Origin of the sequence: Streptomyces thermoalcalitolerans, assembly GCF_039525155.1 — a bacterium.
GTDB classification, from domain to species: Bacteria; Actinomycetota; Actinomycetes; order Streptomycetales; family Streptomycetaceae; genus Streptomyces; species Streptomyces thermovulgaris.
The window spans coordinates 1-57,133 of record NZ_BAAAHG010000041.1; the positions used below are offsets into that span (position 1 = coordinate 1).

A 57,133-nucleotide genomic window follows, 5' to 3' on the forward strand; every position below is an offset into this window, starting at 1 on the left:
CCGCGCCTCGAGCAGCACCAGCCGGGCGTGCGCCTCCCACCAGGCGCGCTGCTGCCCGGCGAACAACCGTACGGCCGCCGCGGCGCGCGTGATCGCCGTGTGCGGGTCGCCCGCCAGCCGCGCGGCACGCGCCGCGGCCAGCAGCAGTTCCGCCTTGCGGGTCGGCTGGCCGCCGATGCCGTCCAGTTCGGCGAGCGCCGCGTCCGCCTCGGCCAGCGCCTCCGGGGCGAGCCCGGCCGCCATCAGGACCTCGCAGCGCCGGATGGTGAGCATGAAGGTGGGCGTGCCGAGCGCGGCGTACCGTTCGGCGGCCTCGTCGAGCAGCCGCAGGGCCGCCGGGATGTCGCCCTCCCGGAACGCGGCCAGGCCCCGGCTCTCCACGGCGTCGGCCTTGTCGTGCTCCTGGCCGGTGGTGTCCCACAGCGCCTGCGCCGCGGCGAAGTCGGCGTTCGCCCGCTCCACCGCGCCCAGCGCCAGATGCACGGTGGCCCGCAGCGTCAGCGCCCGTGCCGTCCAGATCACGTCGCCGGCCTGCCGCAGTACGGGAATCGCCCGCCGTACGTCCTCCAGCGCCTCGCGGTGCCGCCCCAGCACCCACCACACATATGCCCGCCGGTACAGCACCCGCGCCCGGGTGTGCCCCGTCCCGCGCGCGACCCCGCGCTCGAACGCCGCGAGCCCCTGCCGAGTGCGCCCCGCGTGCACCAACGCAACCCCGAGTGTGGCCAGGACATCGGCCTCCCGCTCGGCCGAGTCCGCCTGTGCCGCCAGATCCCGGGCGCGCCGCAGATGCCGCAGAGCCAGACGCAGGTCGCCGAAGTCCCGCTGCCAGATGCCGATCACCTGGTGGGCGACGGAGGCGTGCAGCGGCGGCGGATCGGTGCCGAGCAGCCGCCGGGCCCGCGCCAGGGCCTCGTTGGGAGCGGCGAACACCATGGGCAGCAGTTCGAGGACCGAGGCGCTTCCGGCTGTCACGCGTCGGATGGTAGTGGCCCGGTGGCGGCCCTGTAACCGCGCACAGTGGTCCTGACGCTGTATCAAAGGTGGCCTGTGCGGCTCTGACTGTCGAACCACCGCACCCTTGGGAGGACACGCCGTGGCGCCCCAGCGATTCCGTGAGCAGTTCGACCAGATCCAGCGCTCGATGCCGGACGTGCCGCTGGCGATGGGCCCGGACGACTCGGCCGAGTTCCTCTACGAGAAGGGCGTCGTCCTCGCCCGTGACGGCGAGGAGGCCCGCCTCGTCGAGGACACCGTCCGTGCGCACTTCACCGGGGTGGCCGGGCTGCTGGCCGACCGTGTGCGCCGGGCGAGCCCCGAGACCAACCGCACCGGTGTCACCCGTATCCGGGTCGGCGACCCGGGCGAGGGCGGCCGCGACGGCGACCGCGCCGTCACCCAGGCGCTGCGCGCCCTGCGCGCGTACGAGGACCGGGCCGGACGGAAGCTGGTCAGCCGCAACCACGTGGTGTCCATCGCGGTCAACGCCTGCCCCGGCGACGAGCCCGTGCCCGCCCCGCGCGCCGGGGGCACCAACCCGGCGCCCGCCGGCACCGCCTACGACGCGGACACCGCTGTCGGCGTTCTCGTCATCGACACCGGCCTCACGCACGACTACCGCTCGGTCCCGCTGCTGGCCCGCGTCCGGGGCGACGCCGAGGCGCGGGAGACCGACGACGCCGGAGTCCTGCGGCAGTACGCCGGCCACGGCACGTTCATCGCGGGGCTCGTCGCGGCCGTCGCCCCCAACACCGACATCACCGTGCGCGGCACCCTCAACAACGCCGGCGCCATCCTGGAGCACGAGTTCGGCACCAAGCTCTTCGAGGCCGTCGACGCCGACGGCTGGCCCGACATCATCAGCCTGTCCGCCGGCACCTCCAACGGCCGCACCGACGGCCTGCTCGGCGTCGACGCCTTCATGCGGGAACTGCGCGCCCGGGGCACCCTTCTGGTGGCGGCCGCCGGCAACAACGGCAGCGCCACGCCGTTCTGGCCCGCCGCCTACGCCGGCCTGCCCGAGTACGCCGACTCCGTCCTGTCCGTCGGCGCCTTGCGCGGCGACGGTGAATACGGCGCCTGCTTCAGCAACCACGGCGCCTGGGTGAAGGCGTACGCCCCCGGTGAGCGGCTGACCAGCACCCTCACCGGGTTCGAGACGCCCGTGCCGTACGTCTACCAGCACTCCACCTACGACGCCTGCCGGTACGGCTTCGGCTACGTCTGCACCTGTCAGTCCCCTCGCCACACCGGCGTGCTCAGCGAGGAACAGGAGGCCGCCTCCGCCAAGCCGGACCAGGTGATGTTCGACGGGTACGCGCAGTGGAGCGGGACCTCCTTCGCCACCCCCGTCGCCGCCGGCATGGTCGCCGCCCATATGACGGCGCACAAGGAGCGCGACCCGCGCGCGGCTCGCCGTCAACTGCTCGAGGCCACCACCGAATACGCCGAAGTGCGCGGGGCGCATGTGCCGGCACTGCGCCCGCCCACCTGGCGCCCGGTCCCCGTCACGCGTCCCGCTCCGGCGTCATGAGGGCCGGAACTCTCCCCCCCCCCCCGCGGCGTACCATGACATGCCGTATTCGAGGGGTGAGGTCGTGGACCGTGCAGATGTCGGCGCGCTTGTCCGATCCGCCGTCGACGGCGACGCGGCGGCCTGGAAGGCGCTGGTGGAGGGGCTCAGTCCGCTGGTGTGGTCCGTCGTACGCGCACACCGGCTCTCCGACGCCGACGGGCACGAGGTGTACCAGACCGTCTGGTTCCGCTTCGCGCAGCATCTCGGGCGGATCCGGGAGCCCGACAAGGTGGGTTCGTGGCTGGCGAGCACCGCGCGCAACGAGTGTCTGAAGACGCTGCGGAGCCTGAGCCGGCTGACGGTGACGGACGATCCGCAGCTGCTGGACCGGGTGAGCGAGGAGAGCACACCGGAGCAGTCGCTGCTCGACGCCGAGGAGGCCGCCGCACAGAGCGAGCGGATCCGCAGACTGTGGCAGGAGTTCGAGAAACTCGGCGACCGCTGCCGCCAGTTGCTGCGTGTGCTGATCTCCTCACCGCCGCCCAGCTACCAGGAGGTGTCCGCCGCACTGGGAATCGCCGTGGGCAGTATCGGACCTCTGCGCCAGCGCTGTCTGCGGCGTCTGCGCGCACGACTCGACGCACGGGGGACGACATGAACGACCGCGAGAACTGCCGGGAGAACCCCTGCACCGGCGAGCCGGACGGAGGGCCGTGGGACGAGGGCCTGCTGGAGCAGGAGCTGCGGCAGGCCGCGGCCGTCCTCGACCCCGTCCCGGACCATCTGCTCCAGATGGCCGTCGACGCCTACGCGTTGCACGACCTGGACGCCCGTATCGCCGAGCTGACCTTCGACTCGCTCGTCGACGCCCTGCCGGTCCGGGGCGCGACGGACACCCCGCGGATGCTGACCTTTCAGGCCGGCGAGCTGACCGTGGACGTCGAGGTCACCGGGGACGGCCTGATGGGACAGGTGCTGCCGCCCCAGCCGGCCCGCATCGAGGTGCTGGGCGGCCCGCAGCCGGGAACCTCGCTCACCGCCGACGACCTGGGCCGTTTCCTGACCGACGCACCGCCCGCCGGCCCGTTCGCGCTGCGGCTGCACACCGGCGGGGAGGTCGTGGTCACGGAGTGGCTGCGGGCCTGACCGCCGGCCCGGCCGGGGCAGCGCTCACCGGCCGGGAGCAGGGTCACCGGCCGGGTCAGCGGCCCAGACCGTCGACGAGGGCGGCCAGCGCCTCGCCGAGCCGGTCCAGCCCGGGGTTCGCGGGACCGCCCGGTTCGGTCATGTAGAGGTCCCGGCGCATCTCCACCATCAGGGCGTGCACACGGGCGTCGCTCTCGTGGAACCTCAGCGGGACGTACGTTCCGCTGAACGGGCTGTTCAGCCCCGTCTCCCCGCACGGCTCGAACGCCTTGCGGGCCAGCTCGGTCAGCTCCGGCGGCGTGTGGAAGGCATCGGTGCCCAGGCACACGGGCGGCCGGGGCCCCTCGCCGTGCAGCTCGTAGGGCAGCGCGGCGCTCGGGTAGGAGTGCACGTCGATGATCACGGCCCGTCCGGTCGCGGCCAGCCGGCCGGCCACCGCCTCCGTCATGGCCTCGGCGTACGGCCGGAAGTACCGCTCGAGCAGCGGTTCGGGATCGGTGTCCGCCGGCCGTAGCACCTCCTGGTGCGTGGTCCGCGTGTACACCGCGCCCATCCCGACGGCGAGCATCTCCTCCCGCTCGTCCGGGAACCGCTCCGGATCCACCACCAGCCGCGACAGCCGGTTCACGAACCGCCACGGTGCGACGGCCGCGAGGCCGGCCGCCACTTCGGCGATCCGTGCGGTGTGCGCGTCGGTGATGTGGTCCAGCTCCCGCTCCAGCGCCGCGTCGTCCAGCACGATCCCCGCGCGCACATCGGCCGGTATCTCCCGCGCCGAGTGCGGCACATGCAGGATCACGGGAGAGTCGTCGGCACCCGGCAGCAGGTCGAAGGACGGTGCGAGGGCGGGCATGGGGCTGCTCCTTGCTCTTTCTCCACGCGCTCTCCGCGGCCGGCACCGGCCGTTTTTCGGCCGGCGCCGCGTTCTCGTGACGCGTTCTCCTCGCGCCACCCCGTACCACCTCGTACCACCGCGGAGAGCGCGACGTCATGGCCCCTCGATCCTGCCGCATCCCACTGACAGGCAGGAGGAGCATCGACACGGCTCAGTCCGGCCCCAGCAGCTCCCGGACCAGCCGTCCCACCTGCTCCGTCTCCAGCAGGAAGCCGTCGTGGCCGTACGGCGACTCGATCACCCGCAGGCGGTCGGCGCCCGGGATGCCCGAGGCCAGCTCCTCCTGCTGGGAGAGCGGATAGAGACGGTCGGAGTCCACCCCGGCCACCAGCGTGGGAGCGGTCACCCGGCGCAGGGCGGCGCGCACCCCGCCCCGGTCACGCCCCACGTCATGGGCGTTCATCGCCTCGGTCAGCACGACATAGCTGGCCGCGTCGAACCGGCGGATCAGCTTCTCCGCGTGGTGGTCGAGATAGGACTCCACCTGGTAGCGGCCGCCGTACCACGGATGCTCCGTGCCCTGCGGGGCACGGCCGAAGCGAAGCCGGAGCTCGGCCTCGCTGCGGTAGGTGACATGGGCCAGACGGCGGGCCAGCCCCAGGCCGGCGTGCGGCCCGGAACCGGTGTCGTGGTAGTCGCCGCCGCGCCAGTGCGGATCACTGCGGATGGCGTGCAGCTGGACGCTCGCCCACGCGATCTGCTCCGCGCTCGCCGCCGCCGTCGTGGCGAGCAGCAGCAGGGCGCCCGTGCGCTCCGGATACGACACCGCCCACTCCAGGGCCCGCATCCCGCCCATCGAGCCGCCGATCACCAGGGCCCACGTCTCGATGCCCAGCGCGTCCGCCAGGTCCCGCTCGGCCGCCACCTGGTCCCGCTGGGTGACGAACGGGAAGGCCCCGCCCCAGCGTCTCGTCCCGTCGGGCCGCGGCGAGGCCGGTCCCGTACTGCCCTGGCAGCCGCCCAGCACATTCGGTGCGACGACGAACCACCGGTCGGTGTCCAGCGCCCGGCCCGGCCCGACCAGCCCGTCCCACCAGCCCGGCGTGGGATGGCCGGGCCCGGCCGGCCCGGCGACATGACTGTCGCCGGTGAGCGCGTGCAGCACCAGCACCGCGTTGGAGGCATCCGGGGCCGGCCGGCCCCATGTCTCGAACGCCAGCCGTACGCCCGGCAGTTCACCCCCCGCCTCCAGCGGCAGCGGCCGGCGCAGACGGTGCCACCGGCGGCGCCCCGGAGGATCCCCCTCCCGCCAGGCGCCGGAGGCCGGCAGGCGGGGGAGGGGATCCGCGGGGGCGGCGGTCACCGCGTTCAAGCCGCCGCCTTGGCCGCGCGGAAACCGGCCTCCAGATCCGCCTTGAGGTCGGCGAGGTTCTCGATGCCGACCGACAGCCGCACCAGGCCCGGCGCGGTCCCGGTCGCCGCCAGCTGCTCCTCGTCCAGCTGGCTGTGCGTGGTGGACGCCGGGTGGATGATCAGGCTGCGCACGTCGCCGATGTTGGCGAGATGGCTGAACAGCCGCACCCCGTCCACGAACCGCTTGCCCGCCTCGACCCCGTCGCGCAGCTCGAAGGAGACCACCGCGCCCGCACCGCGCGGCAGGTAGGTGCGCGCCGCCTCGTACCAGGGGCTGGAGGGAAGTCCCGCGTAGTGGACCGCCGAGACCTCGTCACGCTCCTCCAGCCACTCCGCGACGGCCTGCGCGTTGGCGGAGTGCCGCTCCATCCGCAGGCTCAGCGTCTCCACGCCCTGCAGCAGCAGGAACGCCGAGTGCGGGGACAGCGCCGGCCCCAGGTCGCGCAGCAACTGCACCCGCAGCTTGACGGCGAACGCGCCCGGCCCGAGCGCCGGCCAGTAGCGCAGGCCGTGGTAGCTGGGGTCGGGCTCGTTGAAGTCCGGGAAGCGGTCGGCGTGCGCGCCGAAGTCGAAGGTGCCGCCGTCCACCACGACACCCGCGATCGTGGTGCCGTGCCCGCCGAGGAACTTGGTCGCCGAGTGCACCACGACGTCCGCGCCGTGCTCGAGGGGACGCAGCAGATAGGGCGTCGGCACCGTGTTGTCCACGATCAGCGGCACCCCCGCGGCGTGCGCCACGTCGGCGACCGCGCGCACGTCCAGCACATTGCCGCGCGGGTTGCCCAGCGACTCCGCGAACAGCGCCTTGGTGTTCGGCCGGATCGCCGCCCGCCAGGCGTCCAGGTCGTCCGGGTCCTTGACGAACGACACCTCGATGCCGAACTTCGGCAGGGTGTGCCGGAACAGGTTGTACGTGCCGCCGTACAGCGACGCGCTGGACACGACGTGGTCACCGGCACCGGCGACGGTCAGCAGCGCGAGCGTCTCCGCGGCCTGCCCGGAGGACAGCGCCACCGCGGCGACCCCGCCCTCGAGCGCCGCGATCCGCTGCTCGAGGACGTCCTGGGTGGGGTTGTGGATACGGGTGTAGATGTTGCCGGGCTCGGCGAGCGAGAACAGGTCGGCGGCGTGCCGCGTGTCCCGGAAGGCGAACGACGTGGTCTGGTAGATCGGCGTCGCCCGTGCGCCGGTCACCGGGTCGGGTGCGGCCCCGGCGTGCACCTGCTTGGTCTCGAACGACCAGGCGGGGATGTCGGGCCCGGCGGACGCCTCGTCGGGCGTGTGGCCGGCGGTGACGGCGTCGACGGGCTGGGTGGGGTCGCTCATGGTGCTCCTCGTGCGAAGGTACGGCGGTGCCGGACGGCGGTGCGATGTGCGGAAGGCCGGACTGCCGGTGTGGCGTGCTGGTCGTGCTGGTCGTGTGTGTCGTGCTTGTCGTGTGTCGCGCGCCGCGTGCCGCGGGTACGCCCGGGGCGCGCGTGAGCGTGTGCGTGTCCGAAGGGACGGGATCCGGAACGAAAGGACGGGATCCGGAGGAAAAGCGGGAGAGAGGACCGCGTACCGGAACGGGGGAGGGCGGTCCGCGGGACGCCGGCCCGAAAGGGGACGTCAGCCCGAAAGGGGACGTCAGCCGGAAAGGCGACAACCCATGCTGGTGACACGTCCGTAGTCGACGTGGCGGCGGGTCACGAGCATGATCATGCGAGTCAGGGTAAGCACATGCGTCGCACGGCGCCAGAGCCGGGCGGGAAACGCCACACAGCTGTCACACAACAGGTCCGTACCAGCGGTACAGACGGGTCCGCCCCGGCCGGCGGGTGCCGGTCGGGGCGGAGGGGGGAACGGAGGACCGTCAGGCCCGGGGCGCCGGCCGGGTCAGCCCAGGGAGGCCAGGGCCTCGTTCCAGGTGGCCGACGGGCGCATGACCGCGGCGGCCTTGGCCGGGTCGGGCTGGTAGTAGCCGCCGAGGTCGGCCGGCTTGCCCTGGACGGCGATCAGCTCGTCGACGATCTTCTGCTCGTCGGCGGCGAGCTTCTCGGCGAGCGGCGCGAAGACCTTGGCCAGGTCGGCGTCGTCGGTCTGCCGGGCCAGCTCCTGCGCCCAGTACAGGGACAGGTAGAAGTGGCTGCCGCGGTTGTCGATGCCGCCGAGGCGACGGGTCGGGGACTTGTTCTCGTTCAGGAACGTCGCCGTGGCCCGGTCGAGGGTGTCGGCGAGGATCTGGGCGCGCGCGTTGCCGGTGGTCTTGGCGTACTGCTCGAAGGACGGCACCAGGGCGAAGAACTCACCCAGGGAGTCCCAGCGCAGGTAGTTCTCCTTGAGCAGCTGCTGCACGTGCTTGGGCGCGGAGCCGCCGGCGCCCGTCTCGAACAGGCCGCCGCCCGCCATCAGCGGGACCACCGACAGCATCTTGGCGCTGGTGCCCAGCTCCAGGATCGGGAACAGGTCGGTGAGGTAGTCGCGCAGCACGTTGCCGGTGACGGAGATGGTGTTCTCACCGCGGCGGATGCGCTCCACCGACAGCTTGGCCGCCTCGACGGGGGACAGGATGCGGATGTCCAGGCCCTCGGTGTCGTGCTCCGGCAGGTACTGCTTGACCTTGGCGATCAGGTTGGCGTCGTGGGCGCGGTTCTCGTCCAGCCAGAACACGGCCGGGTCGCCGGTGGTGCGGGCGCGGGTGACGGCCAGCTTGACCCAGTCCCTGATCGGGGCGTCCTTGGTCTGGCAGGCGCGGAAGATGTCGCCGGCCGAGACCTGCTGCTCGATCAGGACGTCGCCGTTCTGGTCGACGAGGCGGACGGTACCGGTGACCGGGATCTCGAAGGTCTTGTCGTGGCTGCCGTACTCCTCGGCCTTCTGCGCCATGAGGCCGACGTTCGGGACCGAGCCCATCGTCGACGGGTCGTAGGCGCCGTTGGCACGGCAGTCGTCGATGACGGCCTGGTAGACACCGGCGTAGGAGGAGTCCGGGATGACCGCGAGCGTGTCGCGCTCCTGGCCGTCCGGGCCCCACATGTGGCCGGAGTTGCGGATCATGGCCGGCATGGAGGCGTCGATGATGACGTCGGAGGGCACGTGCAGGTTGGTGATGCCCTTGTCGGAGTCGACCATCGCCAGGTCCGGGCCCTCGGCGAGCTCGGCCTCGAAGGAGGCCTTGATCTCGGCGCCCTCCGGCAGGGACTCCAGGCCCTTGAAGATGCCGCCCAGACCGTCGTTCGGGGTCAGACCGGCCTTGGCGAGCACCTCGCCGTACTTCGCGAACGTCTTCGGGAAGAAGGCGCGCACCACGTGACCGAAGATGATCGGGTCGGAGACCTTCATCATCGTGGCCTTCAGGTGCACGGAGAACAGCACGCCCTCCTGCTTGGCGCGGGCGACCTGCTGGGCCAGGAACTCGCGCAGCGCGGCGACCCGCATCACGGCGGCGTCGACGACCTCGCCCTTGAGGACGGGCACGGACTCGCGCAGCACGGTGGTGGAGCCGTCGTCGCCCTTCAGCTCGATGCGCAGGGCGCCGTCCTCGGCGATCACCACGGACTTCTCGGTGGAGCAGAAGTCGTCGACGCCCATGGTCGCCACATTGGTCTTGGACTCGGCGGTCCAGGGGCCCATGCGGTGCGGGTGGGTCTTGGCGTAGTTCTTCACCGAGGCGGGGGCGCGGCGGTCGGAGTTGCCCTCACGCAGCACCGGGTTCACCGCGGAGCCCTTGACCTTGTCGTAGCGGGCGCGGATCTCCCGCTCCTCGTCGGTCCTGGGGTCGTCCGGGTAGTCCGGCAGCGCGTAGCCCTTGCTCTGGAGCTCGGCGATCGCGGCCTTCAGCTGCGGGATCGACGCCGAGATGTTCGGCAGCTTGACGATGTTGGCCTCGGGCTTCTTGGCGAGCTCGCCCAGCTCGGCCAGCGCGTCGGGGATCCGCTGCTCCTCGGTGAGGTACTCCGGGAACACCGCGATGATGCGCCCGGCCAGCGAGATGTCGCGGGTCTCCACAGCGACACCCGCCTGAGCGGCGTAGGCCTTGACCACCGGCAGGAAGGAATACGTCGCCAGGGCCGGGGCCTCGTCGGTGTGGGTGTAGATGATGGTCGAGTCAGTCACCGGGTGCTCCGCTCCACGTCTGCAACATTACTCGACATCAAGATATCCCCTGAGTGCCCCTGACTCGACAGGGGTCCGCACAGGGGTCCGTACCGGGGTTCGCGGGCGAGGCCCGTTCCCGGCGGGGCGGTGACCGCGGAGGCGAAACCTTGACCTCACGTTTGGTCGAGGTTCTAGGTTCGGTTCATGAGCATGGAGACCACCGCCTGGACGCAACTGCACAGCGTTCTGTACGCCCGGCAGGAGCGCCGTCCGCTCGCCCGCGCGACACTGCGCCGCATCGGCGCGTTCGCCCGCCCCCACCGTCGCCGTATCGCGCTGTTCGTCGCTCTGGGGATGGTGACCGCCCTGCTCGCCGTGGCGACCCCGGTGCTCGCCGGACGGGTCGTCGACGCGATCGTGTCGGGAGGCGATCCGGGCACGGTCGTACGGCTGGCCCTGCTCATCGCACTGATCGCGGTGGCCGAGGCGGTGCTCGGCATCCTCGGCCGGCGGCTGTCGGCCATCCTCGGCGAGGGACTGATCCTCGATCTGCGGACGGCCGTGTTCGACCATGTGCAGCGGATGCCGGTCGCGTTCTTCACGCGCACGCGTACCGGAGCGCTCGTCTCCCGTCTCAACAACGACGTCATCGGCGCCCAGCGGGCCTTCAGCAACACCCTGTCCGGCGTGGTGAGCAATGTGGTCACCCTTCTGCTCACCCTCGCCGTCATGCTCACGCTCTCCTGGCAGATCACGCTGCTCGCGCTGGTGCTGCTGCCGGTGTTCGTGGTGCCGGCCCGCCGGATGGGCAGCCGCATGGCCCGGATGCAGCGGGAGGCGGCCACCCTCAACGCGGCGATGAGCACCCGCATGACCGAGCGCTTCTCCGCCCCCGGCGCCACCCTGGTCAAGCTCTTCGGCCGTCCCGAGCAGGAGTCGGAGGAGTTTGCGGCCCGCGCCCGCCGGGTGCGGGACATCGGCATCCGCACGGCGACCGCGCAGTCCGCGTTCATCACCGCGCTGACCCTGGTGTCCGCCCTGGCGCTGGCCCTGGTCTACGGCCTCGGCGGCTTCCTCGCCCTGCGCGGCGCCCTGGAACCGGGCTCGGTCGTCGCCCTGGCCCTGCTCCTGACCCGGCTGTACGCGCCGCTCACGGCGCTCGCCGGGGCGCGCGTGGAGGTGATGAGCGCCCTGGTCAGCTTCGAGCGCGTCTTCGAGGTGCTGGACCTCGAACCGCTGATCAAGGAGAAGCCGGACGCCCGCGAGGTGCCGGACGGCCCGGTCGCGGTCGAGTTCGACAACGTCCGCTTCGGCTACCCGTCCGCCGACAAGGTCTCCCTCGCCTCCCTGGAGGAGATCGCGAGCCCCGACGCCTCCCCGCGGGCTCCCGGCTCCGTCCGAGCAGAGGAGGCCTCCGGCGGCACCGAGGTCCTGCACGGCATCTCCTTCCGCGCCGAGCCCGGACAGACCGTGGCCCTCGTCGGTTCCTCCGGCGCCGGGAAGTCGACCATCGCCCAGCTGCTGCCCCGCCTGTACGACGTCGACGAGGGCGCCGTGCGCATCGGCGGCATCGACGTGCGCGACCTGACCTTCGCCTCCCTGCGGGCCACCCTCGGCATGGTCACCCAGGACGGCCACCTCTTCCACGACTCGGTCCGCGCCAACCTCCTCCTGGCCCGCCCCTCGGCGACCGACGAGGAACTGTGGGACGTCCTGCGCCGCGCCCGCCTCGACGACCTCGTCCGCTCCCTGCCCGACGGCCTGGACACGGTGGTCGGCGAGCGCGGCTACCGCCTCTCCGGCGGCGAACGCCAGCGCATGACCATCGCCCGGCTGCTGCTGGCCCGTCAGCGGGTCGTCATCCTCGACGAGGCGACCGCCCACCTCGACAACACCTCGGAGGCGGCCGTCCAGGAGGCCCTGGCCGAGGCCCTGGAGAACTGCACCGCGATCGTGATCGCCCACCGGCTGTCCACGGTGCGCGCCGCCGACCTCATCCTGGTCGTCGAGGACGGCCGGATCGTCGAACGCGGCACCCACGACGAGCTCCTCGCCGCGGACGGCCGGTACGCGGAGCTGTACCGCACACAGTTCGCCCAGCGACCCGACGACGGAGCGGACGGGGCGGACGGGACGCGAAGGACCGCCCTGGCCGGGAGGGCGGCGGCCTGAGACAGCGGCACGACCGGCCCGCCGGCGGCCCGCCGACGGCGCGGGCGGCGACACCGTGCGCCGCGCCCCGTACGGGGTCAAGCTGGAAGGAGAGCCGTGTGCGCCGGCACGGGCCGTACGGGGCGAGGGAGAGAAGCCATGCGGGTGGGAGTGCTGACCGGCGGTGGCGACTGCCCCGGTCTCAACGCGGTGATCCGCAGCGTCGTACGCAAAGGAGTGCAGGAGTACGCCTGGGAGTTCGTCGGCATCGCGGACGGGTGGTCCGGCGCGGTCAAGGACGTGACCGTGCCCCTGGACGTCCCGGCCGTCCGGGGCATCCTGCCGCTCGGCGGCACGATCCTCGGCTCCTCCCGCACCAACCCCCTCCGGCTCGAGAACGGCATCGACCGCATCAAGGACACCCTTGCCGCGCACAGGATCGAGGCCCTCGTCACCATCGGCGGCGAGGACACGCTCGGGGTCGCGACCGCGCTGTCCGAGGCCGGGGTGCGCCTGGTCGGCGTGCCCAAGACGATCGACAACGACGTGGGCGGCACGGACTACACCTTCGGCTTCGACACCGCCGTCGGCATCGCCACCGAGGCCATCGACCGTCTGCACACCACCGCGGAGTCGCACAAGCGCACGCTCGTCGTCGAGGTGATGGGACGTCACTCGGGGTGGATCGCCCTGCACGCGGGCGTCGCGGGAGGCGCGAACGCCATCCTCATCCCGGAGATCCCCTTCGACCTCGACCAGGTGGGCGCCTGGGTGGAGAAACGCTTCGAGAGCAACTACGCGCCGATCGTCGTCGTGGCGGAGGGCGCGGCACCCAAGGCCGGGCAGATGGTGGTCAAGGACGAGTCGAGCGACGAGTTCGGACATGTGCGCCTGTCCGGGATCGGCGACTGGCTGGCCCGGGAGCTGGAGAACCGCACCGGGAAGGAGTCGCGGACGACGGTCCTGGGCCATGTCCAGCGCGGGGGCACACCGTCCCCGTACGACCGCTGGCTCGCCACGCGCTTCGGACTGCACGCGGTGGACGTGCTCCGGGACGGCGACTTCGGCACGATGGTGGCTCTGCGCGGCACGGACATCGTCCGGGTCCCGCTCACGGACGCGACCAGGGGCGTGAAGAAGGTCCCGCCGGAGCTGTACGCGGAGTTCGACGTGTTCTTCGGGACCTGACTTCGGGGCTTGAGGTGTTCCCCGGGACCTGACGCCGGATCACGTCCGGGGCACCACGGCCACCGGACACCGGGCGTGATGCAGGACGGCATGGGCCACCGGACCCAGCCGGCGCTCGGCCGCCCGCGGGCCCGAAAACCGCCCCAGGACGAGCAGAGCGGCCTGCTGGGAGGCGTGCACCAGCGCCTGGGCCGGGTGCAGAAGCACCACGTCGTGCAGCACGGGAACTTCCGGATATCTGTCCGTGAAACCCCGCAGGGCATCGGACAGCCGCTGGACCTCCTGGTCCTCCCACGCCCCCCGGTCCTCCTCGGGCACCATCGGCGCCGCCGACAGCGGAACACCCGGAAGAGCCCATGCGTGCACCACGCGCAGCCGGACGCCACGGAGCCCGGCGGACTCGAACGCGAAGTCCAGAACCGACTCGTCCACGGGCCCGGAACCGACCCCCACGGCCACCTCCGCCTCCTGGCGCCCGGCGGACGGGCTCCCGGGCCCGGGCACGACCACGACGGGGCAGGAGGCGCCACGCGCCACCTCCAGCGCCGTCGAGCCCACCGCGAGGCCGTCGAACCCGCCGTCCCCTCGTGCTCCGACGACGAGGAGCCCGGCCGTCGCGGAAGCGGAGAGCAGGGCGGCCGCGGCGGAGTCGGTGACCCGCACACTGCTCGTCGTCACCCGGGGATGCCGCGCCGCGAGGTCGGCCTCGGCGTGCCGGAGCGCGTCCTCGCCCCTTTGCCGCCACAGGAAGGCGACCGGCAGATCGGCGGAGCCGGGGTCGGGAGCCTCGGCGGCGTGCACCAGACGCAGGGGGAGCCCTCGAAGCTCCGCCTCCTGGGCGGCCCACTCGCCCGCGACACGGCTTTCCGGGGATCCGTCGATTCCGGCCACGACAGGGTGGGACATCCGCGCTCCTTCCCGGCATCACGCTCACAGTACGGCCTTTCGGTCCGCGAGGCCGTGGCACGCGCGGCCCGCCGCCCCGGCCGGGCACAGCCCGGATGCGCTCGTACTCGCCCCGGGAAACCCGCCGCCGTGCCCGTGCTCGCCCGAGGGACCCACTGTCCCGTGGACCCGCCGCCGACGTGCCGCGCAGTCCGCACCCGCGCGTGCCACGATGCAGACATGCGGGTCGTCGTGGTGGGTGCGGGACAAGTCGGACACACCGTGGTCAAGTCGCTCGCCGAGACGCACGAGTGCACGGTGATCGACATCGACGAGAGGCGTCTGGAGGCCCTCTCGCACACCTACGACGTGCGGGTCGCCCACGGCAACGGCGCCCGGCGGGAGACGCTGCTCGAAGCCGGCACGGCGGACGCCGATCTCGTCCTGGCCTGCACCTCGCGGGACGAGGTCAACCTGGTGACCGCCATGCTCGCCCGCCGGCTGTCGTCGGCGCGGACGGCCGTGCGCGCCACCGGAATGGACTACCTGGCGGCCTGGCGTGCGGGTGATCTCGACGTGGACCTCCTCGTCTCGACGGCGTTCGAGACCGCGAGCGCCGTCGCGCGTGTCCTCCATGTGCCCGGCGCCCGGCACGTGGACTTCTTCGCCGGCGGCGAGGTGGTCGTCTTCGGCATCGACGTCCGTGAGACCCGGCCGCCGTGGCGCGCCGGCCGTCTCCCGCGCGATGCGCCGCTGTCCGAGGCGTCGCGGGTGGTCGCCCTCGTACGCGACGGACGCTGGATCAGGCCGGCCGCGCACGAGGAGGCGCGGCCCGGCGACGAGATGATCGTGGCGGCGTCGCTCCCGGCCGCACGCACCTGGGGCCGACTGGTCACCGGGGCCGAGCCCGTCGACGACGTCGTGATCTTCGGCGCCGGGCGCGTGGGGACGGCGATCGCCCGGGTGCTGCTCGACAAAGGAATCTCCGTACGGATGATCGAGCCGGACCGGGCACGGGCACGTGCGGCCGCCGACGCACTCGACCGGGCACGGGTCTTCCACGCCACCGGCCTCGACCCGGCGTTCCTGCACCGCGAGCGCATCGGCACGGCGGGAGCGGCGGTGCTCGCCGGCGGCGACGACTCGCGCAACCTGCACGCGGCGCTGCTCGCACGGCTCCACGGGATCGGACTCACGCTGACGGTCCTCAACGATCCCGCCGCCGCCGAGGTCTTCGCGGCAGCCGGTGTCGACGTGACGATCGACCCGGGGGACGAGACCGCCGAGAAGATGGCCCGCTTCACCTTCGGCGAGCACACCCACCAGGTGGCGATGCTGGAGGACGACCGTTTCGAGGTGCTCGACGTCACCGTCCGGCCCGGCAGCCGGTTCGCGCACCGCCCCATCGACGCGCTGCCCGGGATCGGCGTGGGCGCGATCATCCGTGACGGCACCGTGCTCTTCCCCGGTGGTGAGGAGGAACTGCGGCCCGGGGACCGCGCCGTCGTCCTCACCGAGCCCGAGCACGCCTCCACGATCGAGCGTGACCTGTGACGCCGTCGCGCCTGCCGCCGCGCCCGCGCCGCCGGAGCCCGTACGGACGGACCGGGTGGACCGGGCGGCTCGGACGCATCGGAAGGGCCGTGCGCATCGGTGTCGACGTACGGACCGCGCTGGGGGTCGTCGGCACTCTGCTCGCCTGGTTCGCCCTCGCGTTCGTCGCACCGGCAGCCGTCGCCCTCGCGGCCGGCGAGCCCCCATGGCCCTTCCTCGTCACCGGGCTCGCCGCGGCTGCGACGGGCCTGGCGCTCAAGCGTCTGACGGGCAGCCGGCCCCCGCTGGGTCTCAGGGAAGGGTTCCTCGTCGTCGTCGCCGTCTGGCTGCTCGTCCCCGCGTTCGGCGCGCTGCCGTTCGTGCTCGGCCGCGTCCCGCAGCTCGCTCACCCGGTCGACGCCTACTTCGAGGCGATGTCGGGGTTCACCGCCACCGGCGCCACCGTCCTGACCGATGTGAACGCGCTCGGACCCGACATGCTGTTCTGGCGCCAGTTCACCCACTGGCTGGGCGGCCTGGGAGTCATCGTGCTCGCGCTCGCGGTGCTGCCGCGACTGCGCATCGGAGGCCGCGAACTTCTGCGCTCCGAGCTGCCGGGACCGGTCGAGATGGAATCGCTCGGCGCGACCATCCGCGAGACCGCCCGACGGCTCTGGAAGGTCTACCTCGCGGTGACGGCGATCGGCGTGGTGACCCTGGCCGCCCTGGGGTGGAGCGGGCTGGACCGGCGGATGGACCTCTTCCAGGCGTTCTCCTACGCGACCTCCGCCGTGTCCCTCGGCGGGTTCACCCCGCAGAACGACTCGGCCCGGGGCCTCGCGCCGGTGACGCAGTGGGTGCTGTGCGGGCTGATGGCGGTGGCCGGGGTGAACCTGCTGCGGCTGTACCGTCTCGCCGTGCTGCGCCAGATCCGGGCCGTGGCCCGCGACGAGGAGCTGCGCCTGTATCTCGTCCTGCTCGCCGTGGGCGCCTCCGCGCTGGCGGCCGAGCTGTTCGCCGACGGCACGGTGGACGGGGCCGGCGGCATCCGGCACGCGGCCTTCCAGGCGGTCTCGGTGATGACCACCACCGGCTTCGCGACGCTCGACTGGTCGACCTGGGGCACACTCGCGGCACTCACCCTGCTGGCGCTGATGTTCGTCGGGGCCTCCGCCGAGTCGGCGAGCGGCTCGATCAAGGTCGTCCGCCATCTCACCCTCCTCCGCTTCGCCCGCCACGGGCTGGAACAGGCCGTTCACCCCGACGCCGTCGTCCCGGTGCGTGTGAGCGGCCGGGTGGTCGAAGGCCCGGCGCTCCGCTCGGTGCTCGTGTTCGTCCTCCTCTACCTGGTCGCGTTCGCGCTCGGGACGCTCGGTCTCGCCCTCGACGCCGGGGAGGGCGCGGCCGATGCCGGTGCGTTCACCGCGCTCGGCGCCGCCGCGTCCTGCCTCGGCAATGTCGGGCCGGCGTTCGGCGCGGTCGGCCCGTTCGGCTCCTACGCGTCGTTCGGGGAGCTGTCGAAGGCGATCCTCACCGCGCTCATGTTCCTCGGCCGTATCGAGATCGTTCCCCTGGCGGTGCTGCTCCGCCGCGGCTACTGGCGCCCGTAGGCGGCCGTGGGCAGCAGCGGGCCGCAGGGGGCAGGGGGTGACAAGGGTGGTCCGCACCGCCGTCGAGCTTGCTGCGTCCGCGCACCGTGTCCGGCAGCCGCGCAGCGGAACATCATCGTCCGAATGAGAACGATATGAGGCGGCATCAAAAACGCATAAAGATTGCTGGAACCGAGCAATGTATTGTCACCCGCTCGCATGGCACCATGCGGGCGTGGGGGAATCTCGAGCGAAACCCGAGTGAACCCAAGCGAACCAGAGTGAATCCGAGTGGCATACGCATGAGAGCGGGGGGCCGAATGAACTGGTTCCTGGGTCTCGGGATCGCCGGACTGGTTCTGCTGGTGCTCTCGCTGATCCTTGACGGCGTCCTGGAGGGCCTGTTCGACGGGGTGCTGGACGGGCTGTTCGACGGGCTGCTGTCCCTGCCGGTCATCGCCGGATTCGTGTCCATGCTCGGCTTCGGCGGGGCGATCGTGCTCGGCACCACGGGGCTGGGGACGACGGGGGCGACGGCGATCGGCGTGGTGGCGGGCGTTGCCGCGGGCTGGTTGACGTGGAAACTCAGCCGCGCCCTGATGCGGGATCAGGGTGACGCCGCTCCACGGGGCGGCGATCTCGTCGGCATCTCCGGTTCCGTGGTGACCGCCATTCCGGCCGAGGGATACGGCGAGGTGCTGGTGCATCTCGCCGGACAGCCGCTGAAGCTGGCCGCGAAGTGCTCGGTGCCCCTGGCGCGGGGTGCCGAGGTCTGGGTGGAGGCGACGCTGTCCGCGACCTCGGTCGTGGTCCGGCCGGTCGAGCGCTGACCCCCGGAGCGACGCACCGCACCACGACGCCGCACGGCCGCTGCTTCACCCTCCTCCCTCTGCCGCACCTTTCCCCGCGTCCGTTCCCCAGCCGCTCACGACCCGTTCCCGAACTGTTCCCGACCCGTTCCCGATCCGATCCGATTCGCCGTCCCCCGGGAGGGCTGAGGGGGTTTTACACATATGAGCCCTGTACTGATCGCCGTGATCGGAGTCGCCGTACTCCTGATCCTGCTGGCTCTCGTGGTCGTCAACCGCTACAAGGTCGCAGGCCCTCACGAGGCGTTCATCGTCACCGGACGGCGTGGCAAGAGATCCACCGACCCCAAGACCGGCCGGGTCTTCACCGACAACAGCGGCCAGAAGGTCGTGGTCGGCGGTGGTGTCTTCGTCGTGCCCTTCATCCAGCAGAAGTTCACCCTCGACCTGTCCAGCCGACAGATCCCGGTGGCCGTCCGGGGCGCGGTCACCCTGCGCGGAGTGAAGGCCAACCTGGAGGGCGTCGCCATCGTCAAGGTCGGTGGCACCGAGGACTCGATCCGCGCCGCCGCCCAGCGTTTCCTCCAGCAGCAGGAGGGCATCGTCGGGTTCACCCAGGAGGTGCTGTCCGGCGCGCTGCGTTCCATCGTCGGCCGGATGTCCGTCGAGGACATCATCCGGGACCGGGCCGCCTTCGCCGGACAGGTCGCGGAGGAGGCCGAGGCCAGCCTGTCCGGGCAGGGACTGGTGCTGGACGCCTTCCAGATCCAGGACATCACCACCGAGGGCTCCTATCTGGAGGACCTCGGCCGCCCCGAGGCGGCCCGCGCCCGGCAGGAGGCCGACATCGCCGAGGCGGTCGCCCGGCGCGCCGCCGAGCAGGCCCGCCTCAAGGCGGAGGAGGAGATAGCGATCGCCCAGCGCACCCTGGCGCTGAAGCAGGCCGAGATCAAGGCCGAGACGGATGAGGCCGCCGCCCGCGCCAACGCCGCCGGCCCGCTCGCCGAGGCCGCCCGGCAGCAGGAGGTCCTGCAGGAGCAGGAGAAGGTCGCCGTCCGGCGGGCCGCCCTGACCGACCGTGAACTGGACACCAAGGTCCGCAAGCCCGCCGACGCCGCCCGCTACCAGGCCGAGCAGGAGGCGGAGGCCCGCCGTATCGCCCTGGTCAAGGAGGCCGAGGCGGCGGCCGAGCGGGCACGGCTCATCGGTGAGGGCGAGAAGGCCCAGCGTGCGGCGCTCGCCGAGGCCGTTCGCATCGAGGGCGAGGCCGAGGCGGCCGCGATCGCCGCCAAGGGTGCGGCGGAGGCGGACGCCATGCACAAGAAGGCCGACGCCTTCGAGCGGTACGGCGATGCGGCGGTGCTCCAGATGCTGGTCGAGGTGCTGCCGCAGATCGTCGGCAAGGCGGCCGAGCCGCTGTCGGCGGTGGACAAGCTGACGGTCATTTCCACGGACGGCGCGGGCCGGCTTCCGCGCGCGGTCGCCGACAACGTCGCCCAGGGCCTGGAACTGCTCAGCTCCACCACCGGCGTCGACCTCGCCCGGCTCCTTCAGAGAATCGCCGAACGCGGCACGAACGGCACGGCCAAGGCTCCGGCAAGGCCCCCGGCGCAGGTCGAGCCGCCGACCTCGGCAGCATCCGAATCATCCGAAGCGTCCCGCCACAAGGCCGACAGCACTGAATAGAACCCCTGGAACAGGGTGCTCACGCTGAGCTGAGCATGGAGCCCGGACGCTTGACCGGCGTCCGGGCCCTGTCGCTCGGGGAGGGACCGGGCCGTGAGGCCGAAGCGTCGCGGCCTGGAGCGGGCTGGTCAGTTCCGGTGTCGCTTCAGGTTCGTGACGAACTCGGCCCACGCTGTCTGCTGGAATGCGAGCTGCGGGCCGCTGCGTTCCTTGGAGTCTCGTATGTGTATGGCGGTCGCGTCGACGGCGACCTCGACGCACTCGCCGCCTTCGTCACCGCTGTAGCTGCTCTTGAACCAGTTGAGCTGCGCGGACTGTTCGGTATTCATAGGTCTCCCAGCATCTTCTCGACCAGGCGCAAGGATTCGCGTGGGGTGAGCGCCTGTCCTCGGATGCTTCCATATTTCGCGGCCAGGACACGTACCTCTTCCGGGTCGGTGACGAGACGGCTGAAATGCTGGACCTCCAGATAGGCAACCTGCGGTTTGCCCTTGGGGATGAGCAGCGTGAACGGGCCGCCCATGCCTGCGTGATCCTCGCTCGCGGTCGGCATGACCTGGATCTCCACATGGCGCAACTGGCCCATCCGGAGGAGCTGTTCCAACTGCCCGCGCTGTACGTCCGGTCCGCCGAACGGCTGGCGCAGAATGTTTTCCTGGATGATGGCGCTTACGGTAGGCGGTGGCCACCGGGTCATCAGTTCCTGCCGGGCCATCCTCGCGGCAACGCGTTGCTCGATGGTCTCCTCGTCGAAGAACGGCTGTCGACTGGCGAACACGGCACGCGCGTACTCCTGGGTCTGGAACAGGCCCGGAACCGCCTGGTTGGCGAAGTAACACAGCTGAACCGCGTCCGCCTCCAGCCGCGCGTAATTCCGGAACCACTCCGGGTGCCGCACCCGTCGCCGTGCCTTCGCCCGCCTCACATCCTCCGCCGCGGCCTCCAGCAGGCCACCGCAGTTCAGCAACCGGTCGACTGCGATGAGGAGTTCGGGCTGCGGGGTGCGTCGAGCCCGTTCGACGGAGGAGATCGTCTCCTCGCCGTACCCGAGCTGGTCGCCCAGCTCTCTCTGGCTCAGTCCGGCTCGTTCCCGGGCGACCTTGATCTGTCGGCCGAGAGCGCGGAACAGGTCCGCGACGTCGTCGATGTCGTCCGCCTCGCTGCTCGTGGGAGCTTCCTTGCCCGGCTGCGCTGTCATGCCGTACCACCACCCTGTTTGCTCTGTGTGGAGGACGAACCGACGATTCCCCGGCCAGGTCACGGCCGTACGCCCGTACACCACACCGTCCGCACCGGGACAGTCACTCTGCGTACCGCCCTGTGTGCTCCACACGGTAAGCCGACTCGGCCACCCTCGGTGAGGTGAACCAGGAAACCGTCACCGCTCCCGGTGAACCGACCGTTGTCGCGGGTCACTTCCGCACCATGTTCCCCACCACCGCGCGAGGCGCGCATACCGCCCGTCAAGCCGCCGAGCGATGGCTCGCCGCCCAGCGGGGATGGCCGGACCCCGACGACGACAGCGCGGCCACGGCTTCCCTCCTCATCGCCGAACTGACCGCGAACGCCGCCCTGCACGGCCGGGTAAAGGGCAGAGACGCACGTCTCGCCCTCACCCTCACGCCCACCATCCTGCGCATCGAGGTCACCGACGCGCGAGGCGACCGCCTTCCCGCAACGCCCCCGAACGCCGACGTCGATGGCGAGTCGGGACGAGGTCTGCTCCTCGTCGCTTCGCTCGCCGACGCCTGGGGCTACGAGCCGTATCCGCCGGGCGGCAAGACGGTCTGGGCAGAATGCAGCCGCACGTGACGCGAACCTGCTGCTGGGCAGCAGCCGACTGCGCTCGCCCCCTGATCCCTTGTCACCCCGTCAGAACCGGAAACCGGACAGCACGCCCGCAACCGGTGGCCTACTGAAGGCAGTTCGAGAGTGAGGCCGGGCGGCTGCGATCGCCGCCAAAGATGCGGCGGAGGCGGACGCCCCGCACAAGAAGGCCGTCGCCTTCGAGCGGTGCGGCGGGGGAGTGTCAGGCCAAGCCGTTCGTGCGCAGGGTCAGCCAGAGCTGGCTGGCGACGTCCGGATCGTCGAGGTCGGTGTCGAGCAGCTGGGTCGCGGTGGCGATGCGGTAGCGCAGGGTGTTGCGGTGGACGCCCAGGTCGGCGGCGGCGCGCTCCCACTGGCCGCGATGGCGCAGATACGCGGCGACGCTGGGGATGAGATCGGCCCGGCGGTAGGAGAGCAGGGGTTCGAGGGACGGGGCGGTGGTGAGGGACCGGCCGCCGTCCACGCCGAGGTCGCGGACGGTGCCCGCGGGAAGCGTCGCCAGAGTGCGGCGCAGTACCGGCATTGTGCGGTGCAGTCCGGCGAGGTCGGTCTCGGGACCGAGCAGGACCCGTACCGTGCCGCCGTTCTCCGGGGCACGGCGGGCGGCCTCCAGGACGGCCGGGGCGTCGGCCGGGTCGGTGAGCACCCACAGCTCGTCGGGTTCGGCCACGGCGAGAAGTGGGCGGTGCTCGTGGGCGGCGACCGGTTCCAGGGCGTCGAGGACCTCGTCGGGGGAGCCGGTGGGACCGGCCAGGCCCACCGCGCGCACCCGTGGCGGGAGTGCGGTGAGGCCCAGTTCGGCGGCGAGCGACCGTGCCGCGTCGACGTACCCGGTCAGCACGAGCCGGGCGACACAGGCACGGGAGGCACGTGCGGCGGCGGTTCCGCGGCGCTGCTGTTCGCTCTGGAGGGCGAGCAGAGCGCACGCGGTCAGCACCAGCTGCCGGTCGGCGCCGCGCATGGGGCGGGGGGAGCCGGTCGTCATGAACCCGCTGAGCCGGCCCCGGCCGGCCAGGGGGTGCAGCACCACCTCCTCACCGTCCAGCGGGAAGGTCGCCGACGAGTGCGGCCCGGCGACCCGCAGGCGGGCGACCTCGGCGGCGACCCGGCGGGCACTGCCACGACGCTCACGCGGCCAGACCTCGAGCACCTCGCCGGACGTACCGAGCCGTGCGGCCCAGCCCTCGAGGGCCCCGGCCAGGGTGCGCACCACGGCGGGGACCGGATCAGGTCCTGCCGCGGCCCGGACCAGGTCGCGGTGGGCGCCCAGGGCTACCGTCAGTTTCTCCTGGTCGGCCGCGGCCTGGAGCGACCAGTACGTCCGGGCGACGGCGAGGAACGGGGTGGGAGCGGGCACCACCAGCAGCGGCAGCCCCGCTGCCTCGCAGGCCTCGACGAGACTCCGGGGCACGGCGGTGTGCACCGGGCCGAGGCCGAGCCCGAGCCCGGCCGTACCGTGGTCCGCGAGACGGGCGGCGTAGGCGCGGGCCTGCGCGGTCTGGCCGGTCAGGCCCATCCCCGTGGTGAGCAGCAGTTCCCCGCCGGACAGATACGGGGTCGGGTCGGTCAGCTCGCTGACGTGGACGCCGGTGACCTCGCGCGGCGGCGGCTGGGCGGGGACGACCGGCGCCAGGTCGTCGCCGAGAGTGCGCACCAGGACATCGAGTGTGGGCATCGGGCTGCTCCTTGAGCGTGCTCCCCGAGCGGGCGGGATAGTGCGATGTGCACGAAAAGTAGAGAGAGATGGATGGATTGCACAAGGTGCGGTGGATGTCCCGGTGTCTAGCGTGAGGGGCGATCACCGGGGTCTCTCCGGTCATCGGTCTCCCCTGCCGGTTCCTGTGTCCGGCGCCTGTGACCAGCACCTGTGACCGGTCTCCACACCGGTCTCCACACCGGTCCCCGTGCCGGTTTTCTCACCGGCCCCCGTCCTCGGCCCGCGGAAGGACAGTCGTGGCACCTGACAGCGCATCCCTCGTACCGTCCCCCGTATCGACCCCGTCCCCCGTACCGACGCCCGTACCGCCGTCCTCGCTCCTGCCGCCCCAGCCCGAGCAGCGCCGCATCCTGCGCACCGAGCTGCCCGGCCCCCGCTCCCGTGAGCTGCAACGGCGCCGTGAGGCCGCTCTCCCCGGCGGTCTCGGCGTCACGCTCCCCGTTTTCGTGGACCGGGCGGGCGGCGGCGTCATCGTGGACGTCGACGGCAACCACCTCATCGACTTCGCCTCCGGCATCGCGGTGACCAGCGTGGGCGCCAGCGCCCCCGCCGTGGTCTCCCGGGTGCGCGCCCAGGCGGAGCGGTTCACCCACACCTGCTTCCTGGTGACCGAGTACGACGGCTACGTCGAGGTCGCCGAGCGGCTGAACGAGCTCACCCCGGGCGACCACCCCAAGCGCACGGCGCTGTTCTCGACTGGGGCCGAGGCCGTGGAGAACGCGGTCAAGATCGCCCGCGCGGCGACCGGCCGCCCCGGGGTGGTGGTCTTCGACCACGCCTACCACGGGCGCACCATGATGACGCTCGCGATGACCGCCAAGGAGGTGCCCTACCGCGCCGGCTTCGGCCCGTTCCCCGGTGAGGTGCACCGTGCCCCCTACGCCTATCCGCTGCGCTGGCCGGGCGGTGCCGAGCGCTGCGCCGAGGAGGCGCTCGCCGAACTGGAGGCGCTGCTGCGGCGGGTCGGCCCGGACACGGTGGCGGCGATCGTCGTCGAACCGCTGCAGGGCGAGGGCGGTTTCGTGGTGCCCGCACCCGGGTTCCTCGCCGGTGTGCAGCGCGTGGCGCGGCAGCACGGGATCGTGCTGGTCGCCGACGAGGTGCAGGCCGGGATGGGCCGCACCGGGACGGTGTTCGCCAGTGAGCAGGAGGGAATCGTCCCCGACCTGGTGTGCACGGCGAAGGCGCTCGGCGGCGGTCTGCCGCTGGCCGCGGTCACCGGCCGCGCCGAGCTGATGGAGGCGGTGGCGCCCGGCGGGCTCGGCGGAACCTACGCGGGCAACCCGGTGGCCTGTGCCGCCGCCCTCGGTGTCCTGGAGATGCTCCGGGACGGGGAACTGCTGGAGCGGGCCCGGCTGATCGAGAAGACCGTCCGCGCCCGGCTCGAACCACTGGCCGCACAGGTGCCGGCGATCGCCGAGGTCCGGGGCCGGGGCGCGATGATGGCGCTGGAGTTCGTCCGGCCGGGGACGCTGGAGCCGGACGCGGAACTGGCCCGGGCGGTGGCCGCCCGCTGCCACGCGGAGGGCGTGGTCGCCCTCGTCTGCGGCAGTTTCGGCAACGTCATCCGGCTGCTGCCCCCGCTGGTGATCCCCGACGACCTGCTCGGCGAGGGCCTCGACGTCCTGGCGGACGCGATCCGCGGCGCGTGCGGAGGTGCGGCATGAACGCCACGGAGGCGGCCGAGGTGAGCCGTGACCCGCGCACCGGCGCCCGCACCGAGGGCCCGGCCGTCACCTCCGTCGACGAGGTCGCCCGGCTGGCCGCCCGGGCCGCCCGGGACGCCGAACGGATCGCGGACTGCCCGCCCGCGGTCCGCGCGGACTGGCTGGAGGCGATCGCGACCGCGCTGGAGCACGACACCGAGGAACTGGCCGCGCTCGCGGACGCCGAGACCGCGCTCGGCGTGGACCGGCTGCGCGGCGAGGTCGGCCGCGCCGCGGCACAGGCCCGCTTCTACGGCCGGGTCGCTGCCGAGGGCAGCTGGCTGGACATCCGGATCGACCGCTTTGACGGGGTCGATCTGCGGCGGATCAACCGGCCGCTGGGCCCGGTCGCGGTGTTCGGCGCGAGCAACTTCCCCTTCGCCTTCGGCGTCGTGGGACACGACACGTCCTCCGCCCTGGCCGCGGGCTGTCCGGTGCTGGTCAAGGGACACCCGGCGCATCCGCGGCTCAGCGCCCGGCTCGGGGCGACGGTGACGGCGGCCCTGCGCGCGGCGGGCGCGCCGGAGGGTACGTTCGCCCTGGTGCACGGCTTCGAGGCGGGCCTGGCCCTGGTGGACGCGCCGGAGGTGACGGCGGTGGCGTTCACCGGCTCCCAGGCCGGCGGCATGGCCCTGGTGGAGCGGGCGGCGCGCCGGCCCGTGCCCGTCCCGGTCTTCGCCGAGATGGGCACGGTCAACCCGGCGGTCCTGACACCCGCCGCCGCGGCGGACGACGAGGTGCTGCGCACGGCGGCGTCCGGCTTCGTCGCCTCGTTCACCCTGGGCCAGGGCCAGTTCTGCACCAAACCGGGACTGCTGCTGGCACCGCGCGGCAGCGGGGCGGCGGACGCGGTGGCCGGGGCACTGACCGGGACCGAGCCCGGCTGGCTGCTGACCGAGGGCATCGCCTCCGCGTACCGCAAGGGACTCGCGGACCTGGAAGCAGCCGGGGCACGGCTTGTTGCCTCGGTGGCCGCACACCCGGAGGGCTTCGCCGCCGCCCCGACGCTGCTCACCGCTCCCGCCGAGGCACTCGTGCCGGGCTCCCGGCTGCTGGAGGAGTGCTTCGGCCCGGTCGCGCTGGTGGTGGAGTACGACGACGCGGAGCAGCTCCGCGCCCTGCTGGCCCGGCTGCAGCCGAGCCTGGCGGCGGCGGTCGCCTCCGCCGGGGAGACCGACCCCGATCTGCCGTGGCTGGTCCCGCTGCTGTCCCGGAAGGCGGGCCGGGTGGTGGTCGACGGGTGGCCGACCGGCGTCGTCACGACCTGGGCCCAGCAGCACGGCGGACCGTGGCCCGCGACCAGCCGGCCCGAGGCCACGAGCGTCGGCGCCGCCGCCCTGGACCGCTTCACCCGCCCGGTCGCCTTCCAGAACGTTCCTCAGCCGGCGCTGCCCGACGCACTGCGCGACGACAACCCGTGGCGGCTGCCCCGGAGGATCGACGGTGTACGGGAGACGGACGGAGGAGGTGCGTGATGAGCGGGCCGCTGGACGGAATCCTCGTCGCCGACTTCAGCCGGGTGCTGGCCGGACCGCTGTGCACCATGACCCTGGCGGACCTCGGCGCGACCGTGATCAAGGTGGAGCGCCCCGGTACGGGCGACGACACCCGGTCCTGGGGGCCGCCCTGGTCGGCGACGAGCACCACCTACTTCGAGAGCGTCAACCGCTCCAAGCGCAGTGTCGCCCTCGACCTGACCGACGAGGGCGACCGGGAACTGGCCCGCGAACTGGCCCGCCGCGCCGACGTCCTGGTGGAGAACTTCAAACCAGGCACCCTGGACCGCCTCGGACTCGGCTACGACGCGGTGTCCGCCGACAACCCCGGGATCGTGTACTGCTCGGTGACCGGTTTCGGCAGCGGCGCCGGTGCCGGGCTGCTGGGCTACGACTTCGTGGTCCAGGCGGTCGGCGGGCTGATGAGCATCACCGGTGCCGCCGACGGCGAGCCCACCAAGGTGGGGGTCGCCCTGGTCGACGTGCTCACCGGCAAGGACGCCACCATCGGGATCCTCGCCGCGCTGGCCGACCGGACGCGCACCGGCCGGGGCTGCCGCGTGGAGGTCAACCTCCTTTCCAGCCTGCTCGGTTCCCTGGTCAACCAGGCGCAGAGCTATCTGGAGACCGGCCGGCCGCCCGGCCGGATGGGCAACCGCCACCCCTCGATCGCCCCCTACGAGACCCTGCGCTGCCGCGACGGACTGCTCGCGGTCGCCTGCGGCAACGACGGCCAGTTCGCCCGGCTCGCGGCCGTCCTCGGAGCGCCCGCCCTCGCCGAGGACGAGCGGTTCGCCACCAACGCCGCCCGGGTCACCCACCGGGAGGAACTGGTCCGCGCACTCGAGGAACGGCTGGCCGAGGACGACAGCGCGGCCTGGCAGAAACGCCTCACCGCGGCGGGCGTCCCGGCGGGCCGGGTCGGCACCGTCGCCGACGGGTTCGCGCTGGCCGAGAGCCTGGGACTCGAACCCACGGTCACCCCGGCCGGCGGGGGTGCGCCCCAGCCCCGGCACCCGGTCACCTACTCGACCGGGCTGGTCGGCCCGGCCCAGGCCCCTCCGGCCCTCGGGGCCGACGACGAGGCCGTACGGGCCTGGCTGTCCGCACCCGATGCCGACCTGCCGCCCCCCACCGCCACCTCGTGACCGGCTCTCCCCGAACGTCCCGTACGTGACCCGACTGCTGGATCCGACCCGTACCCGACTCGCAACTGACTCGCAACCGACTCAACTCGACCCGACTGGACCCGAAAGGCCGGCGATGTCCACCGCATCCACCTCCTCATCCCCCTCTTCATCCCCCTCCTCCCGCACCAAGGTCTCCCCGCTCGACCTGCTCGCCATCGACGACTTGCTCAGCCCCGACGAGAAGGCGGTGCGGGCGTCCGTGCGCCAGGTGTGCGACGCCGTGATCGAGCCGCACATCGCCGAGTGGTTCGAACGGGGCGAACTGCCCACCATCCGCGAACTGGCCAAGGAACTGGGCGGTGTCGGCCTGCTCGGCATGCACCTCGAAGGCTACGGATGCGCCGGCATGAGCGCCGTCGACTACGGCCTGGCCTGCCTCGAACTGGAGGCCACCGACTCCGGCATCCGCTCCCTGGTCAGTGTCCAGGGCTCCCTCGCGATGTTCGCCATCTGGCGGTACGGCAGCGAGGAGCAGAAGCAGGAGTGGCTGCCCCGCATGGCCGCCGGGGAGGCGATCGGCTGCTTCGGCCTGACCGAGCCCGACCACGGCTCCGACCCCGCCTCCATGCGCACCCGCGCCCGCCGCGACGGGGACGACTGGATCCTCGACGGCCGCAAGATGTGGATCACCAACGGCTCCGTCGCCGATGTCGCCGTGGTCTGGGCCCGGACGGACGAGGGGATCCGCGGCTTCGTCGTACCGACCGACACCCCCGGCTTCTCGGCCCCGCTCATCAAGCACAAGCTGTCCTTGCGGGCCTCCGTCACCAGCGAACTGGTCCTCGACTCCGTCCGCTTGCCCGCGAGCGCGGTCCTCCCGGAGGTCCGGGGCCTGCGCGGTCCGCTGTCCTGCCTGAGCGAGGCCCGCTACGGCATCGTGTGGGGCGCCATGGGCGCGGCCCGCAGCGCCCTGCGGGCCGCCCTGGAGTACGCCGGGCAGCGGGTGCAGTTCGGCAAGCCCATCGCGGCGTACCAGATCACCCAGGAGAAGCTGGCCCACATGGCCGTCGAGCTGGCGAACGGCACCCTGCTGGCGTTGCACCTCGGGCGCCGCAAGGACGCCTCCGGGCTGCGCCCCGAGCAGATCAGCATGGGCAAGCTGAACAACGTGAGCAAGGCCCTGGAGATCTGCCGCACCGCCCGGACGATCCTGGGCGCCAACGGGATCTCGCTGGAGTACCCGGTGATCAGGCACATGAACAACCTGGAGTCCGTGCTCACCTACGAGGGCACGGCGGAGATGCACACCCTGGTCATCGGCCAGGCCATGACGGGCCACTCCGCCTTCCGCTGACGGGGAGGGCTCACCCGCCTCCGTCATCTCCGCAGGAGCCGCAGATCCCGGTAGGGGCGAAGTCCCCGCAGGCGGACCCGCAGCCCGAAGCGGAACCCGGCGCGTCCAGCGCGCCGGGTTCCGCCCTCTCGCCGGTCGGGGGCCGGCGATCACACCCCCGACGGTTCGCCGGTCTTCTGCTCGTGCTCCTCCTCGTGCTCCCTCTCGGGTCCCTTCCCGTCCTTCTGCGGCGCGGACGCCGGGATCGCGTCGTTGTACGGGGCGTCGCTGCGCCCGTAGGCCGGGTGGATCGCCATGTACAGCAGGCCCAGCCCGACCACGACGACCCCGGACAGCAGCACGATGTAGTTGTCGTACCAGGGGGCCTCGGGCGTACGGGGCCAGGCCATGGTGACGATGGCCGTGACGCCGTAGACCAGGGCCGCGATGTTGACGGGCAGGCCCCACTTGCCCAGCTGGTAGGCGCCGCTCGGCCGCCAGCCCTTGAGCCGGGCGCGCAGTGCGGCGAGGACGACCATCTGGAAACCGAGGTAGATGCCGAGCGAGGCAAAGCTGACGATCTTCGTCAGGGCGTCCTCGGAGAACTTCGAGCCCAGGACGACGAGCGCCGGGACCAGACCCGCGAGCATCACCGCGTACGGCGGGACGTGCCGGCTCTGGGAGAACTTCCGCAGCAGACGGCTGCCCACGATCATGTCGTCACGGCCGTAGCTGTAGGCCAGCCGCCCGGCCGCCGCCTGGAGGCTGATCGTGCAGGACAGGAAGGACAGCAGCACGATCACCAGGACGCCCTTGGCCCCCACGGTGCCGAAGGCCTCGTCGAGGACCCTGGAGACGGGGTCGGGGTCGTCGCCGGAGATCACGGCCTTGATGTCCACCACCGACAGAGCCAGGGCCACGGCGACGAACGTGGCCGCCGCGCCGCCGACGTAGATGGTGCGGCGCATGGCCTTGGGGATCATCCGCCCCGGGTCGCGCACCTCCTCGGCCACGTCGCCGCAGGCCTCGAAGCCGTAGTAGTTGTAGATGCCGACCAGGGCCGCGGCGGCGAACGCCCACAGATAATTGGTGCCGCTGCCCGCACCGAAGCTGTCGAACAGGATGCCCAGGTTGTGGTGGCGTTCGGTGAGCAGCAGCCACCCGCCGACCACGAGCGCGCCGAAAAGTTCGGCGGCGAAGCCGATGATGGCGGCCTGCGCGAGCGCCTTGGTGCCCAGGTAGTTGATGAGGGTGGCCAGGGCGAGGATTCCCAGGGAACAGAGGATGACCGTGTCGACCGACGCCTCGAAGCCGAAGAGCGAGGCGATGTACGGTCCCGCGCCGGAGACGACGCTGGCGATGGTCACGAAGAGCGCCATCATGTAGACCCAGCCGGTCAGCCACGCGTAGCGGCGGCCCCACAGACGGCGTGCCCAGGGGTAGACACCGCCCGCGACCGGGAACTGGGCGACGATCTCACTGAAGACCAGCGCGACCAGGAGCTGGCCGATGCCCGCGATGACCAGCGACCAGATCATCGGCGGACCGGCGGTGGCCAGGCCGAACGCGAACATGGTGTAGATCGCGACCACGGGGGACAGATAGGTGAAGCCGAGCGAGAAGTTCGCCCAGGGACCCATGTCCCGCTTGAACTCCGAGGTGTAACCGAGCGACGCGAGCTGTGCCGAGGGATCGGTCTCAGGGCGTCCGGCTCCGGCTGTGGAACTCATTCACGCTCCCGTTGTCTTGTACCGGGCGTACCGGGCGAGGGGGCACCGGTGGGATGGGGGTGGGGGGCGGCTGAAACCACCGGAAGCGGGCATGAAGGGGAGTGGCCCGGCCGGTTTCTCCAGCTGGGCACGAGGGTGGGAGGTACCCAGCCGGTTTTCCGGCGGGCCGGGGCTGTCGTGGCCTAAAATGCTCCGGCGGTGCGCGGAAAGCTACAACCCCATGGGTTATCCCACAAGAGTGGTGCACATAACACGCCGATGACGAGGGACGAGGAGTCTGGGTGACAGCCGACGGCGTTCCGGTGATGCGCACCTCGTTGATCTCCCCCCTGAACGCGGGGGGCCGGGTCGAGGAGGTCGTCGAGCGGATCAGCCGCGCCATCATGCTCGGACTCGTGGTCGACGGCGAGCAGCTGCCGGCCGAGGTGAACTTCGCGCACCAGCTCGGTGTCTCCCCGATGACGCTGCGGGAGGCGCTGGCGATCCTGCGGCAGCAGGGACTGGTGGAGACGCGCCGCGGCCGCAACGGGGGCACCTTCGTGCGGCGGCCGGCCAACCCGCCGCTCGACGCCCTGGAGGAGCGGTTGCGCTCCACGACCGTCTCCGAGCTGCGGGACTTCGCCGACGAGCAGTTCGCCGTCTGCGGTGCGGCCGCCCTGCTGGCCGCCGAGCGGGCCTCCGCGGCCAACGTCAGACGCATGCTCCACCTGGTCGAGCAGCTCGCGGCGGCCAAGGGCGTCGGCGACCGGATCAGGGCGGACAGCCGCTTCCATCTGGAGATCGCCATGGCCTCGCAGTCGGAGCGGCTCACCCAGCTGGAGGTGGCGCTGCAGGCCGAGCTCACCCCGATGCTGTGGCTTCCCCTGGAGGCGGAGACGCCGACGGACGACGTGGTCGCCGAGCACCATGCGATCGCGACGGCCATCGCCGAGGAGGACGGCGAGCGGGCCCGGGCACTCGCCGAGCGCCATGTCCGGCGCAACCTGCGTCGACTGATCGAGTTGCATCTGACGGTGGCGGGTCGATGACAGTGGAGGCGCGGATGTGTCCTGAGGACGCCTTTCGTGGGAACGGGTCACCGGCGGTGGCCAAGGAGCTGGACACTCTGCTCGCAGGGGTGCGGCGCCTGCTCACCGAGGTCTTCGACCGGCTGGAGAAGGTCGCCGATGACGTCATCGGCCGCCGGCGTGCGGCACTCGCGGACCACGGCTCCTTCCGCGTCTCGGACCTCGCCGGCATCAAGCCGACGCTGATCGAGCAGGCGAGCGAGCAGCGGGCCGCCGACGGGTTCGGCTTTCTGGTGGCGGCCGGGGTGCTGCCGGACCGGGACCGGCACATCGAGTGGTGGCAGCGCTCGAGCACGGGCTTCGTCCAGCTGCGCCTCAACCTGGACCCGACCAGCGTCGATGTCTACGAGTACTTCGAGATGGAGTGGTTCGCCGCCGGCCGGGACCACGCCCGCCGCGCGGTCCACGGCCCCTATGTGGACTACTTCGGGGCCGACCGGTACGTCTTCACCTTCGCGCTTCCGGTCATCGACGAGATCTTCCTCGGGGTCGCCGGGGCGGATCTCCAGGTGCGCGGTTTCGAGCCACGCCTGCTCGCCGCCCTGCGCGAGACCACGCACGACGCCGTGCTCGTGGGCCCCGAGCGGCGGGTGATCGCCGCGAACACCTCGCGCTGGCTCGTCGGTTCCCGGCTGCCCGCGACACCCCGGGCGGGGACGGGCGAGTTCGTCGCGGTGGGCGACGTCGGCCTGGACAGCGACTGGGTCCTGGCTCTCGCCACCCGCGAATAGCCCCTTTCTTCTTGTATTTCCTCTCGTAACCGACACCCGACTCCTGTATCCGACTCCTGCCTGACACGCCTCCCGCCCGCACCGGGGCGGGAGGCGTGCGTGCCGGTGTGCCCGCATCCGGCCGGGGAGGGGGCGGCCGTTCCCGTCACCGGTCCGGAAAGCCCCACTGTGCGCCCGTTGTCCGGCCGGGGGCCCGGGGAACTCTTTGTGCGCACCCCCTTGACAGTCAAACTCTAGGTTTAGAGCATTTGGGCCACCCCAACCGCTCCGAGAGTTGGAGAGCGCCACATGACGGGCACCGTCCTCGACGCCGTTCCCTACTTCGACGTCGCCGATCCGAACTTCTCGATCACCTCCGCCGCCGTGCACGAGGCACGTGAACGCAGCTGGTACGCCCGTACCAACTACGGCCTCGCGGTGCTGCGGTACGACGACGTCAACCGCCTTCTCAAACATCCCAGGCTCCGCCAGGGCAGCGTGGCCTGGCCCGCGCACAACGGGGTGACGGAGGGGCCGTTCGCCCGGTGGTGGGACAGCTGGATCCTCAACAAGGAGGGCGAGGAGCACCACCGCCTGCGGCGGCTGATGAACCCGGCGTTCTCCCCCCGGCTGATCGGCAGCCTGGTACCCCGCTTCCAGGCACTGGCCACCGAGCTGATCGACGGCTTCGCCGAGCCGGACCGCTGCGAGTTCGTCTCCGAGTTCGCCGAGCCCTACGCGGCCCGTGTCATCGCCATCCTGCTCGGCATCCCCGAGTCGGAATGGCCGGTCATCGCCCGGGAGTCGGCCACCCTCGGCCTCGCCCTGGGCGTGACCTTCCGTGAGAACCTGCCGAAGATCGAGGCCGCCCTCGCCCGGCTGTACGCCTACGCCGACGAACTGATCGCCGACCGCCGCCGCACCCCGCGGGACGACTTCGTCACCCGTCTGGTGAACGCCAGCCGCGACACCGACAAGCTCAGCGAGCAGGAGCTGCGCGACGGACTGCTGCTGCTGATCTTCGGCGGCTTCGACACCACCCGCAACCAACTCGGCCTGGCCATGCAGACGTTCATCCGTCACCCCGACCAGTGGCGGCTGCTCGCCGAGCGGCCGGAGCTGGGCGGCAAGGCGGTCGAGGAGGTCATGCGGGTCAACCCCACCGTCCGCTGGGTCACCCGCGAGGCGGTCGAGGACTTCACCTACAAAGACCTGGACATCGCGGCCGGCACCACCATCCACCTGTGGAGCGAGTCGGCCGGCACCGACCCGCGGGTGTTCGGCGAACCGTCCTTCGACATCACCGCCGAGCGCAAGCCCCACTTCGGATTCGGCGGCGGCGCCCACCACTGCCTCGGCCACTTCGTCGCCCGCAGCGACATGAGCGAGGCCCTGCCGCTGCTGGCCCGGCGCCTGCGCGACCCGCGCATCCTCGACGGCGCCGAGTGGCTGCCCGACTCCGGCAACACCGGCCCCGTCCGCCTGCCCATCGGGTTCACCCCGGCTTCCTGACCCCGTTTCTCCCCCCACTCCCGTCCGCCGGCTCCGGCTCTGCCGACTCCTTCGGCCTCCGGAGGCACGGTTCCCCGAGCCCCTGCCCCGGAGGCCCGGCAACCCGCCGTCGGCTTCCCGGGACCCGGCTTCCCCTCCGTCCCGGCTCCCCCGTATCCGCTTTCCGGACCTCACCCTTTCCCGGACGTCACCTTCTTCCGGGCGTCACCTTCTCCCGGACCTCACCCTTTTCCGCCTCTTTCCGTCTCCTTCCGCCTCCCGGTCACCGGAGGCCCGCGACCCCGGTTCCGCCCGAGGCAGAACCGTTCCTCCTTGCCCGAAAGGACCCACCATGAAGATCACCGTGGACATGAACCTGTGCCAGGACCACGGCCAGTGCGCGATCGCCGCACCCGAGGTCTTCCGGATGAACGACGAGGGCAAGCTTGTCTACGAGACCGACCCGGACGACGCGCTGCGCACCGAGGTCGAGGAAGCCGCGGACGTGTGCCCGGTCCAGGCCATCTTCATCCAGGACTGACAGGACCGACAGAACTGACAGGACTGACATGAGCGCGCACATCGCTGTGGTCGGTGCCTCCCTCGCGGGCCTCCGCGTGGCCGAGCAGCTCCGCGCGGCCGGTCACACCGGCCCCGTCACCGTCCTCGGTGACGAGCGGTACGGGCCGTACAACCGCCCGCCCCTGTCGAAGGAGCTGCTCTCCGCCCCGGGCGACCCGACACCGGAAGAACTCCACGGCAAGGTGGCCTTCCGCCGGCGTGCGTCCGTGGCCGACGTCGACTTCCGGCTCGGACTGCCGGTCGTCGAGGCGGACCTCGGCCGCGGACGGCTCACCCTGGAGAGCGGGGAGGCCGTCGCCTTCGACGCCCTGGTCGCCGCGACGGGACTGCGTCCGCGCCGCCTCGATATCCCAGGACCCCTGGCCGGACGCCACGCCCTGCGCACCCTGGACGACTGCGTCGCCCTGCGCGGCGCACTGCACCGGGGCAGCCGGGTCGTGGTGATCGGCGCGGGCTTCATCGGCTGCGAGGTCGCCGCGACCGCGCTGCGCCAGGGCTGCCGGGTCACCGTCGTGGAACCCGCGGGCGCCCCGATGGTCCGGGTGCTGGGAGCCGAGCTGGCCCAGGCGGTGCAGCGGCACCACGAGGCCGCCGGGATCACCTTCGTCATCGGCCGCTTCCCCGTGGGATTCACCGGAGGGACCCGGGTCACCGGCGTGGAGCTGGACGACGGCACCACCCTGGACGCCGATGTGGCCGTCGAGGCCGTCGGATCGCTGCCGAACGTCGAATGGCTCGCGGGCAACAGCGGACTCGACCTGAGCGACGGAGTCCTGTGCGACAACCAGCTCCTCGCCACGGGCACGGACCGCCTGGTGGCCGTCGGCGATGTGGCCCGCTTCCCCAACCCGCTCTTCGACGACGTACCACGCAGGGTCGAGCACTGGTCCATCCCGACCGACACCGCGAAGCGGGCCGCCGCCACCCTCACCGCGCTCCTCGGCGGCCACGCACCGGACCCGGCCCCGTTCACCCCCATTCCCTCCTTCTGGAGCGACCAGCTCGACCTGCGCTTCCAGAGCTTCGGATCACCCGGGCTCGCCGACGAGGTACGCCTCGAGGAAGGCGACCCGGACCGGCTCCCGGACGGCGTCCTCGCTCTGTACTACCGGCAGTCGGTGCACGTGGGCACCGTGGCCGTCAACCTTCCCCCTGCCCGTCAACGCGAGCTGCGCGGGGCGTTCGGCGCCCTGGCCGCGTCCTCCTGAACAGCGACATGCGAGGTTCCCCATGACGACCACCCTCTCCAGCTCCGCGACAGCACTCGACCAGCACCGCGAACGCAACACGGACCAGGAGGTCCTCGAGACGCTGCGCAAGCGCATCGCCGACGCCGGAGTCGAGTACCTCTACTACCAGAGCGTCACCGTGACCGGCCGGGTCGTCGGCAAGGTCGTCCCCGCCGAGCAGCTGACGCGCAACGCCGAGAAGGGCGTCCAGATGCACCGCACGGTGATGGCCGACTTCCAGGTCACCCGGGACGGAACCCTCCTCGGCGGAGGCGTGGAGGCCGCCGAGTTCACCGCCGTCCCCGACCTCGACACCTTCGCCGTCCTGCCCTGGGACCCCTCCGTCGGCCGTTTCTTCTGCCGGCTGTACGAGCCCGACCACCGGCCGGAGATCGGCGGCCGGCCCCTGGCCACCGACCCGCGCGGCAACCTCCGGCGGCTCCACGCGGCCTTCACCGAGCGCACCGGCCTCGAACTGCGCAGCGGCTGCGAGCCGGAGATGACCTGGACCGGCCCCGGCCTCGAGGTGCACGCCCGCCCCGACTCCAGCCCCGCCTACCGCCTCGACCTGCTGGAACGCAGCCGCCCGATCTACCAGAAGGTGATCAGCTACGCCAGGGCCATGGGCTTCAGCATGATCGAGGGCGACTACGAGGACCCCGGCCAGGTCGAGCTGAACTGGATGTTCGACCACGCCGACCTGACCGCCGACCGGCTGATCACCTACCGGCAGATCTGCCGTCAGGTGGCACGCGAACTCGGCGTCACGGCCAGCTTCATGCCCAAGCCCGCCACCGGGATGATGGGCAACGGCTGCCACCACAACATCAGCCTGTGGCGCGGCGACGAGAACGTGTTCGCCGAACCCGGCCGCCGCGAACTGCACCTGACCGAACTGGGCCGCCACGCACTCGGCGGCATCCTGACCCACGCCGCCGCCTCCATGGCCGTCATGGGCCCGACCGTCAACTCCTACAAGCGGTACTGGGACTCCGGGCAGTTCGCGCCCGCGCAGATCAACTGGGGCATGGACAACAAGACCTGCACCGTGCGCCTGTCGGCGAACGGCCGGCTGGAGGTCAAGCTGCCCGACGCCATGGTCAACCCTTACCTCTCGCACGCCGTCCTCATCGCGGCGATGGCCGACGGGCTGGAGAACCGGATCGACCCGGGTGAGCCGCAGCAGGGCTCGAGCTACGACACGCAGAGCCGCTTCACCAAGCTCCCGCTGAACCTCGGTGAGGCCCTCGAGCTGTTCGTCGCCGACGACGTCATCAGGGACGCGCTCGGCGCGGAGACGGTCGAGCTGTACCACGCCTACAAGTCCGACGAGTGGGCGCGGTTCTGCGGCTACGTCACCGACTGGGAGCACATGATGTACAAGGAGGACACCCCGTGACCGGGCCGCGGACCGACCGGGCGGCCGGCACGGCCGAGCCGCTGCGACTGGCCTGCATCGACTCCGACGCACCACCGCTGTTCCTCCCCGCCGACCCCGTCAAGGGACGGCGGGGCTACGAACCGGCCGTGGGCGAGCTGATCGCCGCCGAACTCGGCCGCCCCCTCGAGTGGGTGTACCTGCCGTGGGCGGAGATGCTGCCCGCCGTGCGGAACCACACGGTGGACGCCGTGCTGTGCGGCCAGGGCATCACCGAGGCCCGGCGGCGGCAAGTGGACTTCACCCGCCCCTACGCGGTCTTCCACGAGTCCGTGCTCGTACGCCGCGGCGACCCGGTGAGGTCCGCCGCCGATCTGCGCGGCCGCAGGGTCGCCGCCATCGCGGGCAGCACCAACATGGCCCTGGCGGAGACGTTCGAGGGCGCGGTGACGGTGCCGTTCGGCGGCGACTGTGACGACGTGTTCGGCGACATGCTGGCGGCACTGAAGTCCGGTGAGGTCGACGCGGTCGTGGACGACGACGTCGTCTTCGTCCCGCTCGGCGAACACCCCGACTTCGACCTCGCCTTCACCGTGCGCACCGGCAACCGGTGGGGCATCGGCGTGGCCAAGGACCGCCCGGACGACCTGAAGGCGATCGACGCGGCCCTCGGCCGGATCATCGCCGACGGCCGGCTCGCGGCGGCGTGGGCCGAGTGGATCCCCACCCTGCCCTACCCCTTCGCGACGGAAGGAGAACGGTGAGCACCCGCCCCGCCATCGCCGTGATCGGACGGCGCTCCCGGAAGGTCGCGGGCCTGCGCTTCGCCGCGACCGTCGCCGCCGAGGCCGTGTGCGACGCGGTGTTCGAGGCCGGCGGTGAACCCCTGGTGCTGCACGGCGGCCCCCGGCAGGCCCTGGACGGCCTGCCGGGGCGGCTCGCCTCCTTCGCGGGAGTGGTCGTCCCCGGCGGATCCGACCTGGACCCGGCCCACTACGGGCAGCGCCCGCACCCGCGCACCGAACCCGACGACCCCGAACAGGACCGGCTCGACCTCGCCGTGCTCCGGGCGGTCGTCGCCCGGCGCATCCCCACCCTGGCCATCTGCCGGGGCATGCAGGCGCTCAACGTGGTCTGCGGCGGAACCCTCGACCAGCACCTGGCCGAGACCTCCGTCACCCACCTGGACGCCCTCCACGAGGTCACCGCCGAACCCGGCTCGCACCTCGCCTCCGTGGTCGGCGTCGCCCCGTTCAAGATCTCCTCGTACCACCATCAGGCCGTCGACCGGGTCGGCCGGGACCTCAGGGTGGTCGCACGGGCGGCCGACGGCTGCGTGGAGGCGCTGGAGCACACCACCGCCGACGTCCTGGCCGTGCAGTGGCACCCCGAGGACCTGGCCGGAACCTCCCCGCAGGACGGTGCGCTCTTCACCGACCTCGTCGAACGCGCCAGGACCCGAAAGGAGCCCGCATGACAGCGACACCGGCCCCCCAGGACCAGGCTCCCCGGGACCGGACCGTCCCCGAGGGAACCGGCCCCCGGGACGAGGCCGCCGCCCGGGCGATCGCCACCCGGACCGACCTGGAGAAGCGCTTCGCCGGGCTCACCCTGCCCACCCGCATCCACCTCGACGGACGCAGCGTCGACGCCCTCGACGGCGCCACCTTCGACCGGATCTCCCCCCGGAACGGAAAGCCGATCGCCAAGGTCAGCGAGGGCGACGAGAAGGACATCGACCGCGCGGTCGCCTCCGCCCGGCGCGCGTTCGAGTCCGGCGTCTGGTCCCGGCGCCACCCGCGCGAGCGGCGCGCGGTGCTCCAGCGCCTCGCCCGTCTGATCGAGGAGCACGCCGAGGAACTGGCGCTGCTGGAGAGCGTCGACATGGGCAAGCCGTACACGGACGCCCTCGCCGTCGACCTGCGGGTGACCGTCCAGTGCCTCGACTTCTACGCCGAGGCCGCGGACAAGATGTACGACGAGGTGGCTCCCACCGCGCACGACACCCTGGCCACCATCACCCGTGAACCGGTCGGGGTGGTGGGCGCCGTGGTGCCGTGGAACTTCCCGCTGATGATGGCGATGTGGAAGGTCGCACCCGCCCTCGCGACCGGCAACGCGGTCGTGCTCAAACCCGCCGAGCAGTCCCCGCTGACCGCGCTGCGCATGGCCCAGCTCGCCACCGAGGCGGGCGTGCCCGACGGCATCCTCAACGTCGTCCCCGGGTTCGGGCCCACCGCGGGCGCCGCCCTCGGCCTCCACCGCGACGTGGACGCCCTCACCTTCACCGGCTCCGGCGAGGTCGGCCGGCTGTTTCTGCGGTACGCGGCCGACTCCAACCTCAAGCAGGTCTCCCTCGAACTCGGCGGCAAGTCCCCCCAGGTGGTGATGGAGGACGCCCCCGACCTGCGGGTGGTCGCCAAGGCCGTCGCGAGCGGCATCTTCTTCAACCAGGGAGAGGTGTGCTCGGCCGGATCACGGCTGCTGGTCCACCGGAGCATCAAGGACGAGCTGCTGGAGCTGGTCCTCGAGGAGAGCCGCCGCACCGTGGTCGGCGACCCGCTCGACCCGCGCACCGACGTCGGCGCCCTGGTGGAGCAGCGGCACCTGGAACGCGTCCTCGGCTACGTGCACGGCGCCGTGGAGGACGGCGCCGAACGGCTGCTCGGCGGCCACCGCGTCCTCGAGGAGACCGGCGGCTACTACGTGGAGCCCACCGTCTTCGACCGCGTCTCCCCGGACATGCGCATCGCCCGCGAGGAGGTCTTCGGGCCGGTGCTGTCCGTGCTCACCTTCGAGGACGCCGACGAGGCGGTCAGGATCGCCAACGGCACCGACTACGGCCTCGCGGCGGCGGTATGGACACGCGACCTGTCCACCGCGCATCGTATGGCCCGCGCCCTACGGGCGGGCACCGTCTGGGTGAACTGCTTCGACGAGAGCGACATCACCGTGCCGTTCGGCGGCTACGCCCAGTCCGGCTTCGGACGGGACAAGTCGCTGCACGCACTGGAGAAGTACACCCAGCTCAAGAGCACATGGATCAAGCTGTGACCGAAGGAGGAGCAGTGGCGCCAGGCGTCACCGTCCACCGGCACGAGGTCGAGCCGGAAGGAGGCGGCACCGGGGGCACCCCGCGGATCGCCGTCCTGGTCTCGCTCAACTTCCCCGACCTGACCGAGCCGGTCGCCGACCTCGTACGCCGCTTCACCGGCACGACGCTGACCACCCTGCGGGACCTCGGCGCCGGCTACGAGCTGTACGACACCTCCGACACCGGCGCACTGCCCGACCCGGCGACGGTAGCCGGCCTCGACGGCCTCCTGCTGCTCGGCGGGGGAGACGTGGACGGCGAGCTGTACGGGCACACTGGCCCCGTGCCCAACTCCTACGGCGTGGACCGCAAGGCCGACGACTACGCCATCGCCGCCATCCGGGCGGCGGAGCGGGCCGGACGGCCGGTGTTCGGCATCTGCCGCGGATCACAGCTGATCAATGTCGCCTTCGGCGGCACCCTCGTCCCCGACCTCGAGGACTACCGGCTCCACCGGGGCGGCCCGGGCGAACCGATGTTCCTCGACGAGCAGGTCACGCTCCTGGAGGGCACCCGGGTCGCGGCGATGGCGGGCGAGCACCGGGTGACCGTGCGCTCGGGCCACCACCAGGCGGTCGACAAACCCGGCGAAGGGCTGGTCGTCGCGGCCCGCGCCGACGACGGGACGGTAGAGGGAGTCGAACACCCGGCGAAGTGGATCGTCGGCGTCCAATGGCACCCGGAGGACCCCGACGGCTCCACCGAGCACCGCACCCGCCTCTTCACGTCCTTCCTCACCGCCTGCCGCCCGAACTGACACCCTCCGCCCCGGAGTACGTCAAACGGCCGCCGGCTGATCTCCTTCGATCCTTCGGCAACGAGAGGAGCGGCCGGCGGCCGTCCTTGTATTCGGCCCTTGTATTCGGGGTCCGGTATCCGGGTACTCACCTCGGCGCTTGGAGAAACGCCTGTATTCAGGCGGGAGCCCGTACACAGCTTCTCGGGGCGTAACCCGACTCGCCTTCTCACACGAGCCCTCGCCCGCCAGGCCTCTGCGTTGAGTATTTCGCGAGGGCGGTTACGGCACAGCGCGCCGAATCCGGTCTGCGAGGGCGCCATGTAGTGGATCTGAGCCCCACTGCGGCAGCTGAAGAGCATGCAGGAAACTCGCGCCTTGCGTGCGCCAGTTGTGAGGGGTTTGGCTTTCTATGCCCTGCGGGCGTCAGTTTCGGTGGAACCCTTCGTCTGGGGAGGGGCCTGCGGCCTGCAGCGACGATGCCTGGTGCGCGGCGTTGTGTGCCAGCGCACCCGAGTGGATATGGTGCACGTCACTTTCGGTATGGATTGCGTGTCTGAGCTGCGTAAACGGGCCGCACGGCAAAGGGCCCTGAAGGAGCTGGCCCCATCCGGCCCTGCACACGACGGACAAGGCGCCGCCGCATCCGCGCCGCGGACAGCCGGCACCCCCGGGTTCAGGTGCCGGAGCGCCCGGACCCGGTGCCGGTGAGCCATTCGGCGAGGACGGCTGCCTGGCTGTGGTCCACGTCCTTGGTGGCGGTCAGCAGCGTGAGCCGGTCATGGGCGGCGAGGTCCCGCAGGTGCTCGGCCGCCTCGCGGTGCTCCGCATCGCGCAGCTCGGCGCGGTAGCGGCGGCGGAACTCGTCGAAACGGGCCGGATCATGGCCGTACCAGCGGCGCAGCTCACTGGACGGGGCGACCTCGCGCAGCCACTCGTCCAGGTGCGCGTCCTCCTTGCGCAGGCCCCGCGGCCAGACCCGGTCGACGAGCACCCGCGTGCCGTCCTGCGGCGAGGCCTCCTCGTAGATCCGGCGGCAGACGATCCGTTGCGTCATGGCGGCGCCCCGCAGGTCAGGCCACAGGGTGCTGATGCCGGTGGGCACCGATCGGGTGCGCGCTCTGCACCGTGACCTCGTCGCGTTCCTGGGTCGGGGTGAGACGGACACCGATGTGGTAGTCCTGCACCAGCATCCAGCCGAGGAAGCCGGCGGCGAGGGTGCAGAGGAGACCGGCCGAGGTCAGTCCCAGACCGAGGGCGACCCCGGTGGTCGGGTCGTTCCAGCGGGTGACGTACGTCCCCATGCTGATGGCGAACAGTCCGAGGGCGATGACATTGAGGCCGGCGTGGGCCAGACCGACGCTCTTGGCGGCCGAGCCGTGCGGAATGCCGAACGTCCAGTCGACGAATCCCGGAAGTGCGGCGAGCAGCGCGCTGCCGACGCCCACGACGTTCAGCGCGATCGCCAGGTTGAGCCAGAACGTGCTCCCCGTGGCCGCGTACACGGCGAAGCCCACGAGGGTTCCCGTGTAGAAGGCGACCGGGAAGCTGATCAGCATCGGGTGGAGAGGGTGACCTGCGACCTTGGCCTTGCTGTACATGAAGCCTCCCAAGTGGTCCCCCGTCCGAACAGGTCGGGCTCTCCTCCCAGCGTCCCTCAGCCGGGGGGATCCGCAACCGCGCTGGGCGCGGGCGGTTGCCATCGGTGTCCGGGCGGTTGCCTTCGGTGTCCGGGTGTCCGGTGAGCACCGGGTGCCCGGCGTTCGGCAGACGGAGGGGAGGTCAGGGTGGAAGGGGACACACAAGGGCTCCGGCCCGCGAGGAGGCTGGATCGGACCGGATCGGGCCGGATCGAGGTGGGTGCGGGCCGGCGCCGGCCGGTGTCCCGGGGCCTGCCCGGGAGCCTCGGTGTCGACGCCGGCCCAGGGGTCAGAGACGGCCGCCGGGGACCACCGTGAACGTCGCCGGACCGATCGGCAGCTTCACCGTGTACTGGCGGAGATAGGTGTCCAGGAACGGTGCGCGATCGCCGGCGGTGGGGATGTCACGGGCCGGGTCGTCCAGGGCCAGCCTGAGCAGTGCACCCCTGACCTTGATCTTTTCTCCGGAGGGCGTGGCACGCCAGGAGCCGGTCTGGATGGAACCGATCTCCACGGCCAGGACGTGCCCGGCCGCCAGGGTCCAGTCGGTCGCCTTGAGGTCGACGGACATCCGGCCCCGGCGCAGCAGGGAGACCTGCTCGTCGAACATGACGGCGGTGCCGTCCGGGGCGACGTCGTACAGCTTGAGCATGATGTTGCCCTCTCCCTTGGCGGTCAGGGAGATGTTCGGGGTGCCGGTGATGCGCACGGCCCGCTTGAGCGGCGTGGACCACACGAAGAAGCTCGACGTGACCTTCCCGGACTTCTGGAGCTTCGCCAGTTCCTCGGGCAGGGCCTTCGGCGCGGCCGGGTCGAGGGCGGGCGCGTTCTCCATGTCCCACTCCCCGGACGGCTGCGGTACGGTCGCCGGCGGTGCCGGCTCGCCGGACGCGGTCAGGGCCGCGCGGCCGGAGGCGCCTCCGTCGTCCACGTACGAGCCGCCGCCGAGCGAGCGGATGACGTGTCTCCTCACGACCGGCCAGGTGGGCTGGGCACGCCAGGAGCCGGTGGAGTCCTGCACGGCGTAGGCCGGGTAGCGGACCTTCGGTTTGATGCCCTTGAGGTACTGGTCGTAGAAGGAGAGGACCTCGTCGTACCAGCCCTCGCGTCCCATGGCCAGGCGCCCGTCGCTGGTGCGGTCGCCGCCGCGCACATGGTCCCACTGGCCGAGCCACCCGCGTTCGGGGCCCACGTGGTTGTCGAGGTACTCCTGCATCTCCTCGGGTTTGGTGTTGTTCTCGATGAAGCCCTGGGTGACGAACAGGGGAGTGCGGCTGTTCCTGGCCAGCCTCGCCAGGTCACGATCACGCCAGTGCTTGTCCCACTGGTCGGCGATCCGGTACCCGGCCGCGTTCTGCGTCAGGCATTCCGGATGGGTCTCCTCCCAGCGGGCGTTGGCCCGGTAGCGCGGGTCGTCGTCCGGCATCGGGGGCATCGTGGCGATGGAGTTGTAGGCGTTGGCGGTGCCGGTGACATTCGGGCGGGGCACGCCGTTGGAGTAAATGTACTGGTACATGTCCCACACCGGCTCCTGGGCGACGACGGCCTTGAGCGCCTTCTGGCCCAGGTTGTTGCCGATCAGACCCGTGACGGCGTCGTAGGACTTGCCGTACATGCCGACCGCGCCGGTGCTCCACGGCTGTTTCGCGGCCCAGGCGATCGCGGCCTTGACGTCGGCCTGCTCGCCGGGGCCGGCCCAGTCGAGACAGCCGGTGGAGCCGCCGAAGCCGCGCAGGTCCACCATGACGAAGGCGTAGCCGCGGGCGAACAGGTCGGTGCCCTCGATGAAGTCCTGGAAACGGGACGAGGGGCCGGTGTGCGCCCAGCCCTCGGGGCCGGTCTGCCCGGCGTGGGCGAAGTAGGGGCCGATCGACAGGATGACGGGTATCTTCCGGCCCTTCGGCAGCTTCTCGGGCAGCAGGACGTCGGCGTGCAACTCGGTGCCGGAGCCGTCCGAGGACGGGAAGTAGTGCTGGGTCCAGACCGCTCCCTTGGGGACACGGTCGTTCTCCTCGTGCGTGACGGGGCGGGTCGCGGTGGCGACCGCCCCCGTCCGGGCCTGCGCCGGGGCGGCGAGTTCGGACGCTCCGTCGGGCGCCGCGGTGGCGGGGCCGGCGAGCGCAGCGGTCAGGGCGAGGGTGGTGACGACTGCCGAGGCGGTCCAGGCCGTCGCGCGACGTCTGTTCACATGCTCCTCCCGGAATGGTGGGGACGGGACGGTGCAAGTGGTGCGGTCGAGCAGCGGCTCCTGACGCGTTGTCAAGAGGGCGGCTGTGAAAGGCCGCATCCCGGACGGGCGGAAGCAGATCCCGCCGGACGCGCCGGAGCTGATGGTGAGGGAGCCTAGGAATACGTGGTGAAACGCGTCAACAGTGCCTTGAGTGCGGCATGTTGCCTCGGTTTGTGCGGTGCCCTCGTCGGATCGGCGGCCGGCGGCCCGATGCCGGACGCGGGGATGGTGCCGCACCGCCGGCTCCCCGACACTGGTGCGGACATGGGCGATGGGGGGTGCGGGCATGGCGACGCCCAGGGAACCGGCGCGGCCGGATGGTGTCTGGTCCTCGCCCTCCCCGGCCTTCTCGACCGCCGACGGCTCGAGCGCCCGCCGGCCTCCTCGGAACCGGTCCCGTCGTCCCGGCGGCGCGGCCGGCGCCTCTGGCGGCATCTCGCCGTCGCCGCACTGCCGTTGTACGTCCTGCACCAGCCGGTCGTGGTCGCCGTCGCCTACGCCGTGATCGGCTGGTCGGCACCGGTCCCGGTCAAGTACGCCGCGCTTGTCGCGATCTCCTTCGTGCTCACCTTCGCCCTGTACGAGCTGCTGGTCCGCCGCATCCGGGCGACTCGTTTCCTGTTCGGGATGCGCTCCTGAGAAAGGTCATCCGCGCGGGAGGCCGGCAGTGAGGACCCGGCAGTGGAGACCCGGAAGTGAGGATCCGACAGTGAAGCCCGGTGAGGCCCACCGGCACGGCGGCCCTCCGCGAGTCCGGCCCGACCCGGAGGGAAGACCCCAAACCTTCCAGGGGGTGCGGAAAACGGGCCGGAAGAGCACTTCACCGTCGGTTCCGCAACCCCGCGTTTTCGGCCTTTTCCGATGTGTCCGTCAGGACCGGCCTCCTCCCTAGCCTCGACCGCCTTATGCTTCTACTTGTTTGTAGAAGACCCGGTGAACCGGGCCTCACACTTGTGGAGTTGACTCGCATGGCCTCGATCGACCTGGACAAGGTGCTGGACAAGGCGTGGGCGGACAAGAGCCTGCCCGAGATACTGGCCGCCCCGGTGGCCGCGCTGAAGGGGGTGTCCGACCGCGACGGCGAACTGCTGCAGGAGGCGTTCGGGGTCAAGACCGTGGCGGATCTGGCCGAGTTGAAGTACGTCCGCTGGGCCCAGGCCCTGGCCGCTCTCAACGCGGCCAAGTAACCGGCCCGCGAACCGTCGTGGTGCCGCGCGTCTCGGGGGCGGGCGGCACCGCCCTCATGGAACACATGCACGTTTAAGGAGTGGACGCCACCATGGTGTTCAAACGACTGCTCGGCTCGCTCGGCGTGGGCGGCCCCACCGTCGACACGGTCCTCGACCCGGGTCCGGCCCGGCCCGGCGGCGCGCTCACCGGTCAGGTCCATCTCAAGGGGGGCAACGCCGACTTCCAGATCGAGCACATCACCCTGGAGCTGGTGGCCCGGGTCGAGGCCGAGCACGAGGGGGGCGAGAGCGAAGGCACCGTCGCCTTCGAGCGGTTCACCGTCGGCGGCGGCTTCCGGCTCGCCGAGGGCGAGCAGCGCAGCGTGCCGTTCAGTGTGACGCTGCCGTGGGAGACGCCGATCACCGAGCTGCACGGACAGCCGCTGGGCATCGTGCTCGGCGTGCGCACCGAGCTGGCGGTGGCGGGCGCCAGGGACAAGGGCGACCTCGACCCGCTGGCCGTCGCCCCCCTGCCCGTCCAGGAGGCGATCCTCGAAGCGTTCGGCGGGCTCGGCTTCGGCTTCAAGTCGGCCGACCTGGAGTACGGGCGCATCGGCGGCACCGGACAGCAGCTGCCCTTCTACCAGGAGATCGAGCTCACCCCGCCCCCGCAGTACGCGCACCAGGTGAACGAGGTCGAGGTGACCTTCCTGGCCCACCCGGGCGGCATGGACGTCGTCCTGGAGGCCGACAAGCGCGGGGGTCTCTTCTCCGGAGGCCACGACGTCCTCACCCGCTTCACCGTCGGCCACCACGACTCCCGTGACTGGAACACGGAAGTCGACGGCTGGATGCGTCAGTTGATCGAGCACCGGGCGTCGTACGGCTCCCACGGCGCGTACGGCCACGGCGCCCCGTACGCCGGGCACGGGTACGGGGACCACCACCCCCACGGCGGCTCCCACCGCTCCGGCCCCGGCATGGGCACTGCCATCGCCGCGGGTGCCGCCGGGCTCGCGGTCGGTGTCGCCGGCGGCCTGGTCGCGGCCGAGGTCGTCGACGAGATCGGGGACTTCTTCGAAGGCGACGAGGAGGACGAGGGCTGACATCCGGCTCCGGGAGCCGGCGAGGAACGCACCAGCGGGGAGCGGACGGACGTACGCTCCGCTCCCCGCGGACAGCTTCCCCTTGATTCTTTTTGATTCCCTGATTCTCTTTCGCTGTTCTCCTGTGCCGGAAGAAGCACCGCTGTCCGGAGCCGCCCGGTCCGGGCATCCTTCCGGCACGTACGGAGTTCCCATGGCCCTGTGGGACCGCGTCAAGGAGTCCGCATCGACGATACGGACTCAGCTCATGGCGAGGAAGAACGCCCCGAAGAGCGGGGCCTTCCGGGACGCGGGCATGGCGATGCGCCCGCTGGTGGCCACCGCCGACGGCATCGTCGATCCCTCAAAGCGGCAGCGCGTCACCCGGCTGCGCCGGAGCCGCCAGTAGGACGGGTTCACTGATGCGAGCGCTGCTGTGCCTGTGCTTCGGCGGCGTCGAGTGCGGGTGCGAGTGCGGCGAGTGCGGAGCGGAGCAGATCGGGCAGCGAGCCGGACGGCACGACAAGCCCGTCGGCTGTGGGGGGCGCGGCCGGAGATTGGATCCACTGGTGGAGCGCGACCCGAACCGCGGCAGCCACGCTCGCCGCGAGCGCGCGGGCGGTGAGCGTACCGGTGCCGCCGAGGCGCTGGTCGATCGCGGCGGCGAGGGGGTGTTCGATCGCCGCGGTGGCGTCCAGGAACGCGTCGCACAGCGCGGGGTTGGCAGTGATCAGCAGCAGTTTGTCATGATCATGCGGTTCGGTGTACTGCTCCAGGATCGCTTCGGTCAGGGCGTCGGCGAGGCGGACATGGGCGGGCCTGGCTGCGACCGCCGCGGCGACCCGTGACTCCCGCTCGGCGGTGATGGCGGCGACGATCGCCTGTTCACGGCTGGAGAAGTAGTTGTTGTAGGTCCTCGGTGAGACCCCGGCGGCCTCTGCGATGTCGTCGACACGGACGTTGTCGGGTCCGCGTTCGAGGGCCAGCCGCAGTGCCGCCTCGCGCAGTGCCGCTCGGGTGGCCTGCTTCTTCTGTTCGCGCAGCCCGGTCCGCCTTGTCGTCACCCTCGCAGTATCCCAGCTGGGGTGCGCACACGCAAAATTGCGTGCACGAAAACTTGCGTGCACGCAATGTTTGTTTCTACGCTCGAGCCCTCCGACAGAAGGGCCAGACACATGCGTGCCAAAGGCATCTGCTACGACACCGGCTTCATCCGCAACGGCGACAACTCCCGGAAGCGCTTCGACCCCGACCTGGTCAGGAAAGAGCTGACCATCATCCGCGACGATCTCCACTGCAACGCCGTCCACATCACCGGCGGCGACCCGGAGCGCTTGGAGCTCGCCGCCCGCTGTGCCGCCGAGCTCGGACTGGAGATCTGGTTCTCGCCCTACCCGCTGGAGCTGACGGCCGATGAGATCCTCGCCCTGGTCGCCGACTGCGCGGAGCGGGCCGAGCGATTCCGGGCGCAGGGGGCCGAGGTCGTGTTCGTCACAGGCGTGGAGCTGAGCGTCATGAACCGGGGGTTCCTCGAAGGCGACAGCATCGACGAGCGACTCGGCTGGCTGCTGGGCGACCCGGCCCGCCGGCCCGAGAGAATCGCCGCGACCAGTGCTCGTGTCAACGCTTTCCTCCGCGAAGCCGTGGCGGTGGTCCGCGAGCGCTTCCACGGCAAGGTCACCTACGCCGCCATACAGTTCGAGGGCGCCGACTGGGACTTGTTCGACTTCAGGACCTTCGAACTCATCCGGTCCGCGGAGGTGGCCGACCGATTCCGGGACGGCGTGCGCAGCCTCGTCGCACAGCCCAAACCGGTCGCCATCACCGGCTTCGGCACCGCCACCTGGCGCGGCGCGGGTGACATCGCGCCCCGCAGCATGGACATCATCGAAACCGACGCGGTCACCGGCGCGCCGCTCCGGCTGACCGGGGAATACGAGCGTGACGAGGCGGGTCAGGCGGCATATCTGAGCGAGCTGCTGGAGATCTTCGACAGCGAGGGTGTCGACAGCGCCTTCGTGTTCCTCTTCGCGCTCTACAACCTGCCCCACCGCCCCGGCGGAGATCCCCGCGACGACCTCGACCTCGCCAGCCTCGGCATCGTCAAGGTGCTCGAAGACCGCCACGGCGACACGTACCCCGGCCTGCCCTGGGAGCCCAAGGCCGCCTTCGCCGCGATCGCCGATCACTACCGCGGCTGACTGCCTCACGTCGTCAGGGCTCGCGCCTGATGGTCGCGACACCCGCTCGCGGCCCGGCCGCGCGGCGCGGTGAAGCCGACGTCCGGGCGCAGGCCGGCGGCCGGTTCGTCGCCGAGCTCATGGGCGGAGTATGCGCCGAAGCGGCGGGTGTGCCCGGTCGGGTACGGCGAGATGTGCGTCAGGTCCTCGGGGCCGATGACGTGACGACCCTCCTTTGGGAGACCGGCTCGCCGTACCCACCGGAAGTCCCACCGCCGCCGGCGCCCGCACGGCCGTGACTCCTCCGCCCCGCGGGTCGCATGAGCCGCTTCCCGTGGGCCGCATGAGCCGCTTCCGGGCCCGCCTCGGCGAGGCGGGCCCACCGGGGCCCGGGGCGAACCCACCGGATCGAGGACCGGGTCGAAAGAACCGGGTCAAAGAGGGGTGGCGGCGTGCAGGATGAGGACCAGCGTCACGGCGGAGTTCGCGGACGACATCGCCGACACGGCGGTTCCCGCGGCAGCCCCCCACGCCGCCAGCCCCACCGAGGTGAACAGCGAGGGCCAGGAGCGCGCCGCCGGAGCGGGGGCGAGCAGGGCCGCCACCCTGCGCGGCACCGGTCCCGCCGAGGCGAAGCCCGCCAGTGTGCCCGCCGGGGTGCCCCGGGACACCAGGGCCGCCTTCCCGATCGCGCGCGCCACGGTCCGGCGGTTGCCGACCACTCGGGCCGCCTCCTCGTCCGCCCACCGCTCCGTCGTGTACGACACCGCCGTCCGCAGCGGCCGCAGGAAGGGATTGGCCCGCGCGGCCAGCTGGACCGTGAGGAGGAAGCGGTGGTGGCGGGCGGCGAGGTGGGCCCGCTCATGGGCGAACAGCGCCCGGCGCTCGGCCGGTTCCAGACAGTCCAGCAGGCCCCTGGTCACCACCACGCGATCCCGCCGGCCGCCCGGTAACGCGTACCCGTAGGGAACGTCGTCCGGAAGGACGGCCACCTCCGTGTCCCGCAGCCCGGCCAGCGCACGGTGGGCACGACGGCGCACCCGGCCGTGCCGCCACAGCGTCCGGCCGCATGCCACCAGCACCGCGAAGAGAGCGGGAATCGCCGCCTTGCCGGCGATCTCGTCGTACGGCACCGCCTCGCGCACCTGGGGGTCCGACCAGCCGTCGGGCAGCGGGTTGCCGGGCAGCTGGGCGGTGCCGACCACCATCAACAGGCCCAGGCACACCGTGCTGCACGTCGCCATCACCGCGGCCATCCCGGTCAGCAGCCTGGTCGCGGTCCACGGATGCAGGTGCTGCTCGGCGAGGCGCGCGATCGGCCATGCCGTCAGGGGCAGCACCAGCGGCAGAAAGACGAACATCCCCATGATGTCTCAGTCTTTCCCTTCCTCCCTGGACTGCCCCAGCAATTCCCGCAGCAGGCGTTCGTCGTCCGGCTCGAGAGCGGTGACGAAACTGGCCAGCACCGCCTCCCGGTCGCTCTCGGCGTCCAGCAGTCTGCGCATCTTCCGGGCGGCCAGACCCGCCTGGTCCGACGCGGGCGTCCAGGCGAAGGACCGGCCGGCCCGCTCCCGGGTGACCACGCCCTTGGCCAGCAGCCGGGTCAGGATGGTGACGACGGTCGTATAGGCGAGGTCTCCGCCCAGGCGTTCCTGCACCCAGCCGGCCGTCGCCGGGCCGTCCGCCTCCCGCAGCGCGGACAGGACCAGTGCCTCCAGCTCGCCCCGCCCCCGCCTGCGGGAACGCTGCCGCTGCTCCGCCACGCCCTGTCTCCCCTCCGCTGCCGTCCGTTTTCCGAGCGGACATCGTATAGACGTCGCACGGACGTCCTCAGGACTCCCACGCCCTTCCCCGCGTCTCGCCGGCCCACACCACTTTTCCGCCACTTTCTCTACAAGGTTGTAGAACTGAACTGCCCGGGGTATGTCCGCAGAGCGCGGAAGAACCACGGAAAGGAGCGCTGGGGAGATGGGTGTCATCGCATGGCTGGTGCTGGGGCTTCTCGCCGGAGCGATCGCCAAGGCCGTCCTGCCCGGACGTGACCCGGGCGGCTGCATCGGCACGACGTTCATCGGCATCGCCGGCGCCTTCGTGGGCGGCTGGCTGTCGGCGACGTTCCTCGACCGGCCGGTGCAGCGGGAGTTCTTCGACCTCGCGACCTGGGTCTCGGCCGTCGTGGGCGCCCTCGTGCTGCTGGTCGCCTACCGCCTGCTGTTCGGCAACTCCCGGGACTGACCCAGGACTTCCGAAGCGACGGCCCGGGGCCCGCGGCACGACCGCGCCGCTCCGCCGGCTCCTCCGCCCTCCCTCTTCTCCCTGGTGTGTGTTCTCCCCGGTGTGCCTCCATGGTGTGCGGGTCTTCACGGCCCTTGCCCCGGATCCCCGGTGGCTTGTCCCGGGCCCGGCGGCGGTGCCGGCTCAGGGGACGCGCTGTGCGGGGCGGGTGACGGCGTGGAGGACGTGCTCCAGGGGACCGCGCCGGAAGCGGCGGGTCCAGGCGGTCGCGAGAAGCAGGGCGGCCGCGACGAAGGCGAGAAGCACCGGCAGCGCGGACATGCCCTCCTCCTCGATCACGGTCATGTGCAGGACGTCGGCGATGAACCACAGGGCGACGATGTGCAGGACATAGGCGGTCAGCGCCGTCATGCCGACCGCGGACACCGGTTCGGCCAGACGCGTGAGGCGTGGCATCGTGCCGGCGACGGCCAGGCAGACGGCCAGCACGACGAGGGCGACGCCCGCGTTGCCGAGGACGGAGAAGGTCGTCTGGCTGTGCGGTGCGGCCACCAGCAGCCAGGCCGCCGGTGTGTGCTCCATGGGTTCACCGGCGGTGTCGGACCACCACGCGGACGACACCGACGCGCTGCCCGTGGCGTGCGCGACGGCGGAAAGAGCGTGGGGCACCAGGTGCAGCGCCAGCCAGGAGCCGCCGTAGCCGAGCAGGGCGAGGGCGCCGCCCGTGAGGGCCAGCCGGGAACGGACGCCGGCGCCGGTGAGGTCGAGCCTGGCCACTGCCATGCCCGTGAGCAGGAACGGCATCCAGGTGAGGGCCGGATACTGCCCGGTGAACAGGAGCTCCACCATCCCGTCGGTACCGGTGATCCGGGCCAGCGGGTCCTTGGCGACGACGGCGTCCGCCCAGTTCCCTTCCTCCACCGACCTCCGCAGCACATGGAGGACCTGGGGAAGGACGAGGGCCTGTACGGCGGCGAGGAGGGCCAGCGTCCCGGCCCGCAGCCGGTGCAGGGGAAGGGACACGAGGAAGAGCAGTCCGTAGAAGCTCAGGATGACGTGGACTCCGGCGTCCAGAGCGGTCAGAGCGTAGCCGAGCACCATCAGGACGACGGCGCGGATCACGATTCTGGCCACGGCCTGACGGCCGGCGCGTCCCGTCCTCGGGTGCGGCCGTCCCGTGATGAGGACCAGGGAGAAGCCGGCGAGCACCGCGAAGAGGGCGGAGGAGCGGCCTCGGGCCATCTCCATCAGGAATCCCACCGGTCCGCCGACCGTCGCATCGGGGCCGACATGGGCCGCGTACATACCGAGGACGGCGAGTCCGCGGGCCAGGTCGACACCGACCAGCCGCCCCGCCGACGGCGTGCCGGTGGAGGCGGAGGAACGAGCTGCCTCACGTCCGTCCCGGACTGTGGGGGACACCCTGGTCGGCACAGCCGGCGATACGTTCTGCGTCATGCCCTCGTTCTGCCGCGCATCCGGCGCCGTCATCCCGGTGTTCCGCCGAAATGCACCCCACCGAGCGACCGGAGCGATCCGGCCGACGGGCCGGGAACGCAACGTGGGCCGACTGGCGGGCAACGCCTCCGGTCCGCGCTGCGTTTGCCGCTCGGGCAGGTCACCGGCGATGTGTGCGGCGGGCCCGCGAAGAAGGCGGCGACTGCTCCGGCCGCCAGGTCACCGGGGTGAGCCGCCGGGCCACCGGGTTGAGACGTTCTCCCCGCCTTCTCCGCGTCCCGCGGACCGTGTCACTACCCTGATCAGCCGTCACATGAGGTTCAGGGGGGACACACATGCTGAGACTTCGTCGGACTGTGGCCTGGTCCATCGACTTCGCCCTGGTGCTCCTGCTGGCCTGGGGGCTCGCGGGGTTCACCTTCCAGCGGATCTCCGCGCTCGTCACCGACGTGCCCGACCTCGCCGTCCGCGGTGGTCTCGAACTGCTGGCCTCGCGCGGTGACGTGATCGACGCCTCCGGGGACCTGGGCCTGTCGCTGTGGAACAGGTCGGTGCTCTACGTCCAGCAGGCCTTCGGTCTGCTGATCGTGGCGACCTTCCTCTACCAGTGGGCGTGCCTCGCCCTGCTCGGCCGGACCCTCGGCAAGGGGCTGACCGGGCTGCGGATCACCCCGCGCCGTCCGCGCCGGGCGGCGCTCAGGGCGGCAGTGACCACGGCGGCGGACGTCGCCGTCTACGCCGTCGCCTGCATCCTGCTGGTCGAGGGGCAGATCATGCTGTCGGTGCTGGCCTGGATGGCCGCGGTGGCGCTGTTCCTGGGCAACGCGCTGCCCGTGCTCCTTCCCGGCCACCGCTCCCTCGCCGACCGGGTGGCGGGCACGACAGTGACCGGTGTCGAGTGGGGCAGGCTCGGTGAAGGACTTCGTTCCGGTCGGTTCCGCCTGCCGCCGTCCAGGCCCACGGAGTGGTGACCGGGTCGGCCGCCGCGGGGTCCGCGGCCGACCGGAGACACCGGAAACGAAGAACGGGGCCGGCCCTCACCGGGGCCGGCCCTTCGCCTGTCCGCGTGCCGCGGGGTGCGTCGGTCTGTGACCGCAGGACGGAAGCGGTGGTCGTGCGGAACGCCATGACACCGCCGCCGGACCCTTGACTTCGCGGCACCGCGCGATCACGACCGGGTGTCTTTGTGCCCCCTGGCCTCCACGGCGTCGCGCCGTCCGAGGTTCTCCGCCTGGTCCACCTCCGCGACATCCGGGTGGTGGAGGTCGAAGGCGGGGGACTCGGAGCGGATGTGCGGCAGGGTGACGAAGTTGTGCCGCGGCGGCGGACAGGAGGTCGCCCACTCCAGGGCACGGCCGTAGCCCCAGGGGTCGTCGACCGTGACCTTCTTGCCGGTCTTGGCGGTCTTCCACACGTTGTACAGGAACGGCAGGGTCGACAGGCCCAGCAGGAAGGCGCCGATGGAGGAGACGGTGTTCAAGGCGGTGAAGCCGTCCGCGGCCAGATAGTCGGCGTAGCGGCGGGGCATGCCCTCGGCGCCGAGCCAGTGCTGGACCAGGAAGGTGGTGTGGAAGCCGACGAACAGCGTCCAGAAGTGGACCTTCTCCAGGCGGTCGTCGAGCATCCTGCCGGTCATCTTCGGCCACCAGAAGCTGAAGCCGCCGAACATCGCGAAGACGATGGTGCCGAACAGCACGTAGTGGAAGTGGGCGACGACGAAGTAGCTGTCGTGCACGTGCCAGTCCAGTGGGGGCGAGCCGAGGACGACACCGGTCAGCCCGCCGAAGAGGAAGGTGACCAGGAAGCCGATCGCCCACAGCATCGGAGCCTCGAAGGACAGCGAGCCCTTCCACATGGTGCCGATCCAGTTGAAGAACTTCACCCCGGTGGGGATGGCGATGAGGAACGTCATGAAGGAGAAGAACGGCAGCAGCACGGCACCGGTGGTGAACATGTGGTGCGCCCACACCGTCACCGACAGGCCCGTGATGGTGATGGTGGCGCCGACCAGCCCCATGTAGCCGAAGATCGGCTTGCGGGAGAACACGGGGATGATCTCGGTGACCACGCCGAAGAACGGCAGGGCCAGGATGTAGACCTCAGGGTGGCCGAAGAACCAGAACAGGTGCTGCCACAGGATCGGCCCGCCGTTCTGGGCGTTGAAGATGTGGGAGCCGAAATGACGGTCCGACTCCAGCGCGAGCAGGGCGGCTGCCAGCACGGGGAAGGCCACCAGCACCAGCACCGAGGTCAGCAGCACGTTCCAGGTGAAGATCGGCATCCGGAACATGGTCATGCCCGGGGCGCGCATGCAGATGATCGTGGTGATGAAGTTGACCGCGCCGAGGATGGTGCCGAACCCGGTCAGCGCCAGGCCCATGATCCACAGGTCACCGCCGAGATACGGGGTGTGCTCCTTGCCGCTGAGCGGGGTGTAAGCGGTCCAGCCGAAGTCGGCGGCGCCCTGAGGGGTGAGGAAGCTGGCGAGCACGATCAGGGAGCCGAGCGCGAACAGCCAGTACGACAGCATGTTCAGCCGTGGGAACGCCACGTCGGGCGAGCCGATCTGCAAAGGCATGACCGCGTTGGCGAAACCGGCGAACGTCGGCGTTGCGAACAGCAGCAGCATGATGGTGCCGTGCATGGTGAACGCCTGGTTGTACTGCTCGGCGGACAGGAACTGCAGACCCGGGCGGGCCAGCTCCACCCGGATCGCCATCGCCAGCACCCCGCCGATCAGGAAGTAGACGAACGAGGTGATCAGGTACAGATGCCCGATCTTCTTGTGGTCGGTGGTGGTCAGCCAAGAGACGATCACCTGCCCCTTGGTGCGGCGTTCCACCGCCGGTACGGGAGAGACCGGCTCAGTTGCCTGTGTCGCCATCAGAGTCCTTAATCAATGACCGAAACACGGCGGTTCCAGCAGCACGGACGGGCACGCGTCTCGCTCTTGTTCCCGGGCAGCGCGCAACCAGTTGTGAGGAACCTATTCCTGTCTGTTTCGGCATCACCGCGTGCGGGCGGGGAGGATGCGGCCGAACGGCCGATCTTTCCATCCGTTCGAGTGCATTGCCGGATCACATGAGACGAAGCCGCGGGTGCCGGTGCCGCACAGCGGACTCATGGCATGCGCACGCGGGAAGTGCCGACGGTCGCTCACCGTCCGTACAAGGGTGCGGGGCCGGTCGTGGGACGGCCGATACGCTCCCGTGCCACGGCCGACTACGCCATACGGTGCCGCTCCGGCTCCAGAAACACGGCTGACACCCCCGACTCTGGAATAGTCGTGGGCACTTCGTGCCACGCGGCGCGTGGTGCCGAACGATCCGGGAACCACGACCCCGGAAGGACGACAGCGCACACCGGTACCGGGCCGGCACCGCTTCGCCTCCTCGCCGGGATCCACAAGATCAACTAGCCGTGAACGCTCCCGTGCACATCCTGGAAGTATCGACGCAGGAATCCGATAGCGGGGTAATCCGTGAAAAAGCTGTCCGCGCGACGACGCCATCCCCTGGCGGCGGTCGTCGTCCTGCTCCTCGCGCTGGCGGGCACCGGGGGGCTGTACACCGCGTTCGCGCCCGCGAGCAAGGCGAAGGCCGAGAGCACCGCCCAGTCCCTCGCCATCGAAGAGGGCGAGAGGCTCTATCAGGTCGGCTGCGCCAGCTGCCACGGCACCAGTGGTGAGGGCACCGCCGACGGTCCCAGCCTGGCGGGCGTGGGCGCCGCGGCGGTCGACTTCCAGGTGGGCACCGGCCGTATGCCGGCCCAGCAGCCGGGCCCGCAGATCCCGCAGAAGAGGAAGATCTACACCCAGGCCGAGATCGACCAGATGGCCGCGTACGTCGCCTCGTTCGGCCCCGGCCCGGCCATTCCGGCGAAGAACCAGTACAACCCCGAGGGCGCCGACGCGGCCAAGGGCGGTGAGCTGTTCCGCAACAACTGCGCCCAGTGCCACAACTTCACCGGCAAGGGCGGTGCGCTGACATACGGAAAGTACGCCCCGACTCTCAAGGGTGTGAGCAACAGGCACATCTACGAGGCCATGCTGACCGGCCCGCAGAACATGCCCGCCTTCCCCGA

48 protein-coding genes and 2 pseudogenes (1 of these 50 cut by a window edge) are annotated in these 57,133 nt (G+C 71.5%); 32 read left to right on the plus strand and 18 right to left on the minus strand.

Going from position 1 to position 57,133, the window contains the following annotated elements; genetic code table 11:
• Window positions 1-975 (minus strand): annotated as a pseudogene (locus ABD224_RS21280) (CHAT domain-containing protein); the annotation flags it as partial.
• A gap of 121 nt (window positions 976-1,096) precedes the next feature.
• Here ABD224_RS21280 and ABD224_RS21285 point away from each other — a divergent pair.
• Genes ABD224_RS21285 through ABD224_RS21295 form a run of 3 tightly spaced genes read left to right on the plus strand, consistent with a single transcriptional unit; the run spans window position 1,097 to window position 3,661 of the window.
• A complete protein-coding gene (locus ABD224_RS21285) occupies window positions 1,097-2,533 on the plus strand; it encodes a S8/S53 family peptidase (protein WP_344052256.1) in 1,437 nt (478 codons plus the stop codon).
• A gap of 40 nt (window positions 2,534-2,573) precedes the next feature.
• Window positions 2,574-3,173: an RNA polymerase sigma factor gene (locus ABD224_RS21290; RefSeq protein WP_344052259.1), complete on the plus strand. Its 600-nt coding sequence runs from the start codon at window positions 2,574-2,576 to the stop codon at window positions 3,171-3,173.
• Window positions 3,170-3,661: a hypothetical protein gene (locus ABD224_RS21295; protein WP_344052261.1), complete on the plus strand. Its 492-nt coding sequence runs from the start codon at window positions 3,170-3,172 to the stop codon at window positions 3,659-3,661. Before ABD224_RS21290 ends, ABD224_RS21295 begins: the two co-directional genes overlap by 4 nt.
• Window positions 3,662-3,716: 55 nt before the next feature.
• On the opposite strand, the gene ABD224_RS21300 is transcribed toward ABD224_RS21295, so the two are convergent.
• From ABD224_RS21300 to ABD224_RS21315, 4 genes are all read right to left on the minus strand, one after another.
• Window positions 3,717-4,514 (minus strand): N-formylglutamate amidohydrolase, encoded by a 798-nt coding sequence (locus ABD224_RS21300; RefSeq protein ID WP_344052263.1) that lies wholly within the window; start codon window positions 4,512-4,514, stop codon window positions 3,717-3,719.
• 193 nt (window positions 4,515-4,707) lie between these two features.
• Window positions 4,708-5,868 (minus strand): homoserine O-acetyltransferase MetX, encoded by a 1,161-nt coding sequence (gene metX, locus ABD224_RS21305; RefSeq protein WP_344052265.1) that lies wholly within the window; start codon window positions 5,866-5,868, stop codon window positions 4,708-4,710.
• A complete protein-coding gene (locus tag ABD224_RS21310; protein ID WP_344052267.1) occupies window positions 5,865-7,235 on the minus strand; it encodes a bifunctional o-acetylhomoserine/o-acetylserine sulfhydrylase in 1,371 nt (456 codons plus the stop codon). The genes metX and ABD224_RS21310 overlap by 4 nt, the downstream gene beginning before the upstream one ends.
• 549 nt (window positions 7,236-7,784) lie before the next feature.
• Window positions 7,785-10,004, minus strand: a complete 2,220-nt coding sequence (locus ABD224_RS21315) for an NADP-dependent isocitrate dehydrogenase (protein ID WP_344052269.1) — start codon at window positions 10,002-10,004, stop codon at window positions 7,785-7,787.
• Between the two features lie 192 nt (window positions 10,005-10,196).
• On the opposite strand from ABD224_RS21315, the gene ABD224_RS21320 reads away from it, so the two are divergent.
• Together ABD224_RS21320 and ABD224_RS21325 are read left to right on the plus strand one after the other, a co-directional pair.
• Window positions 10,197-12,158, plus strand: coding sequence for an ABC transporter ATP-binding protein (locus tag ABD224_RS21320; RefSeq protein WP_344052354.1), 1,962 nt, complete (start codon window positions 10,197-10,199; stop codon window positions 12,156-12,158).
• Window positions 12,159-12,296: 138 nt separating this feature from the next.
• On the plus strand, window positions 12,297-13,325 hold the full coding sequence (locus tag ABD224_RS21325; RefSeq protein ID WP_344052272.1) for a 6-phosphofructokinase: 1,029 nt from the start codon (window positions 12,297-12,299) through the stop codon (window positions 13,323-13,325).
• Window positions 13,326-13,364: 39 nt separating this feature from the next.
• Here the strand turns inward: ABD224_RS21325 and ABD224_RS21330 are convergent, their stop codons facing one another.
• Window positions 13,365-14,231: a universal stress protein gene (locus ABD224_RS21330; RefSeq protein WP_344052274.1), complete on the minus strand. Its 867-nt coding sequence runs from the start codon at window positions 14,229-14,231 to the stop codon at window positions 13,365-13,367.
• A gap of 219 nt (window positions 14,232-14,450) precedes the next feature.
• Between ABD224_RS21330 and trkA the strand changes: the two genes are divergently transcribed.
• The 4 genes from trkA to ABD224_RS21350 all read left to right on the plus strand — a co-directional run bounded on the left by trkA (window position 14,451) and on the right by ABD224_RS21350 (window position 19,827).
• On the plus strand, window positions 14,451-15,764 hold the full coding sequence (gene trkA, locus ABD224_RS21335; RefSeq protein WP_344052277.1) for a Trk system potassium transporter TrkA: 1,314 nt from the start codon (window positions 14,451-14,453) through the stop codon (window positions 15,762-15,764).
• 89 nt (window positions 15,765-15,853) lie between these two features.
• The gene (locus ABD224_RS21340) at window positions 15,854-17,353 is read left to right on the plus strand and encodes a TrkH family potassium uptake protein (RefSeq protein WP_344052279.1); all 1,500 of its coding nucleotides are present in this window, start codon (window positions 15,854-15,856) and stop codon (window positions 17,351-17,353) included.
• A gap of 299 nt (window positions 17,354-17,652) precedes the next feature.
• Window positions 17,653-18,162: a hypothetical protein gene (locus ABD224_RS21345; protein ID WP_344052281.1), complete on the plus strand. Its 510-nt coding sequence runs from the start codon at window positions 17,653-17,655 to the stop codon at window positions 18,160-18,162.
• A 183-nt stretch (window positions 18,163-18,345) separates the two neighbouring features.
• On the plus strand, window positions 18,346-19,827 hold the full coding sequence (locus ABD224_RS21350; RefSeq protein ID WP_344052283.1) for a flotillin family protein: 1,482 nt from the start codon (window positions 18,346-18,348) through the stop codon (window positions 19,825-19,827).
• A 128-nt stretch (window positions 19,828-19,955) separates the two neighbouring features.
• Here ABD224_RS21350 and ABD224_RS21355 read toward each other — a convergent pair whose 3' ends face one another.
• Together ABD224_RS21355 and ABD224_RS21360 are read right to left on the minus strand one after the other, a co-directional pair.
• The gene (locus ABD224_RS21355) at window positions 19,956-20,156 is read right to left on the minus strand and encodes a DUF397 domain-containing protein (protein ID WP_344052285.1); all 201 of its coding nucleotides are present in this window, start codon (window positions 20,154-20,156) and stop codon (window positions 19,956-19,958) included.
• On the minus strand, window positions 20,153-21,025 hold the full coding sequence (locus ABD224_RS21360) for a helix-turn-helix domain-containing protein (RefSeq protein ID WP_344052287.1): 873 nt from the start codon (window positions 21,023-21,025) through the stop codon (window positions 20,153-20,155). The genes ABD224_RS21355 and ABD224_RS21360 overlap by 4 nt, the downstream gene beginning before the upstream one ends.
• A gap of 164 nt (window positions 21,026-21,189) precedes the next feature.
• On the opposite strand from ABD224_RS21360, the gene ABD224_RS21365 reads away from it, so the two are divergent.
• Window positions 21,190-21,639 (plus strand): ATP-binding protein, encoded by a 450-nt coding sequence (locus ABD224_RS21365; protein ID WP_344052289.1) that lies wholly within the window; start codon window positions 21,190-21,192, stop codon window positions 21,637-21,639.
• Between the two features lie 217 nt (window positions 21,640-21,856).
• Here the strand turns inward: ABD224_RS21365 and ABD224_RS21370 are convergent, their stop codons facing one another.
• Window positions 21,857-23,329: a PucR family transcriptional regulator gene (locus ABD224_RS21370; RefSeq protein WP_344052290.1), complete on the minus strand. Its 1,473-nt coding sequence runs from the start codon at window positions 23,327-23,329 to the stop codon at window positions 21,857-21,859.
• Between the two features lie 362 nt (window positions 23,330-23,691).
• Here ABD224_RS21370 and gabT point away from each other — a divergent pair, with 362 nt between their 5' ends.
• From gabT to ABD224_RS21390, 4 genes are all read left to right on the plus strand, one after another.
• A complete protein-coding gene (gene gabT / locus ABD224_RS21375) occupies window positions 23,692-25,038 on the plus strand; it encodes a 4-aminobutyrate--2-oxoglutarate transaminase (RefSeq protein WP_344052356.1) in 1,347 nt (448 codons plus the stop codon).
• A complete protein-coding gene (locus ABD224_RS21380) occupies window positions 25,035-26,552 on the plus strand; it encodes an aldehyde dehydrogenase family protein (protein ID WP_344052292.1) in 1,518 nt (505 codons plus the stop codon). Before gabT ends, ABD224_RS21380 begins: the two co-directional genes overlap by 4 nt.
• Complete coding sequence (locus ABD224_RS21385; RefSeq protein WP_344052294.1) at window positions 26,552-27,721, plus strand: CaiB/BaiF CoA transferase family protein; 1,170 nt, start codon at window positions 26,552-26,554, stop codon at window positions 27,719-27,721. The genes ABD224_RS21380 and ABD224_RS21385 overlap by 1 nt, the downstream gene beginning before the upstream one ends.
• Before the next feature lie 115 nt (window positions 27,722-27,836).
• A complete protein-coding gene (locus ABD224_RS21390) occupies window positions 27,837-29,057 on the plus strand; it encodes an acyl-CoA dehydrogenase family protein (protein WP_344052296.1) in 1,221 nt (406 codons plus the stop codon).
• A gap of 149 nt (window positions 29,058-29,206) precedes the next feature.
• Here the strand turns inward: ABD224_RS21390 and ABD224_RS21395 are convergent, their stop codons facing one another.
• Window positions 29,207-30,766: an APC family permease gene (locus ABD224_RS21395; protein ID WP_344052299.1), complete on the minus strand. Its 1,560-nt coding sequence runs from the start codon at window positions 30,764-30,766 to the stop codon at window positions 29,207-29,209.
• A 281-nt stretch (window positions 30,767-31,047) separates the two neighbouring features.
• Between ABD224_RS21395 and ABD224_RS21400 the strand changes: the two genes are divergently transcribed.
• The 10 genes from ABD224_RS21400 (at window position 31,048) to ABD224_RS21445 (ending at window position 41,074) form a co-directional block, all read left to right on the plus strand.
• Window positions 31,048-31,794 carry a FadR/GntR family transcriptional regulator gene (locus ABD224_RS21400; RefSeq protein ID WP_344052301.1) on the plus strand — a complete coding sequence of 249 codons (747 nt, stop codon included), beginning with the start codon at window positions 31,048-31,050 and terminating at the stop codon, window positions 31,792-31,794.
• A 56-nt stretch (window positions 31,795-31,850) separates the two neighbouring features.
• Window positions 31,851-32,564 carry a PDC sensor domain-containing protein gene (locus ABD224_RS21405; protein WP_344052303.1) on the plus strand — a complete coding sequence of 238 codons (714 nt, stop codon included), beginning with the start codon at window positions 31,851-31,853 and terminating at the stop codon, window positions 32,562-32,564.
• 288 nt (window positions 32,565-32,852) lie between these two features.
• A complete protein-coding gene (locus ABD224_RS21410) occupies window positions 32,853-34,055 on the plus strand; it encodes a cytochrome P450 (protein WP_344052305.1) in 1,203 nt (400 codons plus the stop codon).
• 331 nt (window positions 34,056-34,386) lie between these two features.
• Window positions 34,387-34,575: a ferredoxin gene (locus ABD224_RS21415; RefSeq protein ID WP_344052307.1), complete on the plus strand. Its 189-nt coding sequence runs from the start codon at window positions 34,387-34,389 to the stop codon at window positions 34,573-34,575.
• Between the two features lie 28 nt (window positions 34,576-34,603).
• Window positions 34,604-35,824 carry an NAD(P)/FAD-dependent oxidoreductase gene (locus ABD224_RS21420; RefSeq protein ID WP_344052309.1) on the plus strand — a complete coding sequence of 407 codons (1,221 nt, stop codon included), beginning with the start codon at window positions 34,604-34,606 and terminating at the stop codon, window positions 35,822-35,824.
• Between the two features lie 22 nt (window positions 35,825-35,846).
• Window positions 35,847-37,244, plus strand: coding sequence for a glutamine synthetase family protein (locus tag ABD224_RS21425; RefSeq protein WP_344052311.1), 1,398 nt, complete (start codon window positions 35,847-35,849; stop codon window positions 37,242-37,244).
• Window positions 37,241-37,987, plus strand: coding sequence for a substrate-binding periplasmic protein (locus tag ABD224_RS21430; protein WP_344052313.1), 747 nt, complete (start codon window positions 37,241-37,243; stop codon window positions 37,985-37,987). Before ABD224_RS21425 ends, ABD224_RS21430 begins: the two co-directional genes overlap by 4 nt.
• Entirely contained in the window at window positions 37,984-38,700 is a 717-nt protein-coding gene (locus tag ABD224_RS21435) for a gamma-glutamyl-gamma-aminobutyrate hydrolase family protein (RefSeq protein WP_344052315.1), read from the plus strand. The genes ABD224_RS21430 and ABD224_RS21435 overlap by 4 nt, the downstream gene beginning before the upstream one ends.
• Window positions 38,697-40,277: an aldehyde dehydrogenase gene (locus ABD224_RS21440; RefSeq protein WP_344052317.1), complete on the plus strand. Its 1,581-nt coding sequence runs from the start codon at window positions 38,697-38,699 to the stop codon at window positions 40,275-40,277. Before ABD224_RS21435 ends, ABD224_RS21440 begins: the two co-directional genes overlap by 4 nt.
• 14 nt (window positions 40,278-40,291) lie before the next feature.
• Window positions 40,292-41,074, plus strand: coding sequence for a gamma-glutamyl-gamma-aminobutyrate hydrolase family protein (locus ABD224_RS21445; RefSeq protein WP_344052319.1), 783 nt, complete (start codon window positions 40,292-40,294; stop codon window positions 41,072-41,074).
• A 655-nt stretch (window positions 41,075-41,729) separates the two neighbouring features.
• On the opposite strand, the gene ABD224_RS21450 is transcribed toward ABD224_RS21445, so the two are convergent.
• The 3 genes from ABD224_RS21450 to ABD224_RS21460 form a co-directional block, all read right to left on the minus strand.
• A complete protein-coding gene (locus tag ABD224_RS21450; RefSeq protein ID WP_344052321.1) occupies window positions 41,730-42,110 on the minus strand; it encodes a DUF488 domain-containing protein in 381 nt (126 codons plus the stop codon).
• 16 nt (window positions 42,111-42,126) lie between these two features.
• On the minus strand, window positions 42,127-42,654 hold the full coding sequence (locus ABD224_RS21455; protein ID WP_344052324.1) for a DUF2231 domain-containing protein: 528 nt from the start codon (window positions 42,652-42,654) through the stop codon (window positions 42,127-42,129).
• Between the two features lie 328 nt (window positions 42,655-42,982).
• The gene (locus ABD224_RS21460) at window positions 42,983-44,881 is read right to left on the minus strand and encodes a CocE/NonD family hydrolase (RefSeq protein WP_344052327.1); all 1,899 of its coding nucleotides are present in this window, start codon (window positions 44,879-44,881) and stop codon (window positions 42,983-42,985) included.
• A 306-nt stretch (window positions 44,882-45,187) separates the two neighbouring features.
• Between ABD224_RS21460 and ABD224_RS21465 the strand changes: the two genes are divergently transcribed.
• The 4 genes and pseudogenes from ABD224_RS21465 to ABD224_RS21480 all read left to right on the plus strand — a co-directional run.
• Window positions 45,188-45,562, plus strand: a complete 375-nt coding sequence (locus tag ABD224_RS21465; protein ID WP_344052329.1) for a hypothetical protein — start codon at window positions 45,188-45,190, stop codon at window positions 45,560-45,562.
• 329 nt (window positions 45,563-45,891) lie between these two features.
• Window positions 45,892-46,110: a hypothetical protein gene (locus ABD224_RS21470; protein WP_344052331.1), complete on the plus strand. Its 219-nt coding sequence runs from the start codon at window positions 45,892-45,894 to the stop codon at window positions 46,108-46,110.
• Window positions 46,111-46,202: 92 nt separating this feature from the next.
• Window positions 46,203-47,198 carry a sporulation protein gene (locus tag ABD224_RS21475; protein ID WP_344052333.1) on the plus strand — a complete coding sequence of 332 codons (996 nt, stop codon included), beginning with the start codon at window positions 46,203-46,205 and terminating at the stop codon, window positions 47,196-47,198.
• Window positions 47,199-47,391: 193 nt separating this feature from the next.
• Window positions 47,392-47,568: pseudogene (locus ABD224_RS21480) on the plus strand (Tellurite resistance TerB); the annotation flags it as partial.
• 25 nt (window positions 47,569-47,593) lie between these two features.
• Here ABD224_RS21480 and ABD224_RS21485 read toward each other — a convergent pair.
• Window positions 47,594-48,241: a TetR/AcrR family transcriptional regulator gene (locus tag ABD224_RS21485; protein ID WP_344052336.1), complete on the minus strand. Its 648-nt coding sequence runs from the start codon at window positions 48,239-48,241 to the stop codon at window positions 47,594-47,596.
• Window positions 48,242-48,352: 111 nt separating this feature from the next.
• Here ABD224_RS21485 and ABD224_RS21490 point away from each other — a divergent pair, with 111 nt between their 5' ends.
• Window positions 48,353-49,378 (plus strand): glycoside hydrolase family 113 protein, encoded by a 1,026-nt coding sequence (locus tag ABD224_RS21490; protein WP_344052338.1) that lies wholly within the window; start codon window positions 48,353-48,355, stop codon window positions 49,376-49,378.
• Window positions 49,379-49,791: 413 nt separating this feature from the next.
• Here ABD224_RS21490 and ABD224_RS21495 read toward each other — a convergent pair whose 3' ends face one another.
• Complete coding sequence (locus ABD224_RS21495; RefSeq protein ID WP_344052340.1) at window positions 49,792-50,724, minus strand: M56 family metallopeptidase; 933 nt, start codon at window positions 50,722-50,724, stop codon at window positions 49,792-49,794.
• Between the two features lie 6 nt (window positions 50,725-50,730).
• Complete coding sequence (locus ABD224_RS21500) at window positions 50,731-51,120, minus strand: BlaI/MecI/CopY family transcriptional regulator (RefSeq protein ID WP_344052342.1); 390 nt, start codon at window positions 51,118-51,120, stop codon at window positions 50,731-50,733.
• Window positions 51,121-51,325: 205 nt separating this feature from the next.
• Between ABD224_RS21500 and ABD224_RS21505 the strand changes: the two genes are divergently transcribed.
• Entirely contained in the window at window positions 51,326-51,592 is a 267-nt protein-coding gene (locus tag ABD224_RS21505; protein WP_344052344.1) for a GlsB/YeaQ/YmgE family stress response membrane protein, read from the plus strand.
• Window positions 51,593-51,775: 183 nt separating this feature from the next.
• Here ABD224_RS21505 and ABD224_RS21510 read toward each other — a convergent pair whose 3' ends face one another.
• Window positions 51,776-53,050, minus strand: coding sequence for a DUF418 domain-containing protein (locus ABD224_RS21510; protein WP_344052346.1), 1,275 nt, complete (start codon window positions 53,048-53,050; stop codon window positions 51,776-51,778).
• A 335-nt stretch (window positions 53,051-53,385) separates the two neighbouring features.
• Between ABD224_RS21510 and ABD224_RS21515 the strand changes: the two genes are divergently transcribed.
• Complete coding sequence (locus tag ABD224_RS21515) at window positions 53,386-54,021, plus strand: RDD family protein (RefSeq protein ID WP_344052348.1); 636 nt, start codon at window positions 53,386-53,388, stop codon at window positions 54,019-54,021.
• A gap of 197 nt (window positions 54,022-54,218) precedes the next feature.
• Here the strand turns inward: ABD224_RS21515 and ctaD are convergent, their stop codons facing one another.
• Window positions 54,219-55,934, minus strand: coding sequence for an aa3-type cytochrome oxidase subunit I (gene ctaD, locus ABD224_RS21520; RefSeq protein ID WP_344052350.1), 1,716 nt, complete (start codon window positions 55,932-55,934; stop codon window positions 54,219-54,221).
• Window positions 55,935-56,531: 597 nt separating this feature from the next.
• On the opposite strand from ctaD, the gene qcrC reads away from it, so the two are divergent.
• Window positions 56,532-57,133, plus strand: the 5' portion of a protein-coding gene (gene qcrC / locus ABD224_RS21525; protein WP_344052352.1) for a cytochrome bc1 complex diheme cytochrome c subunit. Its footprint extends 208 nt past the window's final position; the window shows 602 of its 810 coding nt (coding positions 1-602); the start codon lies at window positions 56,532-56,534; its stop codon lies off the right edge, out of view.

Coding starts and splice junctions, on each gene's coding strand:
- ABD224_RS21290 (WP_344052259.1), top strand. CDS start 2,574: ATGCCGTATTCGAGGGGTGAGGTCGTGGACCGTGCAGATGTCGGCGCG.
- ABD224_RS21295 (WP_344052261.1), top strand. CDS start 3,170: ATGAACGACCGCGAGAACTGCCGGGAGAACCCCTGCACCGGCGAGCCG.
- ABD224_RS21300 (WP_344052263.1), bottom strand. CDS start 4,514: ATGCCCGCCCTCGCACCGTCCTTCGACCTGCTGCCGGGTGCCGACGAC.
- ABD224_RS21310 (WP_344052267.1), bottom strand. CDS start 7,235: ATGAGCGACCCCACCCAGCCCGTCGACGCCGTCACCGCCGGCCACACG.
- ABD224_RS21320 (WP_344052354.1), top strand. CDS start 10,197: ATGGAGACCACCGCCTGGACGCAACTGCACAGCGTTCTGTACGCCCGG.
- ABD224_RS21325 (WP_344052272.1), top strand. CDS start 12,297: ATGCGGGTGGGAGTGCTGACCGGCGGTGGCGACTGCCCCGGTCTCAAC.
- ABD224_RS21330 (WP_344052274.1), bottom strand. CDS start 14,231: ATGTCCCACCCTGTCGTGGCCGGAATCGACGGATCCCCGGAAAGCCGT.
- trkA (WP_344052277.1), top strand. CDS start 14,451: ATGCGGGTCGTCGTGGTGGGTGCGGGACAAGTCGGACACACCGTGGTC.
- ABD224_RS21345 (WP_344052281.1), top strand. CDS start 17,653: ATGAACTGGTTCCTGGGTCTCGGGATCGCCGGACTGGTTCTGCTGGTG.
- ABD224_RS21350 (WP_344052283.1), top strand. CDS start 18,346: ATGAGCCCTGTACTGATCGCCGTGATCGGAGTCGCCGTACTCCTGATC.
- ABD224_RS21355 (WP_344052285.1), bottom strand. CDS start 20,156: ATGAATACCGAACAGTCCGCGCAGCTCAACTGGTTCAAGAGCAGCTAC.
- ABD224_RS21360 (WP_344052287.1), bottom strand. CDS start 21,025: ATGACAGCGCAGCCGGGCAAGGAAGCTCCCACGAGCAGCGAGGCGGAC.
- ABD224_RS21370 (WP_344052290.1), bottom strand. CDS start 23,329: ATGCCCACACTCGATGTCCTGGTGCGCACTCTCGGCGACGACCTGGCG.
- ABD224_RS21380 (WP_344052292.1), top strand. CDS start 25,035: ATGAACGCCACGGAGGCGGCCGAGGTGAGCCGTGACCCGCGCACCGGC.
- ABD224_RS21385 (WP_344052294.1), top strand. CDS start 26,552: ATGAGCGGGCCGCTGGACGGAATCCTCGTCGCCGACTTCAGCCGGGTG.
- ABD224_RS21390 (WP_344052296.1), top strand. CDS start 27,837: ATGTCCACCGCATCCACCTCCTCATCCCCCTCTTCATCCCCCTCCTCC.
- ABD224_RS21395 (WP_344052299.1), bottom strand. CDS start 30,766: ATGAGTTCCACAGCCGGAGCCGGACGCCCTGAGACCGATCCCTCGGCA.
- ABD224_RS21410 (WP_344052305.1), top strand. CDS start 32,853: ATGACGGGCACCGTCCTCGACGCCGTTCCCTACTTCGACGTCGCCGAT.
- ABD224_RS21415 (WP_344052307.1), top strand. CDS start 34,387: ATGAAGATCACCGTGGACATGAACCTGTGCCAGGACCACGGCCAGTGC.
- ABD224_RS21420 (WP_344052309.1), top strand. CDS start 34,604: ATGAGCGCGCACATCGCTGTGGTCGGTGCCTCCCTCGCGGGCCTCCGC.
- ABD224_RS21425 (WP_344052311.1), top strand. CDS start 35,847: ATGACGACCACCCTCTCCAGCTCCGCGACAGCACTCGACCAGCACCGC.
- ABD224_RS21440 (WP_344052317.1), top strand. CDS start 38,697: ATGACAGCGACACCGGCCCCCCAGGACCAGGCTCCCCGGGACCGGACC.
- ABD224_RS21450 (WP_344052321.1), bottom strand. CDS start 42,110: ATGACGCAACGGATCGTCTGCCGCCGGATCTACGAGGAGGCCTCGCCG.
- ABD224_RS21455 (WP_344052324.1), bottom strand. CDS start 42,654: ATGTACAGCAAGGCCAAGGTCGCAGGTCACCCTCTCCACCCGATGCTG.
- ABD224_RS21465 (WP_344052329.1), top strand. CDS start 45,188: ATGGGCGATGGGGGGTGCGGGCATGGCGACGCCCAGGGAACCGGCGCG.
- ABD224_RS21470 (WP_344052331.1), top strand. CDS start 45,892: ATGGCCTCGATCGACCTGGACAAGGTGCTGGACAAGGCGTGGGCGGAC.
- ABD224_RS21475 (WP_344052333.1), top strand. CDS start 46,203: ATGGTGTTCAAACGACTGCTCGGCTCGCTCGGCGTGGGCGGCCCCACC.
- ABD224_RS21490 (WP_344052338.1), top strand. CDS start 48,353: ATGCGTGCCAAAGGCATCTGCTACGACACCGGCTTCATCCGCAACGGC.
- ABD224_RS21495 (WP_344052340.1), bottom strand. CDS start 50,724: ATGGGGATGTTCGTCTTTCTGCCGCTGGTGCTGCCCCTGACGGCATGG.
- ABD224_RS21505 (WP_344052344.1), top strand. CDS start 51,326: ATGGGTGTCATCGCATGGCTGGTGCTGGGGCTTCTCGCCGGAGCGATC.
- ABD224_RS21510 (WP_344052346.1), bottom strand. CDS start 53,050: ATGACGCAGAACGTATCGCCGGCTGTGCCGACCAGGGTGTCCCCCACA.
- ABD224_RS21515 (WP_344052348.1), top strand. CDS start 53,386: ATGCTGAGACTTCGTCGGACTGTGGCCTGGTCCATCGACTTCGCCCTG.
- ctaD (WP_344052350.1), bottom strand. CDS start 55,934: ATGGCGACACAGGCAACTGAGCCGGTCTCTCCCGTACCGGCGGTGGAA.